General features: G+C 51.6%; 54 protein-coding genes and 1 other RNA gene (2 of these 55 only partly in view). 27 read left to right on the forward strand and 28 right to left on the reverse strand.

Annotated elements, in window-relative coordinates; all coding sequences use genetic code 11:
- The 4 genes from ntrC to glnA all read right to left on the reverse strand — a co-directional run.
- Nucleotides 1–1,076: the 5' portion of a nitrogen regulation protein NR(I) gene (gene ntrC / locus HCH_RS04660; RefSeq protein WP_011394990.1), read on the reverse strand. It extends 361 nt beyond the left edge of the window; 1,076 of the gene's 1,437 nt are visible here — the first part of the coding sequence; it begins with the start codon at nucleotides 1,074–1,076; its stop codon lies off the left edge, out of view.
- Nucleotides 1,073–2,152: a nitrogen regulation protein NR(II) gene (glnL, locus tag HCH_RS04665; protein WP_011394991.1), complete on the reverse strand. Its 1,080-nt coding sequence runs from the start codon at nucleotides 2,150–2,152 to the stop codon at nucleotides 1,073–1,075. The genes ntrC and glnL overlap by 4 nt, the downstream gene beginning before the upstream one ends.
- Before the next feature lie 251 nt (nucleotides 2,153–2,403).
- A complete protein-coding gene (locus HCH_RS04670; protein WP_011394992.1) occupies nucleotides 2,404–2,931 on the reverse strand; it encodes a DUF4124 domain-containing protein in 528 nt (175 codons plus the stop codon).
- Between the two features lie 108 nt (nucleotides 2,932–3,039).
- Nucleotides 3,040–4,446 (reverse strand): glutamate--ammonia ligase, encoded by a 1,407-nt coding sequence (gene glnA / locus HCH_RS04675; protein ID WP_011394993.1) that lies wholly within the window; start codon nucleotides 4,444–4,446, stop codon nucleotides 3,040–3,042.
- A gap of 454 nt (nucleotides 4,447–4,900) precedes the next feature.
- On the opposite strand from glnA, the gene typA reads away from it, so the two are divergent.
- From typA to HCH_RS04760, 17 genes are all read left to right on the forward strand, one after another.
- A complete protein-coding gene (typA, locus tag HCH_RS04680; RefSeq protein WP_011394994.1) occupies nucleotides 4,901–6,718 on the forward strand; it encodes a translational GTPase TypA in 1,818 nt (605 codons plus the stop codon).
- 99 nt (nucleotides 6,719–6,817) lie between these two features.
- Nucleotides 6,818–7,777, forward strand: coding sequence for an alpha/beta fold hydrolase (locus HCH_RS04685; protein WP_011394995.1), 960 nt, complete (start codon nucleotides 6,818–6,820; stop codon nucleotides 7,775–7,777).
- A 93-nt stretch (nucleotides 7,778–7,870) separates the two neighbouring features.
- A complete protein-coding gene (dtd, locus tag HCH_RS04690) occupies nucleotides 7,871–8,311 on the forward strand; it encodes a D-aminoacyl-tRNA deacylase (RefSeq protein ID WP_011394996.1) in 441 nt (146 codons plus the stop codon).
- Between the two features lie 745 nt (nucleotides 8,312–9,056).
- Entirely contained in the window at nucleotides 9,057–10,004 is a 948-nt protein-coding gene (locus HCH_RS04695) for a porin (RefSeq protein WP_011394998.1), read from the forward strand.
- A gap of 111 nt (nucleotides 10,005–10,115) precedes the next feature.
- The gene (locus HCH_RS32120; protein WP_011394999.1) at nucleotides 10,116–11,036 is read left to right on the forward strand and encodes a CYTH domain-containing protein; all 921 of its coding nucleotides are present in this window, start codon (nucleotides 10,116–10,118) and stop codon (nucleotides 11,034–11,036) included.
- A 23-nt stretch (nucleotides 11,037–11,059) separates the two neighbouring features.
- Nucleotides 11,060–11,848 carry a DUF547 domain-containing protein gene (locus HCH_RS04705; RefSeq protein WP_011395000.1) on the forward strand — a complete coding sequence of 263 codons (789 nt, stop codon included), beginning with the start codon at nucleotides 11,060–11,062 and terminating at the stop codon, nucleotides 11,846–11,848.
- Between the two features lie 99 nt (nucleotides 11,849–11,947).
- On the forward strand, nucleotides 11,948–14,839 hold the full coding sequence (glnE, locus tag HCH_RS04710) for a bifunctional [glutamate--ammonia ligase]-adenylyl-L-tyrosine phosphorylase/[glutamate--ammonia-ligase] adenylyltransferase (protein WP_011395001.1): 2,892 nt from the start codon (nucleotides 11,948–11,950) through the stop codon (nucleotides 14,837–14,839).
- Between the two features lie 97 nt (nucleotides 14,840–14,936).
- A complete protein-coding gene (locus tag HCH_RS04715) occupies nucleotides 14,937–15,860 on the forward strand; it encodes a branched-chain amino acid transaminase (RefSeq protein ID WP_011395002.1) in 924 nt (307 codons plus the stop codon).
- A 35-nt stretch (nucleotides 15,861–15,895) separates the two neighbouring features.
- Nucleotides 15,896–16,942: a lipopolysaccharide heptosyltransferase II gene (gene waaF, locus HCH_RS04720; protein ID WP_011395003.1), complete on the forward strand. Its 1,047-nt coding sequence runs from the start codon at nucleotides 15,896–15,898 to the stop codon at nucleotides 16,940–16,942.
- 10 nt (nucleotides 16,943–16,952) lie between these two features.
- Complete coding sequence (gene waaC, locus HCH_RS04725; protein ID WP_274377834.1) at nucleotides 16,953–17,966, forward strand: lipopolysaccharide heptosyltransferase I; 1,014 nt, start codon at nucleotides 16,953–16,955, stop codon at nucleotides 17,964–17,966.
- Nucleotides 17,963–18,727 carry a glycosyltransferase family 2 protein gene (locus HCH_RS04730; RefSeq protein WP_011395005.1) on the forward strand — a complete coding sequence of 255 codons (765 nt, stop codon included), beginning with the start codon at nucleotides 17,963–17,965 and terminating at the stop codon, nucleotides 18,725–18,727. Before waaC ends, HCH_RS04730 begins: the two co-directional genes overlap by 4 nt.
- Nucleotides 18,714–19,847, forward strand: coding sequence for a glycosyltransferase family 4 protein (locus tag HCH_RS04735; protein WP_011395006.1), 1,134 nt, complete (start codon nucleotides 18,714–18,716; stop codon nucleotides 19,845–19,847). Before HCH_RS04730 ends, HCH_RS04735 begins: the two co-directional genes overlap by 14 nt.
- A 110-nt stretch (nucleotides 19,848–19,957) precedes the next feature.
- On the forward strand, nucleotides 19,958–21,085 hold the full coding sequence (locus HCH_RS04740; RefSeq protein ID WP_011395007.1) for a glycosyltransferase family 4 protein: 1,128 nt from the start codon (nucleotides 19,958–19,960) through the stop codon (nucleotides 21,083–21,085).
- 86 nt (nucleotides 21,086–21,171) lie between these two features.
- On the forward strand, nucleotides 21,172–22,392 hold the full coding sequence (locus HCH_RS04745) for an O-antigen ligase family protein (RefSeq protein WP_238384970.1): 1,221 nt from the start codon (nucleotides 21,172–21,174) through the stop codon (nucleotides 22,390–22,392).
- Entirely contained in the window at nucleotides 22,385–23,191 is an 807-nt protein-coding gene (locus HCH_RS04750; protein ID WP_011395009.1) for a glycosyltransferase family 2 protein, read from the forward strand. The genes HCH_RS04745 and HCH_RS04750 overlap by 8 nt, the downstream gene beginning before the upstream one ends.
- Before the next feature lie 42 nt (nucleotides 23,192–23,233).
- Complete coding sequence (locus HCH_RS04755; protein WP_148212479.1) at nucleotides 23,234–24,097, forward strand: glycosyltransferase family A protein; 864 nt, start codon at nucleotides 23,234–23,236, stop codon at nucleotides 24,095–24,097.
- 12 nt (nucleotides 24,098–24,109) lie between these two features.
- Complete coding sequence (locus HCH_RS04760; protein WP_011395011.1) at nucleotides 24,110–25,225, forward strand: glycosyltransferase; 1,116 nt, start codon at nucleotides 24,110–24,112, stop codon at nucleotides 25,223–25,225.
- Here HCH_RS04760 and rfaQ read toward each other — a convergent pair.
- From rfaQ to lpxL, 3 genes are read right to left on the reverse strand one after another with little or no spacing between them, the layout of a single operon-like run.
- Nucleotides 25,201–26,295, reverse strand: coding sequence for a putative lipopolysaccharide heptosyltransferase III (rfaQ, locus tag HCH_RS04765; protein WP_011395012.1), 1,095 nt, complete (start codon nucleotides 26,293–26,295; stop codon nucleotides 25,201–25,203). The genes HCH_RS04760 and rfaQ overlap by 25 nt on opposite strands.
- Nucleotides 26,292–27,419, reverse strand: a complete 1,128-nt coding sequence (locus HCH_RS04770) for a glycosyltransferase family 4 protein (RefSeq protein ID WP_011395013.1) — start codon at nucleotides 27,417–27,419, stop codon at nucleotides 26,292–26,294. The genes rfaQ and HCH_RS04770 overlap by 4 nt, the downstream gene beginning before the upstream one ends.
- A gap of 15 nt (nucleotides 27,420–27,434) precedes the next feature.
- On the reverse strand, nucleotides 27,435–28,367 hold the full coding sequence (gene lpxL / locus HCH_RS04775) for an LpxL/LpxP family Kdo(2)-lipid IV(A) lauroyl/palmitoleoyl acyltransferase (RefSeq protein WP_011395014.1): 933 nt from the start codon (nucleotides 28,365–28,367) through the stop codon (nucleotides 27,435–27,437).
- Between the two features lie 178 nt (nucleotides 28,368–28,545).
- Between lpxL and hldE the strand changes: the two genes are divergently transcribed.
- The gene (gene hldE / locus HCH_RS04780) at nucleotides 28,546–29,979 is read left to right on the forward strand and encodes a bifunctional D-glycero-beta-D-manno-heptose-7-phosphate kinase/D-glycero-beta-D-manno-heptose 1-phosphate adenylyltransferase HldE (RefSeq protein ID WP_011395015.1); all 1,434 of its coding nucleotides are present in this window, start codon (nucleotides 28,546–28,548) and stop codon (nucleotides 29,977–29,979) included.
- Between the two features lie 77 nt (nucleotides 29,980–30,056).
- Here hldE and ppa read toward each other — a convergent pair whose 3' ends face one another.
- The 3 genes from ppa to rpiA form a co-directional block, all read right to left on the reverse strand.
- Nucleotides 30,057–30,584: an inorganic diphosphatase gene (ppa, locus tag HCH_RS04785; protein WP_011395016.1), complete on the reverse strand. Its 528-nt coding sequence runs from the start codon at nucleotides 30,582–30,584 to the stop codon at nucleotides 30,057–30,059.
- Between the two features lie 86 nt (nucleotides 30,585–30,670).
- Entirely contained in the window at nucleotides 30,671–31,801 is a 1,131-nt protein-coding gene (locus HCH_RS04790; protein ID WP_011395017.1) for an acyl-CoA dehydrogenase family protein, read from the reverse strand.
- Between the two features lie 223 nt (nucleotides 31,802–32,024).
- Nucleotides 32,025–32,702 carry a ribose-5-phosphate isomerase RpiA gene (gene rpiA / locus HCH_RS04795; RefSeq protein WP_011395018.1) on the reverse strand — a complete coding sequence of 226 codons (678 nt, stop codon included), beginning with the start codon at nucleotides 32,700–32,702 and terminating at the stop codon, nucleotides 32,025–32,027.
- Between the two features lie 121 nt (nucleotides 32,703–32,823).
- Between rpiA and ilvA the strand changes: the two genes are divergently transcribed.
- Nucleotides 32,824–34,341 carry a threonine ammonia-lyase, biosynthetic gene (gene ilvA / locus HCH_RS04800; protein WP_011395019.1) on the forward strand — a complete coding sequence of 506 codons (1,518 nt, stop codon included), beginning with the start codon at nucleotides 32,824–32,826 and terminating at the stop codon, nucleotides 34,339–34,341.
- Between the two features lie 349 nt (nucleotides 34,342–34,690).
- Here the strand turns inward: ilvA and HCH_RS04805 are convergent, their stop codons facing one another.
- The 4 genes from HCH_RS04805 to HCH_RS04815 form a co-directional block, all read right to left on the reverse strand.
- The gene (locus HCH_RS04805; protein WP_083769709.1) at nucleotides 34,691–35,290 is read right to left on the reverse strand and encodes a 5-formyltetrahydrofolate cyclo-ligase; all 600 of its coding nucleotides are present in this window, start codon (nucleotides 35,288–35,290) and stop codon (nucleotides 34,691–34,693) included.
- Nucleotides 35,291–35,302: 12 nt separating this feature from the next.
- Nucleotides 35,303–35,485: non-coding RNA, 6S RNA (gene ssrS, locus HCH_RS32960), on the reverse strand.
- Nucleotides 35,486–35,587: 102 nt separating this feature from the next.
- The gene (locus tag HCH_RS04810) at nucleotides 35,588–35,875 is read right to left on the reverse strand and encodes a cell division protein ZapA (protein ID WP_011395021.1); all 288 of its coding nucleotides are present in this window, start codon (nucleotides 35,873–35,875) and stop codon (nucleotides 35,588–35,590) included.
- Nucleotides 35,875–36,081, reverse strand: a complete 207-nt coding sequence (locus HCH_RS04815) for a TIGR02449 family protein (protein ID WP_011395022.1) — start codon at nucleotides 36,079–36,081, stop codon at nucleotides 35,875–35,877. The genes HCH_RS04810 and HCH_RS04815 overlap by 1 nt, the downstream gene beginning before the upstream one ends.
- 447 nt (nucleotides 36,082–36,528) lie before the next feature.
- On the opposite strand from HCH_RS04815, the gene HCH_RS04820 reads away from it, so the two are divergent.
- From HCH_RS04820 to HCH_RS04835, 4 genes are read left to right on the forward strand one after another with little or no spacing between them, the layout of a single operon-like run.
- A complete protein-coding gene (locus HCH_RS04820; protein WP_011395025.1) occupies nucleotides 36,529–37,092 on the forward strand; it encodes a UPF0149 family protein in 564 nt (187 codons plus the stop codon).
- 36 nt (nucleotides 37,093–37,128) lie between these two features.
- On the forward strand, nucleotides 37,129–38,493 hold the full coding sequence (pepP, locus tag HCH_RS04825; RefSeq protein WP_011395026.1) for a Xaa-Pro aminopeptidase: 1,365 nt from the start codon (nucleotides 37,129–37,131) through the stop codon (nucleotides 38,491–38,493).
- The gene (gene ubiH, locus HCH_RS04830; RefSeq protein ID WP_049780838.1) at nucleotides 38,490–39,725 is read left to right on the forward strand and encodes a 2-octaprenyl-6-methoxyphenyl hydroxylase; all 1,236 of its coding nucleotides are present in this window, start codon (nucleotides 38,490–38,492) and stop codon (nucleotides 39,723–39,725) included. Before pepP ends, ubiH begins: the two co-directional genes overlap by 4 nt.
- 41 nt (nucleotides 39,726–39,766) lie before the next feature.
- Complete coding sequence (locus HCH_RS04835; protein WP_011395028.1) at nucleotides 39,767–40,969, forward strand: UbiH/UbiF/VisC/COQ6 family ubiquinone biosynthesis hydroxylase; 1,203 nt, start codon at nucleotides 39,767–39,769, stop codon at nucleotides 40,967–40,969.
- Between the two features lie 67 nt (nucleotides 40,970–41,036).
- Here the strand turns inward: HCH_RS04835 and HCH_RS04840 are convergent, their stop codons facing one another.
- The 9 genes from HCH_RS04840 to ubiE form a co-directional block, all read right to left on the reverse strand.
- Nucleotides 41,037–41,744: a 16S rRNA (uracil(1498)-N(3))-methyltransferase gene (locus HCH_RS04840; RefSeq protein WP_011395029.1), complete on the reverse strand. Its 708-nt coding sequence runs from the start codon at nucleotides 41,742–41,744 to the stop codon at nucleotides 41,037–41,039.
- A gap of 22 nt (nucleotides 41,745–41,766) precedes the next feature.
- Entirely contained in the window at nucleotides 41,767–42,546 is a 780-nt protein-coding gene (tatC, locus tag HCH_RS04845) for a twin-arginine translocase subunit TatC (RefSeq protein ID WP_148212480.1), read from the reverse strand.
- Nucleotides 42,533–42,943 carry a Sec-independent protein translocase protein TatB gene (gene tatB / locus HCH_RS04850; protein ID WP_011395031.1) on the reverse strand — a complete coding sequence of 137 codons (411 nt, stop codon included), beginning with the start codon at nucleotides 42,941–42,943 and terminating at the stop codon, nucleotides 42,533–42,535. Before tatB ends, tatC begins: the two co-directional genes overlap by 14 nt.
- 24 nt (nucleotides 42,944–42,967) lie before the next feature.
- Complete coding sequence (gene tatA, locus HCH_RS04855; protein ID WP_011395032.1) at nucleotides 42,968–43,210, reverse strand: Sec-independent protein translocase subunit TatA; 243 nt, start codon at nucleotides 43,208–43,210, stop codon at nucleotides 42,968–42,970.
- An 81-nt stretch (nucleotides 43,211–43,291) separates the two neighbouring features.
- Nucleotides 43,292–43,624, reverse strand: coding sequence for a phosphoribosyl-ATP diphosphatase (locus HCH_RS34545; RefSeq protein WP_011395033.1), 333 nt, complete (start codon nucleotides 43,622–43,624; stop codon nucleotides 43,292–43,294).
- Between the two features lie 102 nt (nucleotides 43,625–43,726).
- Complete coding sequence (gene hisI / locus HCH_RS34550) at nucleotides 43,727–44,116, reverse strand: phosphoribosyl-AMP cyclohydrolase (RefSeq protein WP_011395034.1); 390 nt, start codon at nucleotides 44,114–44,116, stop codon at nucleotides 43,727–43,729.
- 66 nt (nucleotides 44,117–44,182) lie between these two features.
- Nucleotides 44,183–45,823 (reverse strand): ubiquinone biosynthesis regulatory protein kinase UbiB, encoded by a 1,641-nt coding sequence (gene ubiB / locus HCH_RS04870; RefSeq protein ID WP_011395035.1) that lies wholly within the window; start codon nucleotides 45,821–45,823, stop codon nucleotides 44,183–44,185.
- On the reverse strand, nucleotides 45,820–46,452 hold the full coding sequence (locus tag HCH_RS32125; protein ID WP_011395036.1) for a ubiquinone biosynthesis accessory factor UbiJ: 633 nt from the start codon (nucleotides 46,450–46,452) through the stop codon (nucleotides 45,820–45,822). Before HCH_RS32125 ends, ubiB begins: the two co-directional genes overlap by 4 nt.
- A gap of 1 nt (nucleotide 46,453) precedes the next feature.
- Entirely contained in the window at nucleotides 46,454–47,203 is a 750-nt protein-coding gene (gene ubiE / locus HCH_RS04880; protein ID WP_011395037.1) for a bifunctional demethylmenaquinone methyltransferase/2-methoxy-6-polyprenyl-1,4-benzoquinol methylase UbiE, read from the reverse strand.
- 155 nt (nucleotides 47,204–47,358) lie between these two features.
- On the opposite strand from ubiE, the gene HCH_RS04885 reads away from it, so the two are divergent.
- A complete protein-coding gene (locus tag HCH_RS04885; RefSeq protein ID WP_011395038.1) occupies nucleotides 47,359–47,640 on the forward strand; it encodes a polyhydroxyalkanoic acid system family protein in 282 nt (93 codons plus the stop codon).
- A 26-nt stretch (nucleotides 47,641–47,666) separates the two neighbouring features.
- Here HCH_RS04885 and HCH_RS04890 read toward each other — a convergent pair whose 3' ends face one another.
- Both HCH_RS04890 and HCH_RS04895 read right to left on the reverse strand, forming a co-directional pair.
- Nucleotides 47,667–48,422: an FFLEELY motif protein gene (locus tag HCH_RS04890; protein WP_011395039.1), complete on the reverse strand. Its 756-nt coding sequence runs from the start codon at nucleotides 48,420–48,422 to the stop codon at nucleotides 47,667–47,669.
- Nucleotides 48,423–48,660: 238 nt separating this feature from the next.
- Nucleotides 48,661–49,590 (reverse strand): alpha/beta hydrolase, encoded by a 930-nt coding sequence (locus tag HCH_RS04895; protein WP_011395040.1) that lies wholly within the window; start codon nucleotides 49,588–49,590, stop codon nucleotides 48,661–48,663.
- A 449-nt stretch (nucleotides 49,591–50,039) separates the two neighbouring features.
- On the opposite strand from HCH_RS04895, the gene HCH_RS04900 reads away from it, so the two are divergent.
- The 3 genes from HCH_RS04900 (at nucleotide 50,040) to upp (ending at nucleotide 53,792) form a co-directional block, all read left to right on the forward strand.
- Nucleotides 50,040–51,494, forward strand: a complete 1,455-nt coding sequence (locus tag HCH_RS04900; RefSeq protein WP_011395041.1) for a WS/DGAT/MGAT family O-acyltransferase — start codon at nucleotides 50,040–50,042, stop codon at nucleotides 51,492–51,494.
- A 115-nt stretch (nucleotides 51,495–51,609) separates the two neighbouring features.
- Complete coding sequence (locus tag HCH_RS04905; RefSeq protein WP_011395042.1) at nucleotides 51,610–52,917, forward strand: hypothetical protein; 1,308 nt, start codon at nucleotides 51,610–51,612, stop codon at nucleotides 52,915–52,917.
- A 239-nt stretch (nucleotides 52,918–53,156) separates the two neighbouring features.
- On the forward strand, nucleotides 53,157–53,792 hold the full coding sequence (upp, locus tag HCH_RS04910) for a uracil phosphoribosyltransferase (protein ID WP_011395043.1): 636 nt from the start codon (nucleotides 53,157–53,159) through the stop codon (nucleotides 53,790–53,792).
- A 33-nt stretch (nucleotides 53,793–53,825) separates the two neighbouring features.
- Here the strand turns inward: upp and gpt are convergent, their stop codons facing one another.
- The 3 genes from gpt to guaD all read right to left on the reverse strand — a co-directional run.
- Nucleotides 53,826–54,317 carry a xanthine phosphoribosyltransferase gene (gene gpt / locus HCH_RS04915; RefSeq protein ID WP_011395044.1) on the reverse strand — a complete coding sequence of 164 codons (492 nt, stop codon included), beginning with the start codon at nucleotides 54,315–54,317 and terminating at the stop codon, nucleotides 53,826–53,828.
- 131 nt (nucleotides 54,318–54,448) lie between these two features.
- On the reverse strand, nucleotides 54,449–55,666 hold the full coding sequence (locus tag HCH_RS04920; RefSeq protein ID WP_011395045.1) for a urate hydroxylase PuuD: 1,218 nt from the start codon (nucleotides 55,664–55,666) through the stop codon (nucleotides 54,449–54,451).
- Nucleotides 55,667–55,736: 70 nt separating this feature from the next.
- Nucleotides 55,737–56,940, reverse strand: partial view of a guanine deaminase gene (gene guaD, locus HCH_RS04925; protein WP_011395046.1) — the 3' portion only. Its footprint extends 101 nt past the window's final position; the window shows 1,204 of its 1,305 coding nt (coding positions 102–1,305); its start codon lies beyond the right edge, outside the window — the gene reads right to left on this strand; its stop codon occupies nucleotides 55,737–55,739.

Genomic DNA, 56,940 nt, shown 5'->3' on the forward strand with positions numbered 1-56,940 from the left:
CCGGGCCATGAAAGCGAACACATGTATTCTTCCGCTTCGGTTTTCAGTACCTTTGGCTCGACATTCAGCTCTTCCGCCGCTTTTTTCAGGAAATGGCCAGCGAGTTTAGGGATGTCTTCCCGACGCTCGCTAAGCTTCGGCAGATGTACCCGGATTACATTCAACCGATGGAACAGGTCTTCCCGAAAGCGCCCTTCCTGCACCAGCTTTTCCAGGTTTTGATGTGTGGCGGCGATAATGCGCACATCCACTTTTATGGGCGTGGCGCCGCCGACCCGATAGAACTCGCCATCCGCCAACACTCGGAGCAGGCGAGTTTGGGTATCCGGCGGCATATCTCCTATCTCATCCAGAAAGAGCGCGCCGCCGTTGGCCTGCTCAAAACGTCCCTGACGCTGACCGCCAGCCCCAGTAAAAGAGCCTTTTTCATGTCCGAACAATTCGGATTCAATGAGATCCTTTGGTATCGCCGCCATGTTGAGAGCGATAAAAGGTTTGCCCGCTCTGGGGCTGTGCTGATGCAGGGCGCGCGCGACCAGTTCTTTACCGGTGCCGGACTCGCCGTTGATTAACACCGTGATATTACTGTGGGAAAGCCTGCCGATAGCCCTGAATACTTCCTGCATGGCGGGGGCTTCCCCGATGATTTCCGTATCCTGACTCAATGAGTTTCCCTCGGGCGCGCGGCTGGTGGCCATCTGTTCCTGCGCATGAGCCACTGCGCGTTTCACCAGAGAGACGGCGTCGTCCACGTCGAAAGGTTTGGGAAGGTATTCAAACGCGCCGCTTTGATAGGAGGATACCGCGCTATCAAGATCCGAATGCGCGGTCATGATAATAACTGGCAGGTGCGGGTAGCTGGTGTGAATCTGTCCCAACAGGCTCAAGCCGTCAATGCCGGGCATGCGGATGTCGCTGATAATCGCATCCGGCTGCTCCCGCTCCAGGCGATGCAGAACGCCGTCCCCGGACTCAAATGATCGGGTATTCAGATGCGCCTGCTCCAGGGCTTTTTCTAAGACCCATCGAATTGAACGATCATCATCTATGATCCATACGTTGGGTGATGCGCTCATGATAGTGGCTCCAGTGGAATAAATATGATGAAGTTCGTACTGCCGGGCTGGCTTTCACATTCAACCAGCCCTTTATGTTGTCCGATTATGCTTTGTGTTATGGAAAGCCCCAGACCCGTCCCCTGTGCGCGACCGCTCACCATCGGGTAGAAAATATTATTCAGGAATTCGGACGGTATGCCGGGACCGTTATCAATGACGTCTACTCTTACCACCAGGCGATGCCGCATATGACCGATCGTGAATTGCCTGAGCGGGCGCGTACGCAATAATATTTGCGGGCCGCCAGATCCGGGGGGCGTGTAGTCCTCAAAGGCCTGCATGGCGTTGCGACAAATATTCAGGAAGGCCTGAATAAGCTGCTCCTTGTCGCCGGCGAACTCAGGAATACTGGGATCGTAATCGCGGATGAGCTTTATCTTGCCGGCGCTTTCTACTTCAATCAGGCTGTATACCCGCTCCAGCACTTCATGGATATTGGTCGGTTCCTGTTTAAAGCTGCGATTGGGGCCGAGCATGCGGTCAACCAGGTTGCGCAGCCTATCCGCCTCATCAATGATGATGCGGGTGTAGTCATGCAGCCCCTCTTCTTTTAGTTCTTTATCCAAAAGCTGAGCTGCGCCGCGAATGCCGCCCAAAGGGTTTTTGATTTCATGGGCGAGTCCGCGAATCAAGATTCGGGAGGTTTCTTGTTTGGAGAGCAGCTCTTCTTCGCGACTGATGCGTAAGAGGCGGTCACGAGGTTGAATCTCCATGATGACGTAAACGTCGCTGGCGATATGCACGGGAGAGACTGTGTAATCAACCAGGAGACGACTCCCTGAAGGCAGTAGAAACTCCGCTTCTCTTTGAGTATAGGTCTGGCCGGTGCGCAGACATTCTTCCAGTCCGGTCAGTGTGGAGCTACCTTCTATCAGCAAATCTTTTATCGTGGCCCCGTTGGCCCTTTGCTCACTGGTTTCCAGCAACACTTCGGCGGATGAATTACTAAAAGCAATCCGCTGCTGGGGGTCAATAACCAGTACGGAAGTGGTCAGATTTTCGAGTAAGCGAGTCTGAAAAACGATGGGTAGCATAATGTTGACCTATTTTTGCATTGTGAATGCAATATCCAAACCAGAACTGCGGTAAAGCGGTGCGAATTACCGGGTTCTCTGCACAGGCGTGGGGCGGGTAGCCCAAATGTGAGCTACGTCCTCAGGAAGCGCTCCAGAAGCGGGCTTGGGCGGAAAGTAAGTCGGCGGCGATGTGCATGATCATGGCGCGTCATGCACAAAGTGGAGGCGCTAGGCTTCAATTATGCTCTTTTTTGGTGCGTTGTGTTGGGTTAGTTTTTTACACTGGGGCGATGGATCGTAAACTGTACGGGCGTTGTGCTTTGGATTACGCCGGAGTTGTCGATGACATCCAGAGAAACGGTATGGGTTCCTCGGTCGATGCCCTTCAGCTCAAGAAAATTGTCCTTGGTTGTTCCAACAGGGGCTCCGTCCAACGAAACTCGGTAGCTGTGATTGGGATACAGGGTGGGGTCTGATGTGAATAAGACCGTCAGATCGCCATTACCGGAATGAAAAGCGCTGTCATTGGTAGGAAAAGTTATATTCAGCGTCGCGTAATAGCTTGACGGCGCGGACTCCGGTTCGTCACTGCTGCGGGGGGGTATATCCGCCATTTTAGGCATGGTTATCGTTGCGGTTGGGCCGACCTCGACTTTCTCTGCGCCCTCTCTCTCCTGGTCTGAATATTCCACATTGCCTTGTGCGTCAACCCAACGGTAGATTTCAGCGCAGGCCAAGCCCGAGTAAGAAGAAAAAAGCGCGGAAAAAATAAGAATATAAGCGAACCGAGATTTCATAACTTCAACCCAAGTGACCAGTTACTTGAACTGTAGCAGAAGCGGAACCAAAAAAAACCCCGCAGAGTGCGGGGTTTTCGAGTCTGTCGCAGTTAACTGAGCGACGGATTATACAGAGTAGTACATCTCGAACTCGACCGGGTGAGTGGTCATGTCCAGACGTTCTACTTCTTTACGCTTCAACTCAATGTAAGCTTCGATCATGTCCTTAGTGAACACGTCGCCTTTAGTCAGGAACTCGAAGTCTTTTTCTGCGTAATCCAGAGCTTGTGATAGAGAGCTACAAACAGTTGGGATGTTCATGGCTTCTTCTTTCGGCAGATCGTACAGATCCTTGTCCATAGCGTCGCCAGGGTGGATCTTGTTCTGGATGCCGTCCAGACCCGCCATCAACATGGCCGCGAAGGCCAGGTAAGGGTTGGCGGATGGGTCTGGGAAGCGAACTTCGATCCGGCGCGCTTTCGGGTTGGTCACGAAAGGAATACGGATGGACGCAGAGCGGTTACGTGCGGAGTAAGCCAGCATAACCGGCGCTTCAAAACCAGGAACCAGACGCTTATATGCGTTGGTGGAAGGGTTGGTGAAAGCGTTCAGTACGCGAGCATGCTTGATGATGCCGCCGATGTAGTACAAAGCTATGTCGCTAAGACCTGCATAGCCGTCGCCGGAGAAGATGTTTTTGCCGTCTTTGGACAGGGACTGGTGACAGTGCATGCCAGAACCGTTATCGCCAACCAAAGGCTTGGGCATAAAGGTTGCGGTCTTGCCGTAAGCATGCGCTACGTTGTGTACGCAGTACTTCAGAATTTGCACTTCGTCCGCTTTGCGGGTCAGAGTATTGGCGCCAACGCCGATTTCACACTGACCTGCGGTGCCTACTTCGTGGTGGTGTACTTCGATGGTCAAGCCCATGGATTCCATCGCTGCGCACATCGCGCCGCGCAGGTCATGCAGAGAGTCGACCGGAGGTACAGGGAAGTAGCCGCCTTTTACGCCGGGACGGTGACCAACGTTGTTTTTCTCGAAGTCGTCGCCAGATACCCAGGCGGCTTCTTCAGAGTAGATTTCGTACATGGCGCCGTTGATGTCGGACTTCCATTTTACGCTGTCGAAAATGAAGAACTCAGGCTCTGGTCCGAACAGTACAGTGTCCGCAATGCCCGTGGACTTCAGGTACTCTTCCGCGCGCTGTGCGATAGAGCGTGGGTCGCGGTTGTAACCCTGCATGGTGGTGGGTTCGATAATGTTACAGGTCAGGTTCAGGGTGGTCTCTTCTGTGAACGGATCAATAACCGCAGTTTCGTCGTCCGCCAGCAGAATCATGTCTGACTCGTTGATGCCTTTCCAGCCAGCGATGGAGGAACCGTCAAACATTTTGCCTTCTTGAAAGAATTCCGGAGAGATTTCGCTAGCAGGGATAGTCACGTGCTGCTCTTTACCCTTGGTGTCGGTAAAGCGCATGTCAACCCATTTAACTTCGTGCTCTTTAATAAGATTCAGAGTTTTCTCTGACATTCCAGTTACTCCGTAAGATTTTATTTATGTTGAGGTGAAACCGAAACACTGCAGTAGTGAATCCTCGCCACCATGAAACAGACCCGTGGAGGGGAGAGCGTTCCGGGAAGTCTAACGAGCGCAAAAATACTATCACGCCTCATGGTCAGTTGCTTCTGGTTTTCCTGATTAGCAATTTATTTGCCAATAGATTTTTGGCTTATAACAAATTGTTTTTAAAAGGGTTTGCGAGACACCTTCGGGATAGTCCTATCGTGTGTGTTATTGGTTTGCACCAAGTTGGTGCCAAAAAACAGGGCGCTGGGCGATTTTGGGGCGTCGTGCACCATTTTGGTATCAGGCTAAGGATAGATAAATTTTCGAGAGGGTGTATAAAGATGTATAAAAAAGATTCAGGCGTCAGCTATAATGTCGCGCCCTCAGCCCATGACTGTTTATTTTGCAGGTGTTTTTTGTGATCGAGAAATTAAGAAATATTGCTATCATTGCCCACGTTGACCACGGTAAAACTACTCTGGTCGACAAACTCCTTCAGCAGTCGGGCACCTTAGGCCGCAAGGACATGGACGCTGAACGCGTTATGGATTCCAATGATCAGGAACGTGAGCGCGGCATTACTATATTGGCGAAAAATACCGCCATCAAGTGGAATGATTACCGAATTAATATCGTAGACACACCTGGGCACGCTGACTTTGGCGGCGAAGTTGAACGTGTTCTGTCTATGGTTGACTCTGTTCTCCTGCTCGTCGATGCAGTTGACGGTCCTATGCCGCAAACTCGCTTCGTAACTCAAAAGGCGTTTGCTCGCGGTCTGAAGCCTATCGTTGTCGTCAATAAAGTCGATCGTCCTGGCGCCCGTCCTGATTGGGTCGTCGGTGAAGTGATGGACCTTTTTGATCGCCTGGGCGCTACAGAAGAACAGCTGGATTTCCCTGTTATTTACGCTTCAGCATTGAACGGCATTGCGGGGCTTGAGCCGGATGCGTTGCAACAAGACATGACGCCTCTGTTTGAAATGGTAGTTGAGAAGGTGCCCGCGCCGTCTGTCGATGTTAATGGCCCTTTCCAAATGCAGATTAGCGCCCTCGATTACAACAGTTATGTTGGCGTTATCGGAATAGGACGCGTTTCCCGCGGTAAAGTAAAAACCAATACGCCTGTCGTCGTGGTTGATCGCGATGGAGGCAAGCGTAATGGACGCGTATTGACGGTAATGGGCTATCACGGCCTGCAGCGTGTGGACGTGCCTGAAGCGGAAGCTGGGGACATTATCTGTGTTACGGGGCTGGATGAGCTGAATATCTCCGATACGTTATGTAGCCCTGAGCGCCCGGAAGCACTGCCGGCGTTGATCGTGGACGAGCCAACTGTCAGCATGACATTCCAGGTCAACGACTCCCCATTCGCTGGTAAAGAAGGCAAGTACGTCACCAGTAGAAATATCAAGGAGCGTCTGGAGAAAGAGCTGCTGTACAACGTAGCTTTGCGTGTAGAGCAAGGCGACTCTCCTGACAAATTTATCGTATCCGGTCGCGGCGAGTTGCACTTGTCCGTATTGATCGAAACCATGCGTCGCGAAGGATTTGAGTTAGGCGTTTCTCGTCCAGAAGTTATCGTGAAAGAAATTGACGGACAGAAAGTTGAGCCATACGAGCAGGTGATCATCGACGTGGAAGATGAGCACCAGGGATCGATCATGGAAGTAATGGGCCTGCGCCGTGGTGAGCTGGTTAACATGATTCCAGATGGCAAAGGACGCACACGTCTGGAGTTTATTGTGCCTTCTCGAGGCCTGATCGGCTTCCGTTCTCAGTTTCTCACCATGACTTCAGGTACGGGCATCCTGACCCACATCTTCGATCATTATGGTCCTGTGAAAGAAGGCGTGAACGTTGAGCGTAACAATGGCGTTCTTATCTCCAACGTAGCGGGTAAAGTATTAGCATACGCTCTGTTTAACCTGCAGGATCGTGGTCGCCTGTTCGTGGATCCAAACATCGAAGTCTACGAAGGCATGATTATCGGCTTACATAGCCGAGATAACGATTTGGTTGTTAATCCAACCAAAGCCAAGCAGCTGACCAACATTCGCGCTGCAGGTACGGACGAAAATATTCTTCTGACTCCGCCGATTCGTTTCTCTTTGGAGCAGGCGTTAGAGTTTGTTGAAGACGATGAGCTGGTTGAGGTGACGCCCAGCAACATAAGGATTCGCAAGAAGTTGCTGAAAGAGCATGAGCGTAAGCGCGCTGACCGTAGTAAGGACTGAAATCCAAAAGTAGTTGGATAAAGTGATCTAGAAAGTTTTCGGCTTTTCCGCAGAGTGCTATAGTTCTTTCGAGTTAAAGGACAATGCTGGAAAAGCCGAATGCTCACCTTATACCCAGAACTAAAGCCTCATAAAGAACACTTCCTTCCTGTAGATAATCTTCACACAATTTATATTGAAGAGTCCGGCAATAAAGACGGGCTGCCAGTATTGTTTGTGCATGACGGGCCTGGATACGGCTCTGACCCATTCTGCCGACGCCTGCTGGATTCTGAGCGCTTCCGCATCATCATGATCGACCAGAGAGGTTGTGGTAAATCTACACCCTTGGCTGAGACTGCTCATAACCGCCCAGATGTTCTGATTCAGGACATTGAGCGGGCGAGACAACACTTAGGTATTGAGAAGTGGATGCTGATTGGAATGGGGTGGGGCGGTTTCTTATCACAACAATATGCCGGAGCCTTTCCAGAAACTGTGTTAGGAGTAGTGATTTCTGGTTATTTTGTCGCTGATGAGCCGGGTATTTCATGGATGTTACGGGAAGGTGCGCCTAAGATGTTTCCTGATATTTGGCACGAAGTAATGAAGGATTGCCCGCAGGGGAGCGTTGCGGAAGTCCTAAGTTATTTCTCAAAGTATCTGAATGGCTCAAATGAACTGCTTCAGATACAGGCCGCAAAACAATGGGCCGCCTGGGTGGCTAAAATTTCCACTCTGCATCCTTCTCAGGACTTGGTGGATAGGTTGACCCATCCCCACCAGGCCATTTCATTGGCGAGGTTAGGCTGTAATTTCTATCAGGAGCTAACCGACGAGCCTGTGAGTTCCGCTGCGCATTTAAAAGACATCCCGGGCATAATCGTTCATGGTCGTTATGACGCCATTTCCCCTTTGGCGAGAGCGTTTGATTTGCACCAAAGCTGGGCAGGGAGCGACTTGTACATCATTCGAGACGCTGGCCACTCAGTGAGAGATCCTGCGATGGTTGATGCGTTGATCAAATCTATTGGCTCTATGGCGGATAGGATTGGTGGCGTATCGAAACTTAATGGCTAGTCCTATTGACAGTTAAGTGATAGGCAGTTTTAATGCCGCAAATGTTTAAAAAGGCTGTAACGGTTCCTTAAGAATTAAGCGCGAGCGTAATAAATGATCGGATTGGTTCAACGCGTTGCGCACGCTTGCGCCAAAGTGAATGGAGAAGTAATTGGCTCAATCGACGAGGGGCTTCTCGTTTTATTGGCGGTTGAGCCAGATGACACCGAACGTAAGGCGGAGAGACTGTTAGATAGAATTAGTGGCTACCGTATTTTTGCTGATCCGAATGGCAAGATGAACCTAAGCCTTAAGGATGTCGGTGGGGAATTATTGGTTGTATCACAGTTCACATTGGCGGCTGATACGAAAAAAGGTATGAGGCCAAGTTTTTCTTCTGCCGCATCACCCGAATTGGGTGAAAGGCTTTATGACCATTTTGTGGAGAAGGCTTCGGCATTGCTAAGTCGTGTTCAGACCGGGCGGTTCGGCGCAGAGATGGAGATAACGTTAACCAATATCGGTCCAACAACGTTTTCGTTGCGTGTGGAGTAAAAGACTGTTGAAATCTAAGGATTTTGTGCTTGAGGTCTCCTCTGTAAATCCAGCCGGTTTAGCAATGGCCAGGTTTCGGAAATCCACTATGGGTTGGGGAGCCCAATAATATATTTCCTTTGTTATAGTACTGGTGCGTTTCTATGTATGTCTTCATAGGCAAAGAAGGTCACATCAATGTCAGGTGATTAACGAGCCCGTAAGGCTGTTGATTTAACTTATTGATTGTAAAAAAATTGTTTATTTGGGGCGAATCATCTAGCCTTTTTAGGATTTGAAAAATTGATTTTTTGTTACAAAAAAAGATGCCTTAAAGGCACTTTTTGGTTGCAAAAACGACAACGTTGTATTACATATGGTTATTAATTTTCTTGTTTAGGAAAGTTGCATAACCCGTTGTTTGTAAGGATTTTTTGCCTCTCTGCAAAAAAAACTATCAGAATCTTGATGGTAAGTTGTTGATAGAGTAGGAATTTAAGCCTTTTTGGCTGACCTTCAGTGAAGAAATGTAGACCTCTGTGAAGAGGCCTGATTTGCGAAAGTCTATCAACATTTGATAACTGATGGGGTCCGGCGAAAAAGGAGGCTTTGATATAGACAAAACATCGGATTGAAAAATGTCATTGAGTTGACATAATCACGAACTATAAATTGGCAAAATTTTTTTTGCCTAAATAAAGAAAAATGTGGCTTTTAACCATCAATCTTCGAAAGAAGTTGATTTAACACACAAAAGGAAGACGAAATGAAAAAGACTTTGATCGCTTCAGCTGTTGCCGCTGCAACGATTTCTTCTACCACTTTTGCGATGGATCCAGCTTCTGAGCTGGCTGCACGTCTGGACTCTATGCCTACCGTTTACGGTAACATTCAGTTAGTTCAGTCATATGTAAATGTCGATACTGGTGCTGGTGAGTCCAGTAACACTGACTTTGCTGATAATGGGTCTACTATCGGTTTCAAACACAAACATGAAATTATGCCTGGCGTTGAAGGTTTCTTCAAAGCAGAGTTTCATTTTGATGCGGATGACCAAGCCACTAACACAGGTTTAGGCGAGAAGTTTGACGAGGCTTATATCGGTGTTAAAGGTGATTTCGGTACAGTTTTGGCTGGCTCTGAAGATACCGTTTATGAGTGGGTTGACCAAATTGACCTGTTCGAATCAGTGGGTGTTGCAGGTGACGTGGCAGGAATGGCGGAGAGCGACACTCTGCACTACTATTCCCCTAGCTTTAGTGGTTTCACCGTTGGTGTAACCAAATCCTTGGAAGGTGGCTCAGAATATACTGCTTCTGTCGCTGCTAAGTATGAAATGGAAGCACTTCAGGTTGTATTGGGTTATGCCATCAATGATCTGGACGGTGGTGAAGATGTAATCGGTTTGTCTGGTTCATATAAATTCGGCGACTTTAAAGTAATCGGTCAGTTCGAAACTCAAGACGAGAATGTTGATTTCTGGGCGCTTGGTGGTGTTTACACTATGGGCGCTACTCAGTTTGCTGCTGCTTATGGTTTTGCTGACTTTGAAAGCGATGAAGAAGCAAGCGAAATTACACTTCAGGCTCTGCACAACCTGTCTGACAACATGTATGTATATGTTGAATATGATCTGAAAACTCTAGAACCTGCTGGCGGTGGTGACGACACTGACGTCGAAACTTTCAATGTTGGCGCAACCTACGCGTTTTAATATTGTCTGAAAGCATTTTCAGAAAGAAAGCCGGCTCATAGAGCCGGTTTTTTTTTTGCGCGAAAAAATTGGAGAGACTAAAACTTCATAGTGAGTTTACAGAGGGGAATCATGAAAGAAGTCGAGCTTAAGTTTTCTTTTCCGCGAAAGAGATTGGTAAAAACGAACTCTGATCTCATGGCTATTTGGGGAAGCCCAAGCTCAAACACAATACTCCAAAACGTCTATTACGATACCCCTGATTTTGCTATGCAGCGCTCAAGGGTTGCCTTGAGGTTGCGGAATTTAGGAGGTGCATGGGAGCAAACTTTAAAAGGGGGGGGGAGAGATGCGGCTGGCTTGCATGTTCGCGATGAGTGGAACTGGCAATTATCAGATAACAAGTTGGATGTTTCGAAACTTTCAGGGATTGATGTTGTCAAAAATATAGATCTGGGGGATTTGGGGCCTGTATTTAAAACCAACTTTGAGCGTATCAAATGGATGATAGAGGCTAGCGGAAGCGTATTTGAGCTCGCTTTAGACGTTGGTGAGATTAGGGGCGCTACTGGTGTTAGGCCGATATCCGAGATTGAAATTGAGCTCAAAGAAGGTGATGTCTCGGCGGTTTTAGCTGTTGCCGAAAGGATAGCTAAGCAAATTCCCTGCTGGTTGAGCAAAGAAAGTAAGGCCGCTCGTGGGTATAGTCTCGTGGGTGCGCCTCCGATTGGGCGGGAATGCCAATATGAACATTCGGAGAGTGCGCAGCTCGACGAATTAATTGGCGATTTAGCATGCTATATGGAGGTCATCGCTGAGGGGGAAGGTAATGATTGGTATAAATATGTGGAATGCATGGCCGGGATTAACTCTCTACTGACTTTAAGTGGCTCAGACAGAAATGTCGGGGAGCAGATAGTTAAAGCTGAAGTTGAGTCTTTGTTTCAGTGGTTTAGTAGAAAGCAAGAGGTTGGCTTTTCCGAATATATACTCAACTCTACAGCACCTGGCTTGATAGGTTTAGAAGTGTTGAGGAAGATGCTGGCAGGTTAATTATGCTCTCTGTAGGAGGGAGTATGCGTATCAATTTGAGATCTATTTGTTTCTTATGTATTGCTTTTAGCGTATTTGCAGCAAGCGCCAAGGAACCAGACTGGTCGGCATACTCAGAGCTACTGCAGCAATATGTTAAACCTGATCACAAAGAATATATGGATGCGAACTTTGTAGACTATGGGGCTTTGAAAGGAAACGAGAAGTTCTCCAAACTAGTTGAGCAGATCGCAGACTTCCCTTTGTCTGACCTTGAGACCCCTGAAGAGCGCATGGCCTTTTATCTAAATGGCTATAACATTCTCGCTATCAAAATGGTCGTCGATAATTGGCCAATTGTTAAGCTTAAGTCATTGGGCTCCTTCTTTAAGCCTGTTTGGACGTTTGATGCAGGGATCTTGTGCGGAGAGAGGGTGACTCTGCGCTATTTGGAGCATGAAATCCTTCGTAAGATGGGAGATCCAAGAATTCACATGGCGCTTAACTGTGCTTCTATGAGTTGTCCAGACTTGCGTATAGAACCTTACACTGCTAGTAAGCTCCATTTACAGTTAGAGGATCAATCAAAAAAATATTTAATGCAGGATAATAAAGGTATAACCGTTGAAAAAGATGTTATCCACTTATCTAGTATATTTGGTTGGTTTGAGGACGATTTTGAAGTGGTGGGAGGGGTTGAAGCATTTGTTCGTAAGCATCGCCAAGACCTGCCTGAGGATATTAAATTCTCAGCGGACTTGCCGTACAACTGGAATGTTAACGCTATTTTGAATCGCTCAGAATTGAAGAAGGCGTTGGCAAAAAACGATTAGTGATTAGCAGCCCTCATGTTGTCGCACTATGAGGAGTTTGCGATGATTGTTATCGTGCTATCCTGAGCAAGAGAAATTCTGATTAGGGGAGCGCATACAATGGCTGCGCCAAGCGAGCTACAGTTATATCCGTCGGTAATTCATCCAGCAATTCAGAAGTACTGGGATGAGTTTTGTGAGTTGCCGGCCGAAACGTTAAGTGCATTTTCCTCTTATTATCCCGATATTCTCCGCGCCTTTGCAGTTAGTGACTTCCTCGCATTAAATATTCTTAGAGAGCCAGAGTTGGTTCTCAGCTTTTTGCAGTCTTCGCAGCATCAAAAGGAGTGTCAGCTTGTCGACTTTCGAGCGCCGCTGGCTGAAGAGTTGTCGGGGGCTCTAAAAGAAGACGACTTGCTTAGGATACTGAGGCTGTTTCGTCGGCGAATGATGTTTCGAATTATATGGCGAGATTTGGTGTGCCTCGTGGATTATCAAGTCACGACGCGAGAAGTTTCATGGCTTGCAGAAACCTGCATTGATGAAGCTTTGAGCTGGATTTATCGTGATATGAGTCAGCAATTCGGTGAGCCTCATTCTACCGCTGGCGTGAAGCAGCAACTGGTTGTTCTCGCTATGGGCAAACTGGGGGCGAACGAGCTCAATGTATCATCGGATATTGACTTGATTTTTACTTTTCCTGAGAGAGGCGAGACGCAAGGTGGGAACCGTTCCCTGGATAATCAGGCGTTTTTCACTCGATTGGGGCAGAGATTAATACAGGCGTTAGATAATACGACGGCCGATGGTTTTGTATTTAGAGTTGATATGAGGTTGAGGCCATACGGACAGAGTGGCGCTTTGGCCCTCAGCTTTGCGGCAATGGAAGCCTACTATCAGGAGCAAGGTCGGGATTGGGAGCGCTATGCGATGATCAAGGCTCGGGCGGTCGCTGGCGATATTGATGCCGGTGAAGAGCTGTTAACCTCACTTAAACCCTTCGTTTACCGTAAATATATCGACTTTGGCGCTGTTCAGGCGCTGAGAGCCATGAAGGAAATGATTGAGCGGGAGGTTCAGCGTAAAGGTCAGGATGGCAACATTAAGGTAGGGCGAGGGGGCATCAGAGAGATTGAGTTTATCGTTCAGGTGTTCCAGCTAATGCGTGGTGGGCGAGATGTCAGGCTGCAACAGCGAAACTTGTTGTCGACTTTGGAATGTCTCGAGGATGAAGGACTTTTGCCAGTCGCTGCCGCAGCTGAATTGCGGGAAGCCTATATTTTTTTGCGTAATTTAGAACATGCGATTCAAGGACTCGAGGATAAGCAGACCCAGGAGATACCCAAAGATGAAGAAGGGCGGGAGCGGGTTGCTGTGGCGATGGGGTTCCCCGGATGGGGTGCGTGTCGAGTGCAGCTGGATAAATACAGGGACTGCGTATCGGAGCATTTCGCCGACATTATTGCCGAGCGCCGGGAAGCGCCTTTAGAGCGTCCAGACACTATTGAGTGGAAAGCTCTTTGGGCGGGGAGATTGGCTCAGGATGAGGCGCAGGATTTATTATTGCGGTCAGGGTGTGATCAGGCGCAGGAAATTTATGAGGCTGTTACGCAACTCCGCCAAAGCTCCCGAGTCCAACATATGCAGTTGCAGGGAAAAGAGCGTTTGGATGAGTTCATGCCCAACCTGCTCCAGTCTTTGGCGCAAAGTCGTGCATCACATGAAACCTGCAGAAGGCTGTTGGCTCTAGTTGAGGCAGTTCTGCGGAGGAGCGCTTATTTGGCGCTACTGAATGAGAATCCTGGCGCACTGACTGAACTTATTCGCTTATTCGCAGAAAGCGCCTGGATCGCGAGGCAAATTGTAACTACGCCCTTGCTGCTGGATGAGTTGTTGCACTCTGGCAGTCTTTACACTCCGCCTGACACCACTGCGCTGCGTGATGAGCTCCGACAGCAAATGTTGCGTATTCCCAATGATGATCTGGAAGAGCAAATGGAAGCGTTGAGGTACTTTAAAAAGGCCCACGTATTACGGGTGGCCGCCTCCGATCTTCGTGAAACTTTGCCTTTGATGAAAGTCAGTGACTATCTGACTTTTATCGCTGAAACCATTATTGAGCAAGTGGTGGATGAAGCCTGGGAAACGATGGTGAAGAAATACGGTGAGCCAGGCTACGAAGATGCTGCGCTAAATGATATGCGGTTTGCAGTCATCGGCTATGGAAAGCTTGGTGGGATTGAAATGAGTTATGGCTCGGACTTGGACTTGGTCTTTCTACATGGCGCCTCAGGAGACTTAAGTACTAGTGGTGAAACCAGCATCGCCAATCAGGTCTTTTTCACTCGCCTTGGGCAGAGGATTATCCATTTGCTGACGACGAAAACGGCATCTGGAGATATATATGAAGTGGATATGCGCCTGCGGCCCTCAGGAAATTCGGGATTGCTGGTCAGTTCTGTAAGCGCATTTCAGCAATATCAAGAAAAAAGCGCTTGGACATGGGAACATCAGGCTTTGGTTAGATCGAGGGCGGTGGCGGGATGTCCCGGTATTCGCGCAGAGTTTGAAAAAGTAAGGAAAGATATTCTTACACAACATCGAGACCCGGCTAAATTGCGCACAGAGGTGATGGACATGAGAGAGAAAATGCACGCCTCTCTCGGAACCAAGCCGGATTCCTCTGGAAGCCCGCCTTATTTCGACCTCAAGCATGATAGGGGCGGTATCGTTGATATCGAATTTATGGTTCAATATGCAGCTTTGCGCTGGGCGAATGAGTACCCTCAGATTGTTGTCTGGAGCGACAACATCAGGATATTGGAAGCCTTGGGCGATGCTGGCGTTTTCTCTCAGGAAGATGCGGATAAGCTTTGTGATATCTACCGCTTGCTTCGCGCCCATGGGCACCGGTTAGCGCTTCAGAATCTTCCCGCGCGGATACAAACCGACGAGCTGTTGGAAGAGCGTCGTTGGGTTGTGGCGTTTTGGGAAAAAGTATTTGCGGAGTGACTTGGTTCCTCCTCTAATTAACCAATACTCTTCCGACGTTTAAGTCGGGTTACAGTTTAAGAATGTGTGGCTTTGGGCCCCGAAGGAGTTGACTGCTATGTCCATGGCTGATCGTGACGGTTTGATCTGGTTCGATGGCAAAATGACGCCTTGGCGTGACGCCAATGTGCATGTGTTAACACATACGCTGCATTACGGCATGGGTGTGTTTGAAGGCGTCCGCGCTTACCAGACTCCTGATGGCGCTGCGATTTTTCGTTTGCAGGAACATACCGACAGGTTGTTTGACTCCGCTCACATCATGAACATGAAGCTGCCTTTCTCCAAGGAAGAGCTTAATGAGGCGCAACGTCAGGCGGTGCGTGAGAACAATCTGAGTTCGGCGTATATGCGGCCAATGGCTTTCTACGGCTCAGAAGGTATGGGGCTGCGCGCTAATAATCTGAGCGTGCATGTGATCGTCGCCGCTTGGGAATGGGGTGCGTATTTGGGTGAAGAGTCGCTGCAAAAGGGCATCAAAGTGCGCACCAGCTCTTATACTCGTCACCATGTGAATATTTCTATGACTCGCGCTAAAGCGAACGGTCATTACATCAACTCTATGCTGGCTTTGAATGAAGCGTTGGCGTGTGGGTGTGACGAAGCGCTGTTGCTTGATCCGGAAGGTTATGTGGCGGAAGGTTCTGGAGAAAATATTTTTGTTGTCCGTGATGGGGTGATTTACACACCGGAGCTGACCTCCTGTCTCAACGGCATTACTCGTAACACGATTTTTCATCTGGCGGAGCACTTGGGCTATAAGCTGGTGGAGAAACGTATTACTCGCGACGAAGTCTATATCGCTGATGAAGCGTTTTTCACTGGCACTGCGGCGGAAGTTACGCCTATTAGAGAACTGGATGGGCGCCCAATCGGCACTGGTCAGCGCGGACCGATTACAGAAAGACTGCAGTCTCTGTATTTCGATGTGGTTAAAGGACGTAACGAAGAATTCAAACACTGGTTGACGCCTGTCGTCTAAGTCTTAGTTCATTTCTTTGTAAGAGGCGCCAGCCCTTGAATATTCTGATTATCGGGCCCTCTTGGGTTGGCGATATGGTGATGGCGCAAAGCCTTTTTAAAGTGCTTGTGCGCCTTTATCCTGACGCTCAAATAGACGTCCTTGCTCCAGGTTGGAGCCGCCCCATTCTTGAAGCTATGCCGGAAGTGAGGGACGCTATCGATATGCCGGTGGGGCACGGCAAGCTTATGCTGAAGGCCCGGCGTGAATTGGCAGCCTCATTAAAGGCTAGAGATTACGCTTGGTCGATCATTCTCCCTAACTCATTGAAGTCCGCCTTAATTCCTTGGTTTGCGAGCATACCAAGGCGTACCGGTTGGCGGGGAGAAATGCGTTATGGCTTGCTAAATGACATTCGTAAGCTAGATAAAGCGCGGTTCCCGCTTATGGTCGAACGTTTTGTGGCGCTCGCCTATGATAACGGGATGGCTGACTTAAGCTGTATACCCAACCCTGAATTGAAACCGGATGTTAAGCTTACTGCGGACGTTTGCGCTAAATACGCCGTAGAGGCGGTTGGAGCGCCGATATTAGGATTGTGTCCTGGCGCCGAGTTTGGCGCCGCCAAACAGTGGCCTGCTGAGCATTATGCGGCTGTTGCGCGCCATTACCTGCATAAGGGATGGCGTGTCTGGCTGTTTGGCTCCGCTAATGACAAACCTGCTTGCGAAGAAATTGCGGCAGCTTCTGGTTCTGCTGGAGTCATGAATTTCGCTGGTTTGACGACGCTGCAGGAAGCCGTGTCGTTGTTGTCATTGACTTCTCGCGTGGTTAGTAACGACTCAGGTCTAATGCATGTTGCTGCAGCGCTGGGATGTCCACTGGTCGCCGTTTACGGTTCTACCTCTCCAGACTTTACGCCGCCGCTTGCTGAGCACAAGCAAATCGTTCGCTTGGGTCTGGACTGCAGTCCCTGTTTTGAACGTACTTGTCCTTTGGGGCATTACAACTGCCTTAAACAGTTGCCAGCGGAACAGGTAATCTCTGCGTTGGATAAGTTGCCGCATCGTTCCGGTAACCAGGGAGTGGCGCCCATTGCCTAAAGTTTTACTGGTGAAAATGTCCTCTTTGGGGGATGTAGTGCATACGCTGCCTGCTGTTACTGAGGCTGCGATGAACGTGCCGGGCTTACAATTGGACTGGGTGGTGGAGGAAGCGTTTGCAGAAATTCCTACTTGGCATCCGTCTGTAAATAAGGTCATCCCCGTTGCGTTGCGGCGCTGGCGTAAAAACCCTTATAAAGCGTTGAGATCTGGTGAGTGGGCGGACTTTGGAGAAAAGCTTAGATCAGATTATGACCTTGTTATAGACGCTCAAGGCTTGTTGAAAAGCGCCTTTATCGCCAAAAAAGCGGGTACAGAAATCGTTGGATATGATCGCACGTCTGTGAGAGAGCCTCTTTCCAGTGCGTTCTATCACCGGCGTTACTCTGTCGCTAAGCAAATGCATGCGGTGGAGAGGACTCGGGAGTTATTCGCCCAGGGGCTTGGTTATGCGAAGAACGGAGCGCCGGATTATGGACTCAAGATAGACGCTACTGAATCTGAAGAGCCTGGCCCAACGGTTATGTTTCTTCATGGTACGACATGGCGTACCAAACATTGGCCTGAGTCTTTTTGGGGGGGGTTGGCCCGGCGGTGTCGGGAAGCTGGTTATAATGTTTGGGCGGCTTGGGGGAATGAGCAAGAAAAAGAGCGTGCGGAACGCTTGAAGGCGTCCTCCGGCGTGCGTGTATTGCCACGAATGTCATTGAAAGGGGTCGCGGAGCATATCGCCGGAGCTCAAGTTATTGTCACTGTGGACACCGGTTTGGGCCATTTGGCGGCAGCGCTGGCTAAACCGACAATTGCTCTGTATGGGCCAACTAATCCGGCCCTCACTGGAATATACGGAGCGCAACAAACCTCCCTTGCCTCAAGTTATCATTGCGCGCCTTGTATGCGAAAGCATTGCCGCTATGAAGTCTTGGGTGAAAAATTTGATTATCCTCCGTGTTGGAATGACCTTTCTCCCGACGTGATTTGGGAAAGGGTTATCAAGCTTGTTGATAGAGAGCGAATAACGTGAGCCCTGACCCAAAATTATTGAGCGTAACCATAATTACGCTTAATGAATCTGCGCGAATAAAGGCCTGTATAGAAAGTATCGCTTTCGCTGACGAAATAGTAGTCATCGACTCAGGAAGTGATGACGATACTCGAGAAATTGCAAAGTCGCTTGGCGCCAGGGTGATAGAAAAATCATGGCTGGGTTATGGCAGGCAAAAACAGTTTGCTGTCGAGCAAGCTGCGAATGATTGGGTGTTGTGTCTGGATGCGGATGAACGTGTGACGCCTGAGCTGGCGAAAGAAATTCGCGAAGTAATGCAAAATCCAGCTTATTCCGGCTACGTAATGCCAAGGCGCAATAGATTTATGGGGCGTTGGCTCAGATATGGAGAGGGTTATCCCGATTTGAGTCTGCGTTTGTTTGATCGGTCTAAAGGTCGCTGGAGCGATGACCCTATCCATGAAAAAGTAGTTTTGGAGTCGGAAGCTGGGCGTTTAAGCGGGGACTTACTGCATTTCTCCGAGGATGGCGTTGCAGCATATTTGGAAAAGCAAAACCGTTATACGACGCTGCAAGCTCATGAGCTGAAACGCAGAGGGAAAAAATTCTCCCATGCTCAGCTAATATTTAGTCCCTTATTTCGCTTCATAAAGTTTTATTTTCTTAAACGAGGTTTCCTGGATGGCGCACCGGGGCTGATTCACATAGTGGTAGGTTGTATGAATAGTTTCTTTAAGTACGCCAAGTTGCGAGAGCTGGGCCTAAATGAAGACCGTTAGTTCGGATGTGCAAGGAGAGCTCAGAATATGTTTTTACACGGATACCTTTTTCCCCCGACAGGGGGGCGCGCAAGTAGTGCTTCATCATCTAGCGACCGAGCTGACTAAGCTGGGTGCTCAGGTTGTGGTTCTGGCTCCTCATTTTAAGGGTGATACAATCTGTGACGATGAGTACGAATACAGGGTTGTAAGGTTTAAAGCTCCCGGGTCGAAAAAAATCGGAAACAGGATGGTTCTTTTAGACCTGTTTAGGTTGTATCGGTCATTCAAGTTTGACCTTCTTCACTGCCATGCGGCATACCCTCAAGCCTTTGTCGCCAGGAGTTTTAAGCGTCTTGTAGACATCCCTGTCGTTTGTCGTCCTCATGGGAATGATATTGTGCCTGAAGGCGGGATAAGGAAAAGCCGTTATGCAGAGAGGCGATTGATCCTAGGGATGGAGTCGGTTGATATCTTTGTCGCTCAAGGCGCTTACATGAAGTCTGTATTGATAGAGTTGGGCGCGCCTGAAAGAAAAATTGTGGTTATCAACAATGGGGTCGACGACAACATCCTAACTACCTCGCCAAGTATGACGGCAGGATGCGGAGACTATGCGCTTGCAATGGGACGGCTGAGTTCAGTTAAAGGGTTTGATAATCTAATTAGAGCGATAGCCAAAACGTCAGACTCTAAAATCACTCTGAAAATAGCGGGGGACGGGCCGGATAGCAAGCTGCTCGGGGCGCTGGTCAGGCAATTGGGATTGAATGAGCGGGTAGAGCTTCTTGGGCATATAAGCGGGGAAGAAAAAGTAAGTTTGCTGAAAGGAGCGCGCCTTTTCATAAACTCTTCACGCAAAGAGGCGTATTCAAATGCCATTGTTGAAGCAATCGCCTTGCACATACCGGTAATCGCCACAGAAGTTGGCGGAAATCGGGAGATTATTGAACATGGCGTCACAGGCCTAACGTATTCTGTAGAAGATACTGACCAATTAGCGTACGCCATTTCAGTTTTATGGCATGACGGAGATTTAAGAAAAAGCCTCGCCGAGAAGGCTTATTCTAGAGTTCATCCATCAAGCTGGCGTAATATCGCTACCCAGTATGAAAAAATCTACCGGTTGTTGACAGGTTAGATTGAGAACATTAGCAAGCATCTGGAGGGTAAGCTTCATTTAGAGACTGGAATGAGCTTTGCCTTCTTGGCGCAAAGCTATTGTATTTAGTGAAATCATATAAGATAACTATGTCCAACCTCTGTATCTGTTTTTACACTGATGTATTTTTACCATCCATTGGAGGAGCGCAGACAGTACTCCATCATTTGGCTACAGAATGCACTAAGCTCGGTATTCGAGTCGTTGTTTTGGCCCCTGCGCCGAAAAGAAGAAAATACGACGACAGCCAATATTCTTATGATGTGGTGCGATTCAAGGCGCCGAGATCGAAAAAGTTTGGAAACCGATTGAGGCTCATAGATCTGTACCAAGTTTATCGAAAATACCGGTTTAATGTGTTGCATTGCCACGCCGCCTATCCGCAGACCTTTGTCGCGCGTGAATTGCGTCGATGGATGAACTTTCCGGTGATTTGTCGCCCTCACGGCAGTGATATTGTGCCGGAAGGAGGTATTCGCAAGAGCGATTATGCAACGAACCGGATGCGAAAGGGCCTGGATATTGTTGACCGCTTTATTGCCCAGTGCCGCTACATGGCGGATGTAATGAAAGACTTTGGTATTCCTCCCGAGCGTATAGACATCATTAATAACGGAGTCAGCCTGGAAGACTTCTCAAGCGTTGAACCGTTCAAGGCGGAAAAGCCTTACGCTGTCAGTGTCGCCAATCTGATTCCGAGAAAAGGCTTCGATATTATGCTGAAAGCTTTTGCAAAACTGGAGCGGAAGGACATTGAGTTCAGGATCGTGGGACGTGGCGACAACATGGAAAAGTATGAAAAGTTAGCTGAAGAATTGGGTATTGCTGACAGGGTTATCTTCCATGGGCCTAAAATTGGCGAGGAGAAAATTGCTTTGTTGAAAGGCGCAACGGTATTTCTTTCTGCATCCCGCAAAGAGCCGTATTCTAACTCCCTGTTAGAGGCAATGGCGGCTGGATTGCCGGTCATCGCCAGCGCTGTAGACGGGTGTTTGGAAATGGTGACGCCAGGCGTAAATGGCTGGTTATTTCCCAGTGAAGATATAGACGCTATGGCTGATCTTATCGAGCAAGCGTTTACGGATCGACCGCTGATGCAAAGGACCGCGGCATCTACAACCGAGTATATTGCGCAACATGACTGGCCAATTGTCGCTCAACAGTATATTGAGCTTTATCGTGAGGCCCTTAGCTCACGCATAAATTCTCACAAGTGATTTGCGCCTGCTCAGTTATGACACAGCATTGTTGTGAACGCTCTCTAAGCAAGTCCGATTTGATATGGCGGAATGTTGAGTTTTTATTGTTGCTGGCGGGTATTATTGGTACGCCGTTGCTTGAGGGGGTGCGGAATACCGGGTTATTGGGCTTCATGGCGATTTGGCTTGTTAATCGCTTTCGGCTTAAAGACTTCAAACTGGCGTGGGATAGATGGGACCTGGCAGTCATATTATTTGCCTTGAGCATGCTTGCCACCCAACTAGCGGTTGCGCTGGAGGATAATCTGGCGACAAAAGTTTCTCATGTCCTTCGCTACTTGATTTTATTTTTCATGCTGCGGTATTCGCAGTTTTCAACGCGGCAGTATTGGTTGATATTGGCTGCTCTGACTCTGTCTATCTTTGTAGGTATGGCGTGGAGCTGGCCTGACTATCTGAATACTCACAATTTTATCGCTCTGCGCTTACCAAATATTCAGCATGTCAACCACGCGTCATTGTATGTATTGATCGCCTTTCAGTTTCTTCTATCCGGTCTTTTATACATTTTATTTCGTGGGCGCTGGTTGCTATTTACTGCGTTGGCGATCTCGTTAGTTATAGTCGGCGCCTGGCTGATGGCGGCCAGTAGTCGTGCGGCGATCGGCGTAGCGGCGTTATCTATTGTCGTTGCATTGATTCCTGTAATGATGCGAAGCAGAAAAGTTGCTGTGATTGCTCTCGTTGTTTTACTGAGCGGTATTGGCTTGCTGGCAACGGTTTTCCCTGGGGTTATCGCCAAGCAGAACCAATGGTCCGTTTTGTTTGAGGGTAAGCTGACTCCTAGAGAGAGAATATGGAATACCGCATTGGAGGCGTATCCTGAAGCGCCTTGGTTGGGAAGAGGTTATAACGAGTATAAGCAGTTAACAGAAGATTATATAAAAGAGGTCGCTAAGAGTCGGGGAGAAACATACAGTCCTGACCGCTTTTGGTTTGTGGAGCATGCTCATAATGTTTACCTGACTTGGCTGGTCGAGCATGGTGGGATAGGTTTGTTCTGTCTTTTGTTTTTTTTCCTGGTTTGGCTGATTACCTTATTTCAGGATTTCTCCAGGCTTAGAGAAGATCCGATATTTGCTTGCTGGTGGACCATTGCCATGAATACTCTGCTGACGTTAACGGTGGCGGGGTTAGTAACCACGACAATGCGAAGAGATACCGCGTTTATAGCTCTGATGGCGCTGGGATTGTATTTAAGCTACTCCAGATGGGGCGCGAGGCGAATGTTAGCTGGGAACAAAGAGGGCGTCTGGAGTGAATAGAATATCGGTTGTCATTCCTACCTTTAATCGACCGCAGTATATCAATACAACCGTTGATATGGTGCTGCGACAAACTCATCCTCCGTATGAAATTATTGTTGTCGACAACGGTACGGAGCCGTGTCAGCTAGAGCAAGCTTTTCCCGATACGGTACGGTTATATCGTATTATGAGTCGTGCAGGAGCGGCTCAAGCAAGAAACTTCGGTGCGTGTATGGCTGCTGGGGAGTTTATTGCTTTTCTTGATGATGATGATATTTGGGAAGATCAGTACCTGGAGAAAATTCAGAAAGTCATTGATGAAGACAAGCCTGACCTGATTGTCGCGAAATTAGATAAGCTTCTGAATGGAAAAGTGCTGCCATTCAAGAATCCCATAAATACCCCGAGAATCTCTGGTTTTATATATCAAAACCCCGGTTATACGGGATCCTCTGTGACAATTAGGAAAAGCGCTTTCATTGAGCGGGGCGGTTATGACCCACGCTTTCGAAATGGGCAGGATAAGGAGATTGCTATTAACTTTCTGATGAGCGGAAAGAAAATTGTTCACGCGCCGGAGGCGCAAGCCATCATCCGCCTGCATGCAGATGAGCGACTGACATATAGCAATAGCTTTATAACGACCGCTCGATTATTGAGAGAGAAATATCCAGAGATGTATAACTCATATATCTATTTGAAGTCCTTAAGACAAGCACTTACGAAGCCGAAGCAAACACCGCTGAAGGATAAGTGCGCCGCTGTTCTTCTTAAAGTCTGTCTTGGATTGATGAAACCTTTCTACAAAAGAAAGTAGTTTAGTAAAGGTTTTAGGATCTATAACGAGCGAGGCTTGGGGTTGGAAAAGAAAACTGGACGAAACTTAAATAGAGTTGAACGCAAGCAGTGGCGTTTTGAGCTGTATTTAAAAATGAAGTCTTTGGTGTCCAGTCAATGTGGAGTGGAGGTTGGCTCAGGTTCGCCCATTGTCAGTTTAACCAGTTATCCGCCAAGGTTTGCTCAATTACATATCTGTTTGGAGTCTATCTTAAATCAAAGCGTCAAGCCGTCCAGACTGCTACTTTGGATTGCGAAGCAGGATATGAGTAGCTTGCCAAAAAAGGTTGTCAAGCTTCAGGATCGAGGCCTGGAAATTAAGGAATGCGAGGATATTAAGTCCTATAAAAAACTGATATTTGCGCTGGAAGAATACCCGCAGTCGTCCATCGTAACGGCCGACGACGACATATTGTATCCACATGACTGGTTGGCGACCTTATTTGAAGCTCACAAGTCCAACCCCGCTCAGATTATATGCCATCGCGCCCGCTATATTACTTTCAATGCAGCAGGGGAGCTCAACCAATACCGGTATTGGCCAAATATTCAAGGACGTGAGTCCGGGGGGAGCGTAATTCCTGTAGGTACTGGAGGAGTGCTTTACCCTCCTGGAAGCCTTGCTCCCCCAGTTTTCGACTCGGCGTGTTTCATGGAAATTTGCGCCCATGGCGACGACATTTGGTTTAAGGCTATGTCGGTGCTGGCGGCAACTAGTTGTCTGAAATTGGACCGCTTCAAACATAATTTCTTCGAAACGAAGGGGGCGCACTTGAGCGCTTTACAAACCTCGAATCTGAATGGGCGGAACGACCAGCAGATTGCCGCTGTTTTCTCAAGGTTCGAGGTTACCGCCAAATTAAAATTTAATGACAGTTTCCATTGATTGGAGTAGAACTTGAAACTCAATATCCTTCACACTGAGTCTTCCTGCGGATGGGGCGGCCAGGAGTTAAGAATCTTAGGGGAGAGCGAAGGGTTTATCGCGGAAGGGCATAAAGTAACTATCGTTTGCCCAGAGCATGCCCCGATATATGCGGCGGCTCAAAAGCGTGGCATTCCCGTTTTTCCTGTGCCTATTGAGCGCAAGAATATTAAAGGCTTGCTGGCGGCCTATCGTTGGCTGAAAAGTAATCCTCCCATGATCATTAATACGCATAGCTCCACTGATAGCTGGTTGTTCACTCTAGCTAGCCGCTGGTTAAGCAAACGTCCGGCTGTGGTTCGCTCGCGGCATGTCTCCGCCCCTGTCCATGATAATTGGCCTACTACTTGGCTGTATGCGAAAGGCGCTGATTACATTGTCACGACGGGGGACGCTTTGAGAGACTATTTAACTTGCCAGGCGAGGTTCGCCAAGCAAAAGGTGGTTTCGATTCCGACTGGATTGGAAATCAACAAATATCCGCCAGCGGAGGATAAGGGGCGGGCCAAAACCTTACTTGGACTGCCTGTGGATCGCCCTGTGATTGGAAAAGTTGCGATCATGCGAGATTGGAAGGGGCATCGCTATCTAGTCGATGCTTTTGCCGAGCTATTAAAGTCGGGGAAGAGTGCGCATTTACTATTGGTTGGCGGTGGCGAAGAATTTGAAAATGTACAGAAGCAAATAGCGGATTTGGGTATTGGCGAGCATGTCACACTCACTGGCACTGTCGATAATGTGTTGGACTATCTACACGCTATGGATTTATTTGTACTGGCTTCCTATGACAACGAAGGGGTGCCTCAAAGTATCATGCAGGCGATGTTGACCGGGCTGCCAATAGTCGCCACGGACGTAGGAAGCGTTCGGGAAATAGTCGTGGAGAACAAGACCGGTCTGATGGCGCCGCCCAAAAACGTGCAGGCGATGACGGACGCCATGAGGCAGATGGTTTCTGATAGAGAGCGCTTGCGTACAATGGGACTCAATGCCCGCCAGTTTGGAGAAGAGCGCTTTTCCCGTGAATTGATGGTGGAGCGAATGGAGAAAGTATTTACCGAAGCCTATGCTTCCCTATCCGATAGATAACTATTGATGGTCTGAAAAACAGTATCGGCTTCAATGCTGGAGAGGCACTCACTGAGTTTGCCTCCACCGCAGCCATCCAGCTCGCATGAGCGACAGCTGAAGCCGCTGTGGGCGATTACCTGTGATCTATCTCCCCAAGGCGCCCATTTTTTCTCGTCAGAGGGGCCAAAAAGCGCCACAACTGGTTTGTCCAATGCGGCGGCCATATGCATGGGAGCTGTGTCGACGCCAATGAATCCACTGCTTTTAGCGATGAGGGCTGTGAGTTGATCAAGCGACAACTCTCCCGCGAGGGTGATGGGCCGTGTCTCTAAGCCCGCGTTGATCTGTTTTATCATTTCGAGCTCCCGGTCGTCTGGCGCAGCAGTCATAATCAGTGGCACGCCTGCATCCTGCAGCAACTTGATCAACTCTATATTCTTTTCAACCGGCCAGCTTTTGAACATCCAGCGGGAAGTCGGGTGGATAATCCAGAATTTGTCTAACTGCAGTTGTTGCAGAAGCTCTCCCACTGAGGCCTCAGCCTGACTGCTGGCCTGTAGCACCAGTTTTTTATGTTCGGGGCGAGGGTAAAGACCAACTCGTCTGAGTGCGTCCAGATTAGTTTCTACAGTATGTCGAGGTGTTTCGGGGAGGGGATATAAATGGGTGAAACTTTTTTTCCACCAGAATGATTTGGCGCGTTTAGGGTACTTGGCCGCTACAGAATAGGGGGTTTTTAGCGCTCTCGCTAACTTTGCGCCTCGCCAGTGATCTGTCAGGTGCACCAACAAGTCGTAGTGACGTCCTTGCAGTTGTTTTCGTAGTGTCCTTTCCGCCTGCAGGTGCCGAAGTAGCGGAAGTTTGCGCCATTTTTTATCAATGCAAAATATTTGGCTTAATTCTGGATTGTGCTCAACCAACGCTTTGGTGTCGGCATAAATGAGCAGATCTATTTCAATGTGCGGATACTGCTGTTTAACTGCGTGGATGACAGGGGTTGTCAATAACACGTCACCGTGGTGGCGTAGCTTAGTGACCAGAATCCGTTTGACCTGGGCAAAATCAATCGCGTCGGGCAAGTAGCTCATTTTTTGCCTTTCATCGAGAGGGCATTATTGTAGGCGTTCAACATCCCGCACATCATACCTTCCATTGTCAGCTTGTCGAGAGCGTATTGGGTGGCGTTAGCGCGTAGTTGATCCGCTAAATCTTTATTCTCCACCAGCCGAAGGACTTGCTCTGCAATACCTTTGGGATTAGCAGCAGGGGCGATCAGTCCGGTTTGCTCATGCTCAACCATTTCTGGAAGCCCGCCAATATTGGACGCCACCACATTGGCTCCACACAAATAAGCCTGGGAGACCAGCCGTGTTCTGGCCTCTGTCTCGACCGAAGATACGACGACGATATCACTGATGGCCAAGTAGTTCTCGACGTCTGCGTGATAGCCAAGAAACTTGAACCTGTCTTTAAACGGAGTGCGTTGAATCTCCGTCATCACTTCATCTTTGTAGCCACGGGTGGAATCAGTCGCTTCACCAACTTGGATAAATGTGGCGTTTGGCATGCGCCGGGCGACCTCTGTGCAGGCTTTTACAAAATACAGCTGGCCTTTATCCCGCCTGATCATGCCTACATTGGCGATGACTACATGCTCTTCAGGAATTCCCAGCTGTTGCTTCAGCACTTTTTGTGTCACGCGCAGCTCAGACCTGAAGCGGTCTGAATCTACACCAGCTTCTGCAACATATATGCGTTCCGGCGTCGATAATCCGAGGTTGATAATTTGCTGCTTTATATGTTCGGCAGTTGTAATGATAAAGTCATTACCCACCCGCCATACGAGCCGATGCAAAAAGTCGTTTTTTATAGGGTCAATAACGTGACGCGAGCGTACAACTACTTGGCCTGTAAATAATTTCGCTAGTGCGGAATAACTGGCGTCTCTGCTGCTATGGCAGTCGAGGACATCGTATTTTTTATGTTTCAATAGCTTGCAGAGGCTGCGTATAGTGCCTGGGTTGGCTGAGCCGCGCAGATCCAGAGCATGGGCAGGGATATTGCGCTTTTGGGCTTCCAGGTAAATTTTAGAGTCCGCCCGCGCTATCAGTTCCGCTTCATAATTATGCGACCGCAACCACTCTATTTGTTCGATGATACGGAGCTCCTGGCCGCCCCAGTTGATGCTGCTTTCTATATGCGCAATTTTCATATGTGGGTATTTCGCTTATTTTCCAGAATATCTGCGGTGACTTTTGCCCTGTTGCTCAGTCTTAAACCGCCGATGCATCCACAGGTATTGGGCTGGATAGCGCCGGATAGCGTTTTCTATCGCCAGATTAGTGGCGGTGGCGTCCGCAAGGTCGTCGCCGGATGGGTAGTCAGATAGCGCGGGCTCGAAATAGACGTCATAGCCGCCGTTTTCATTACGGAAGTGGCTAAAGGGGACGACGGGCGCTCCGGTTTTTTGCGCGATGCGCGATGTTGTGGTGATGGTTGCTGCCGGAACATTAAAAAATGGCGCGAATACACTGCTGCGACGACCATAATCCTGGTCTGTGGCGTACCAGATTGTTCCGCCAGACTTCAGGTGGCGAATAAGGCCGCGCAAGTCGTCCTTGCTCAATATGGGATGGCAAAATTTACTACGGGCGCGGGTCATCACCAGGTTGAACAAGGGATTATCGTGGTCCCGTTGCATGCTGGCTGCGCGGGAATAAATATCAAATAACGCGCCGCCGAGATCCAGTGTGGTGAAGTGACCGCCTAATAGAATAACGCCCTTGCCCTTTGCCTGCGCCGCTTGCAGGTTTTCCAGTCCGTGCGCTTTGGTGATGGAGCGAAAGCGTTCTTTTCCTGTGAACCAGGCTGATGCGGCTTCAAAATAGCCAATAGCGTTGTTGTCGAAAGCGGATTTGACCAGCGCCTCCTTTTGTATCGCAGATAGCTCTGGAAAACACAGATTGATGTTCACCTCCGCGATATGGCGTCGCTTGGGTAGTAAATAATAAGCGGCGCGCCCCAATAGAACCCCTAATGCGCGTTGCCAGGATAAGGGGACGTGGGCGATCAGCCATAGTACGGCGATTCCCATCCACGTTGCCCAATAACGGGGGTGAATAAAGTCTGAGTAGGTCGGATCTCGTTTTTCTTCGGACACTTAACGGCGTTCCCAAAACAAAAGAAGCGCATTTTAGCCCGAACCCGTCCTGCTCTCCAGTTTGTCCGGTCAGTTGATGGAGCGGTAAGGTGCTGTCAGGGGGAGAGGCGTGCTAATATTGCGGCGCGATTCTTCCATCGCAAACAGTTAAATGAAGGCTTCAGTTTTGAGGACGGGCATGCAGATACAGCTTCCAATGTTTCAAAATTCACGGGTCGTAGTGGTTGGCGACGTTATGCTGGACCGCTACTGGTACGGCGCGACATCACGGATTTCTCCTGAAGCGCCGGTGCCCGTCGTCAAAGTGGAGCAGTTGGAAGATCGGCCCGGCGGCGCAGCTAACGTGGCGCTGAACATTGCTGCGCTAGGCAGTGCGGCGGTGATTTTGGGTGTGACGGGTAAAGACGAAGCTGCGCAGTCACTGGCGGCGCGAATGGAGTCTGCAGGCATATTGGCGGACTTCCAGGAGCACGAAACTTTACCAACCATCACCAAGCTGCGGGTGATTAGCCGGCATCAGCAATTGATTCGCATGGATTTTGAGGAGAGTTTCGCAGGCGTTCCGCAGGAGCAGCTGGAAAAGAAAGTAGCGGGACAATTGGCCGGCGCCGGGGCTTTGGTTTTATCCGATTACGGCAAGGGCGCTTTACGCGATCCTCAAGCGTTTATTCAGTTGGCGCGAAGCAAACAAATTCCCGTGTTGGTTGACCCTAAGGGCAGCGATTTCGAGAAATATCGCGGCGCAACCCTGATCACCCCTAACTTGTCTGAATTTGAAGCGGTGGTAGGGCATTGTACAAGCGAGGCGGAACTGGTTCAGCGAGGCTTAAAACTGGTTGAGGAGCTGGAGCTTGAAGCGTTGCTGGTGACTCGCAGTGAACAGGGAATGACCCTGTTGAGAGCAGGACGATCAGAACTGCATTTGCCTGCCCAGGCGAAAGAAGTCTTCGATGTTACTGGCGCTGGCGATACGGTTATCTCTGTGCTCGCCGCCGCCTTGGCGGCAGGAAGCGAGATGGGGCAGGCGGTGGCGCTGGCCAATATTGCGGCCGGCATTGTCGTCGGCAAACTGGGTACGGCCTCAGTCAGCGCGCCGGAGTTGCGTCGCGCAGTCCAGCAGGAGCAAGGCGCAGGGCGCGGTGCGATGACGGTGGAGCAATTAAAAGTGGCGTTGGACGATGCACGCGCGCATGGCGAGAAAATCGTATTCACTAACGGCTGCTTCGATATCATTCACGCCGGACATGTGGGATATCTGGATCAAGCGCGGAAACTGGGGGATCGGTTGGTCGTTGCGATTAACAGCGACGCTTCCGTGAGTCGTTTGAAAGGACCGGCGCGCCCGATTAACCCTCTCGAACGCAGAATGGCGGTGCTCGCTGGCCTGGAAGCGGTGGACTGGGTTACCTGGTATGAAGATGACACGCCAGAACGGTTATTAGAAATTCTAAAGCCGGATATCCTGGTGAAAGGCGGCGACTACAGCAAAGAGCAAGTTGTCGGTTGGGAAATCGTCGAAGGCTATGGTGGAGAGGTTCGGGCGTTGGACTTTCTGGATAACTGTTCAACGACTGCTATCGTTGAAAAGATTCGCAAGGATCAGGTGAAATAGTCGCCCAGCGTTGCGAAAACCTACTTAGAAGTGGGTAACGACCGGCGACGCTGGGGCGTCGCCGGAGACCGCAACAATTAACCTTTGTAGGCCGCCGCTGCGTCTTGAATCGCCTTACGGGCCGCTTCGCGGTTCGCCCAGCCAGCAATTTTCACCCACTTGCCTTCCTCAAGATCTTTATAGTTCTCAAAGAAATGCTCGATCTGCTTGATCAGCAGTTCAGGCAGGTCAGTTGGCTCGTTGACGTTGTTGTACAGCGGAGTCAGCTTGGAGTGAGGCACCGCCAACAGCTTGGCGTCTTCGCCAGCTTCATCGGTCATGTTCAACACGCCGATTGGACGGCAACGGATCACTGCGCCGGGCTGGATCGGGTAGGGCGCCACAACCAACACATCCAACGGGTCGCCGTCGTCAGACAGCGTGTGAGGGATAAAGCCGTAGTTGCAGGGATAGAACATGGGCGTGGCCATGAAGCGGTCGACAACTACCGCACCGGAGTCCTTGTCGATTTCGTATTTGATCGGGCTGCTTTGCGCCGGAATTTCGATCACGACATTAATGTCGTCTGGCAGTTCTTTACCTGCGGAAATATTGTCAAAGTTCATAATCTGTACTTTCCATTCTATTAAAAAGCTGGGCAGCAAATTATAGGAGCTTTGCCCTGCTAAAACCAATAAGGCGTCTGTCCGAGCTAAAGTCCGAGCTGTTTGGCGATAATTTCGTTCATGATTTCGGTAGAGCCGCCTCCGATGCTGAGAATGCGGGCGTCCCGATATAAGCGCTCTACTACGGATTCGCGCATGTAGCCCATGCCGCCGTGAATCTGAACGGCGGCGTTCGTTACCTCTTGGGCGGCTTGCGAGCAAAAGTTCTTCGCCATGGCGACTTCTTTGATCGGGTTATCGCCGTTCTGTATGCGTTGCGCAATATTTAATGTGTAGTTGCGAGCGATGTCCACCTGCGTCGCCATCTCGACCAGGCGATGCTTAATGACTTGGAACTTAGCGATTTTTCTACCAAACGCGTCACGCTGACGAGCGTAGCTCAAGGCCTGTTCATAGGCGATTTGCGCGGTCATGTAAGCCATGATGGAAAGCGCGAGGCGCTCCATCAAAAAATTGCTCATGATAGCGATGAAACCGCTGTTTTCCGGGCCGATGAGATTTTCCGCAGGAACGAGGCAGTCATTAAAGAACAGCTCTGCGGTGTCGCTGGCCCACCATCCCATCTTTTTAAGCGGTTGTCCCGTGCTGAATCCATTCCTATCACGTTCTACAAGTATCAGACTGATGCCCCCGTGGCCTTCGCCGCCAGTGCGTACGGCGACCGTGTAGAAGTCCGCCCGATGACCGCTGGTGATGAAGGTCTTGGAGCCATTGATGCGGTAAAAATCTCCTTTCCGTACGGCGTGAGTTTGTAAATTGGCGACGTCAGAACCCCCGCCGGGTTCTGTGATGGCGAGAGCGGCGATCTTTTCACCCTGGAGCACAGAAGGAATCACTTTATTCTGCAGTATCGGACTCCCCCAGCGGGCAATGGGCGGCAAGGCGATATCCAATGATCCCAGGCTGGCGACAAACCCGCCGGACGTACTGCGCATGAGTTCTTCGCTGACGACGACTTTCATTAATATGTCGTTTTCGCCGGAGCCGCCCCACTTTTCATTGAAGCCAACGCCCAGCACGCCAGCCTCTCCCGCCAGGCGATAGATCTCCCGGGGAAACGCGCCGGCCTCCTCCCACTCTTGTATATAAGGCGCGACATGTTGCTTGATGAATGCGGCTGTAGTGCGCCGCGCCATTTGATGGGTGTCGTTGAACATGCGCAATTCCTTTATCTCGTTGTTATTGGGATTTAGCTTATCGATCAATTAAAAACCAAGCAAGCGCTTGTTTTTTTGTGGGGGCTTGGATGATATGGGAGGGGGGTTAACGTTGCGGATATATGAAAGAAAAAAGAAACAGGAGAGATCTGTAAACGAGACTGCGACAGAAGGGAGGGAGCGAATGGCGCGGCCCTGACTAGAGGGCGCGCGCCAGACTAAATCAGGCGTCAACCTTGATAGTTTTTACACCTTCTTGTGATCCCAGCAGAAGCACATCAGCAGGACGCATGGCGAACAAGCCGTTGGTCACTACGCCGGTGATTTGATTGATCTGTTGCTCCAGTTTTACGGGCTCCAGAATACGCAGGTTGAACACGTCCAGAATAATATTGCCATTATCCGTCACACAGCCTTCGCGGTAGACCGGGTCGCCGCCCAGCTTAACCAATTCCCTTGCTACATAGCTGCGCGCCATGGGGATAACTTCTATTGGTAATGGGAAATCGCCAAGTACGTCCACCCATTTGGATTCGTCAGCGATACAGATAAAGGTTTTGGCGTTGGCGGCGACAATTTTCTCTCGCGTCAACGCGGCGCCGCCGCCTTTGATCAACTCCAGGCGTGGGTTGGTTTCGTCAGCACCGTCGATATAGAACTCCAGACCGGAAACGGAGTTAAGCTCGTATACGGGAATATTATGCTTCTTCAAGCGTTCTGCGGAGGCTTCTGAGCTGGCCACTGCGCCCTCGAACTGGGTTCTTACTTCCGCAAGCGCGTCGATGAAGTAGTTGGCAGTAGAGCCTGTGCCGATGCCGAGAATGGTGTCCGACTGCAGGTGGGGTTTGATATAGTCCAGCGCCGCTTTTGCGACTGCCTGCTTTAATTCGTCCTGGTTCATAAGCCCGCCCTCAAAAAATTGGCAATTATAGTCTTCGCGCCTTTTCAATAGTAGACGTTGGGTCCGTAATGCCGATATTATTTGGCGCTTAATTCCGCTAGCGATTTAGTAAGTTCCCATCATGCCCCACCGATATATAAAAAAGATCCTGGACGCCAAAGTCTATGATGTTGCGATAGAGTCTCCTTTGGAGTCGGCCCACCTGCTCAGCCACAGGTTCAATAATCATATTCTATTGAAGCGTGAGGATTTGCAGCCGGTTTTCTCTTTCAAGTTACGGGGCGCCTATAACAAGCTCGCCCAACTCTCCGGTATCGCTAAAGAAAAAGGCGTGATTGCGGCCTCGGCAGGTAATCATGCCCAAGGACTGGCGCTGGCTGCGCAAAAGTTGGGCGTCAAAGCGACAATCGTCATGCCGCAAACCACACCGGAAATCAAAGTGAATTCCGTGCGGGCGAAAGGCGCAAAAGTGGTGCTGAAAGGGGACGCCTTTGACGAAGCGGCGGCGCATGCGCAAATGCTGGTCAAAGAAAAAGGGTACATCTATATACCTCCATTTGACGATGAAGAGGTTATTGCAGGTCAGGGCACAGTGGGTATGGAGATTATGTGGCAACACACGTCCCCCTTACATGCCGTGTTCGTTCCCGTTGGCGGCGGTGGTTTGATTGCGGGCGTCGCCGCATATATCAAGTATCTGCGTCCCGATGTCAAAGTTATTGGCGTGGAGCCGGAAGACTCCAACTGTCTTCACGCTGCGTTGAAGGCGGGCAAGCGGGTGACGTTGCCGGAAGTAGGCATCTTCGCCGACGGCGTCGCCGTCAAACAAATTGGTAAAGCGCCTTGGGAAGTTTGTCGTCAGTATGTGGATGAAGTGGTTCTCGTCTCTACAGACGAAATCTGCGCAGGCATCAAAGATGTTTTTGAGGATACCCGCTCTATCGCCGAACCGGCTGGCGCATTGGCTGTCGCTGGATTGAAGAAGTATGTGGCGAGAGAGAAAATTCAGGATCAAAACCTGATCGCCATCGTAAGCGGCGCAAATATGAACTTCGATCGTCTGGGGTATATCACTGAGCGCACCGAAGTAGGCGAGGAGCGCGAGGCGATTCTGGCGGTAAAAATTCCAGAGCGACCAGGTAGTTACAAGCGTTTCATCCAGGCGTTAAGCCGTCGCAATATTACAGAGTTTAATTATCGTTATTGTGATGCGACGGAAGCGCAAATTTTCGTAGGCGTCCAGATCAGCTCCGGGCTGGAGGAGCGTAAGGAGCTGGTTGGCGCGTTGGAGGAGAAAGGCTATTCGGTGCTGGACCTCACCGATAACGAAGTCGCCAAAATGCACATCCGCCATATGGTGGGCGGGCATTCCCCGGCGTTAATCAACGAGAAGGTTTTTCGCTTTGAATTTCCAGAGCGTCCAGGGGCTTTAATGAAGTTCCTCATGGCGTTTGGCGCCCGCTGGAATATCACTATGTTTCATTATCGTAATCATGGCGCCGCTTATAGTCGTGTATTAATGGGCGCGCAGGTGAACGATGATGAGGTGGCGGAGTTCCGGAAGATGCTGGATACCGTTGGTTTTCGGTATTGGGAGGAGACCAATAACCCTGCCTACAAACTGTTTCTAGGCGCCTGATAATTAAGAGGTTTTAATATAAAGGCAGAAACGGTCACACTATTGTGTTTTAAGGCTTTGATTTAAATCAGGCAGGAGTTACAATACTTTTCTATAATTTCAAGTTAAGACAATTACCTATTTGTCTGATTTATAAAATTAAAAAAACGCCAATGAAAATTAGGGGGATGCATGAAGCGCAAGCCTGACGTCATGCTTACGCTTGTGATCGTATTTTGCCTTGGGTTAGTCGTCAGCGGCTTCACAACCTTTGGCCACAAGGAAGCACGTACGTCGCCCACATATGTTTCCGTCGCTGGCGAGGACGTTAATTAGTCCCTGTCTTCGTGACGATTCGAAAATAGCCCTGTTAACGCAGGGCTTTTTTGTTTCTGAAGTGATGTAACTGTTGGTCTGTGGCGACAGCGGACAGTGGAATATCCCATGGTTCGTGGGGTAGCTCTGGGAATTGCTGGAAATGATGAGCGAAGCCGATCAACTTCGGTCTTTTGATAATGACCCGGCGGTCAGCGAAGGTGCGATCATAATAGCCCCCACCCATTCCCAATCGATTCCCCTGTTTATCAAAGGCGACCAAGGGAAAGCACACCACATGCAATGACCAGGGCGGAACTCTTTTCGCTCCCCGAAGCACAGGTTCGGGGATGCCGTACTTATTGGGTTTGAGCTTGGTTCCGGGCTCATACCGAACGAACCAGAGCCGGTTGTGATAAAGAGGGTGTAACACGGGAAGATAACAGGCTTTTTTTCTACGCCACAGGCGCTGAATAGTTGGGAGCGGATTGATTTCCCCGTCGTTGGCGAGATATAGGCCCCAACGAGCGCTACGACTGAGATGGATGGCTGAGCTGAGTGATTTTTGCAGACCGGAAGCGGCGCTGCGTTGTTGTGCGGGTGTCAGCGCTCTGCGTTTTTTGCGCATGGCGCGACGAATAGACGCTTTATTCATAGCAGAAAAAATAAACTCCCCGAGACAGCCGCTGTCTGACGTGGCCCTTGAACCCTTTGGTTCAAGGAGGTAACCGCTGGAATGAATTAGGCTTTCCCTTCAAGAGGGACTTGCACACATCACTCGCAGGAGGTAACCAATAATAAAATTCATCGGCTCGAGGACGTATCTGACTGGCGAGCAGTTCAGGGAGCTTGGGTCCTATTATAACGAAAAATGTAAAAAAAGCAGTGGGGTGAACCGGGAATATTCAATATTTTTTTCTTTTTTGATTACGTAATTGTATGTTTTGTAAAGTTATTTATTTCTCAATGCGGCGTCCAGCTTTTCATGAAGCGTGCTCAGGGTGGAAGAAACCTGTTCGGTTTTCTGTCCTTGCTGCATCAAATCGTAAGTCAGGTTCAAGGCGGCCATGACCGCGATTCTTTCAGTTCCGTAAACTTTACCCGACGCCCGGATTTCCTTCATTTTCTGATCCAGCGCCCGCGCGGCGTCTTCCAGTTGGCGCTGCGCTTCAGGAGGACAGGCGACCAGATATTCCTTGTCCAGGATAGTGACTGTGGCGGTATGGTTGGTGCGACTCATTAACGTTGCTCCAATGCTTTCAAACGACTGATCATGGCCTCGATTTTGGAGCGGGCCAGATCGTTCTTCTGTAATAGTTGCATGCGTTCCTTTTGCCAGTCTTCCTGCAGCTGGCGTAGCGCCTGATTATCTGCTTCGAGCTGTTTGCACTTCTGTATCAGGCGGTCAATTTTATCGCTTAACTGCTGCAACTGAGAAACATCCATAAGTTTTTCCAGTGGTATTGCCAGGGTTCTTCAGGAAGAGTTTTCTAACATGACTCGGCTTATGACGGACGCAAATCAAAGTGGAAAAATGTTAGAAAACCAAACTGTAGGCGCATGGGCGTCCAATTAAATATAAGTCGCCGATGTAAGGGGGTCAACGTGCGCACCCGCGTGGCGATATAAGTGGGCGTCATGTTAGCATACACAGCATTATTCTGGCGTGAGTCGATCCTGATAAAGTTGACGTCAGAACCGTAAAAAACATGATGGCGAAAGCCTGAGCCGTCGCATATATATTCAATTGCGCCTGAAGCGCTTTATTAAAGCAGAGCGGGCGTTTTTGCCAAATGAATTCTATTTAATAAGGTTACGCCATTCGCCGTTGCGAACGATAATGGTTCAACCTGTGGAAGTGGGCGACTTCCGCCCGATTGGAGAATTAAACGAATGTCCCAACCCTACCATGCCCTGCAACAACTATTGAACCGCATCGACGCAGACGCGACTCCTGCTGGAGTTCACGGTCTCTGGTGCGGAAGAATGGCGGCGGGAGACCGGGCGCAGGATAACGACTGGTGGAGCTACACGCTGCGCTTCGCCGGCAGCGTCAATGCGATTGAAGACAACCTGCAGGCGGCGTTCAAAGCCGTATACGGCTACGCGGAAGCGGCGTTGACGCAGGATAATATGAGTTTCCAGCCCTGGTTGCCGGAAGATGCCGTTGAGTGCGCGTTGCGGGTCGCAGCGCTGGCGGACTGGTGCAGGGGCTTCGTTGAGGGGCTGACGTCCGTATTGGGAAGCGGACTTTCCTCCTGTTCGGCGGATGTTCAGGAAATTCTTCAGGATTTGATGGATATCGGCGAAGTGGACCCGGAAGTAGATGGCGACGAGCAGGATGAAAGGGAGCTGCTGGAACTGACTGAATTTGTGAAAGTGGCGGCGTTGAATGTGCTGCAGGAACTTACCGTCGCTAAAAAGAACGCCGCCCCGGAAAAGAAGACGCTACATTAACGGTCCAAGGACAAGGCCCGCCGGCAGTTTGTACGGATGTGCGCCATATTACGGATAACTAAAAGTTTAAGAGAGATTGACGTGCAAGCATTATCGATTCGTGAATATCAGAAACGTCGGCGCCACCTGCTTGATGTAATGACGCCCAACAGCATCGCCATTCTGCCCGCAGCGCCAATTCGCGTGCGTAATCGCGACTCGGAGTATCCCTACCGTCAGAGTAGCGACTTCCATTATCTCAGCGGCTTTGCGGAGCCGGACGCGGTGATGGTGCTGATCCCGGAACGCGAGCACGGTGAATCCATTTTGTTCTGCAAGGAAAAGAACCCTGACTACGAGCGCTGGAATGGAAAGTTGGCGGGACAGGAAGGGGCGATTGAACAGTATCTCTTCGATGATGCTTTCCCTATTGACGATATTGATGAAATTCTACCGGGCCTGCTGGAAGGTAAGCAGCGGGTTTATTACTCCATGGGCCTGGATGAGAAGTTTGATCGCAGGGTCATGGAATGGATCAATGTCATACGCAGCAAAATCAAGAACGGTGCGCATCCGCCTGGAGAGTTCGTGGCGTTAGAGCATACGCTGCATGATATGCGCCTGTTCAAGTCTTCCGCTGAAGTCAAAATTATGAAGCAGGCGGCGCGTATCAGCGCCGAGGCGCATAACGAAGCCATGCGCATTTGTAAGCCTGGGATGTATGAGTATCAGCTAGAAGCCGCCATACAACACATTTTTTTACGGGAAGGCTCACGGGCGCAGGCCTACAACTGCATTGTCGGCGGTGGCGAGAATGCCTGTATTCTTCATTACGTCACTAATAACGACAAGCTGAAGAGCGGAGATCTGGTATTGATCGACGCGGGCTGTGAGCTGGATTGCTATGCGTCCGATATCACCCGGACATTCCCGGTATCAGGCCAGTTCAGCGCTGAACAGCGCACCATTTATGAGATTGTGCTGGCGTCTCAGGAAGCTGCGATTAAAGAAGTACGTCCCGGCCGTCATTGGAACCAGCCGCACGAAGCGGCGCTGAAAGTAATTACTGAAGGTCTGCGTGAAATTGGTCTGCTTAAAGGCGAGCTGAATGAGCTGATTGAAACCGAGGCCTACAAGAAATTCTTTATGCACCGCACGGGGCACTGGCTGGGCCTGGATGTGCATGATGTCGGCGACTACAAGGTTGGTGGCGAATGGCGCGTGTTGGAGCCCGGCATGGCGCTGACGGTCGAACCCGGTATTTACATCGCGCCAGAATTGGAAGATGTCGATCCGCGCTGGAAAGGCATTGGCGTTCGTATCGAAGACGATGTGATCGTGACCAAGCAGGGTGGTGAGGTCATTACCTCGGGTACGCCGAAGAAAGTCGATGAAATTGAGGCCTTGATGCGGGGTAAATGATGACCCGTCACTACGATATCGTTATCGTCGGCGGAGGTCTGGTCGGCGCAACCTTGGCTTTGGCCTTACAGCAGTCTTCCCGGCGTCGCTTTCAAGTGGCGCTGGTGGAGGCGCACTCCTTGCAGACCTCGTCTGAGGGGCCCTTTACACCCAGTTTCGATGTGCGCTCCACGGCGCTGTCTCACGGCTCTCGCCTTCTGTATGAACGCATGGGCGTGTGGTCTGCGATGGCTCCTTATGCCGGAGGCATCAGCGCAATCCATGTCTCTGAACAGGGTAAATGGGGCGCAACCCGTCTGCAGGCAAGGGAGCAGGGCCTGGATGCTTTTGGCTATGTGGTTCCCAATGCGGCCATTGGACGCAGCCTCGTTGCGTCATTGGAGGGATGGGCGGACCTGACAGTCCTGACGCCCGCAGAGGCTGTGTCCGCGGAGAGCTGTCCTGAAGGAATGCGGGTGAGTCTGCGGGAAGGGGAGCGCGAACGGGACATAGTTGGAAGACTGCTGGTGCTGGCGGACGGAGGTCGCTCCAGTCTGGCGGAGGGGTTTGGTATCGCCAGCCGTCACGAGGACTATGGTCAGCATGCGTTGGTGGTGAACGTGAGCCTTTCTCGCTCACACGACAATATTGCGTATGAGCGCTTCATTGATGGCGGCGCTGTCGCCTTTTTGCCGCTGGCGTCTGAGGGTAATGATCGAATGGCCGTAGTCTGGACAGTTCCGAGCAATCGCTTGCAGGGGCTGCTGTCCCTGAATAAAGCCGGTTTCGCTGAGGCGCTGCAATCTCAGATCGGCTACCGAATTGGCCGAATTGTCCAGGTCGGCGATATCAATCATTACCCGCTCACGTTACAAACCGCTCAGGAGCAGGTTAGAGAAGGCCTGGTGCTGCTGGGTAACTCGGCGCATACGCTGCATCCGGTGGCGGGACAGGGGTATAACCTGTCTTTGAGGGATGCGCTGCATTTGGCGGAAGCGTTGAACGAAGCGGTCACCAATGAAGAATTGGGCGGGTTGTCGATATTGAACAAATATCTGGCGCGTCAGCAGGCGGACCAGAAACGCACTGTGACGGCCAGTGACGGGCTGATCAAATTATTTGGCGAAAAGTCCGTCTGGCTGGAGAGCATCCGGCAGTTTGGCTTGATTAGCCTGAATCTGGCGCCTGCGGCGAAACGCCGTTTCGCTGAATACGCCATGGGCGTCGCGGAGCGTGCGCCGCAATGGCGGTGAATATTGATTATCCGGGGTCTGCAAAGTAGAGGCTTCCTATTGTGAAGACACAGTTTCCTGTCGCCGTCGTTGGCGGCGGTATGGTTGGCGCGGCGATGGCATTGGGCTTGTCGGCGCAGGATATTGAGGTGGCCCTGATTGATCCCGGTGGGTTGAACACGGCGACGTCGCCCAAGTGCAATGACGCGCACAGCTTCGACCGCCGTGTCAGCGCCCTGACCTTGGCGAGTGAGAAGCTGCTGCGTGATTTGAATGTATGGACGGATATCGAGCCATATTGCTTGCGTTACACCGATATGGACGTATGGGATAGCGCGGGAAGCGGGCGGATAGTGTTTTCCTCGGCTGACGTTTATGAAAGCAGCTTGGGTTTGATTGTCGAGAACCGTGTGGTGACGTCTGCTTTGCATCAACGTATTGCTGAGCGCCCTAATATCCATGTCATCAAGGATCAGGCGACTGCGTTGCAGTCGGGCGCTTCGGGTTACTCCCTTGAAACCGGGGGCGGGGAGACGGTTTCCTGCAGGATGCTGGTTGGCGCGGATGGGGCTTTGTCACGTATTCGCCAGTGGTTGAGCATTCCGACACGGGAATGGGATTACGGACAGCGGGCGATTGTTGCGACGATAACAACTTCCCGTCCTCATCAGTTCACCGCCCGGCAGCGTTTTTTGCCTACAGGCCCGTTGGCTCTGCTGCCTTTGCTGGACCAGGATAGAAACTACCGTTGTTCATCTATTGTCTGGTCAGCGGATTCTGCGGAAGCAGGTCGATTAATGGAACTGGACGACGCCAGCTTCAAAGCTGCGCTATACGAGGCGTCCGAGCAGGCGTTGGGGGAGGTGGTCGATATCAGTCGACGCTTTGCTTTCCCGCTCAGACAGCGGCACGCTAAGCGTTACTATGACGGCGGCGCGGTGCTTATCGGCGATGCGGCGCATACTATTCACCCCTTGGCGGGTCAGGGCGTCAATCTTGGTTTTGAAGATGTCGCTGCATTGCTGGATGAGGCGCGACGCGCTTTGTCCCGGGGCGTCCCCTTGGGACATGAAGAAATGCTGCGGCGCTACCAGCGAAGGCGTCAGGCTGGAAATCTCTCTATGATGACCCTGATGGAGGCGTTCAAGCGCGGCTTTGGGCATCCTTCTCCCATGATTGCAGGAGTAAGGAACGCCGGACTGGCGCTGGTGAACAAAACGCCGTTCATCAAGAAGGAACTGATTCGCCAGGCGATGGGTGTTTAATAATATGGATTATGGCGCGGGCGAGCCCATGGCGTCTGCTTCCTGATAGTGCTCGCCGCCGTGTGATTTACAGGTAGAGCTTGCCAATCAGCGCGGGAATAACTGTTTCTACGCGAAGTATGCGCTTACCCAGAGTGAAGCCCTTAAAGCCGATTTCCTCCAGCTTTTTTACTTCATAAGGCGTGAAACCGCCTTCGGGTCCTACCGCCAAAGTCAGCGGCCCATTGACCTGGGGCGATTGCGCTTCTGATGTCGGGTGCGCCACCCAGGCGTCGCTTCCGGCAATGATGCCGGGCAGCTCGTCCTCTACAAAGGGCTTGAACAGTTTGCGCATATGGATTTCAGGAAGCAGGGTATCCACCCCCTGTTCGAGGCCGAGCAGAACGTTTTCTCTTAACGATGAAGCTTCCAGCCAGGGAGTTTGCCAATAGCTTTTTTCCACCTTGTAGGAGTTGATCAAGTAGATGCGTTTCACTCCCAAAGAGACGGTACTCTGAATCACTCTACGCATCATCTTTGGGCGGGGCAGAGCCAGGATCAGGGTCAGGTCCAACGGCGGCGGCGCTTCGACGTTCAAGTTCACTTCCAGTCGCGCGCGCTCATCGTTGATATCGAGTAAGCGGGCGGTTCCCATCTCTCCGTTGATCTGACCGACGCGAATATCGTCGCCGGCTTGGGCTTTCAATACTTTGCGCAGGTGCTCTGCGCGTCTGTCAGTAAGAGTGAGCTGGCCGGACGCGGATAACTCTTCCGCTGAGAACAACAGGATATTCATAAAATCAGAACTAAATTGGAAGTCAGGTATTGATGGACTCGGAGTTGGAATCCGCGGTTGGCTCCACCCAACGGCTACATAAGACGCCGACTTCGAACAGGAGCCACATAGGCACCGCCAGCAGGGTTTGCGAAATCACGTCGGGAGGCGTCAACAGCATACCAATGATGAAGCAGATAACGACGATGTAAGGACGCTTTTCCCGCAGGCTGGCCACATTTGTGATGCCTACTTTGACCATCAGCACCGTGGCGATAGGGATCTCGAAGGCGAAACCGAACGCGAAGAACAGCTTGAGGATGAAGTCCAGATATTTGTTGATATCCGTCATCACCGTCACGCCTTCAGGGCTGGCGCTGGCGAAAAAGTTGAACGCCAGCGGAAACACCACGTAATAGGCGAAAGCGACGCCCAGATAAAACAGGAGCACGCTGCTCACCAGAAGAGGGATCGCCAGCTTTTTCTCGTGCTTATACAACGCAGGAGCGATAAACGACCAGATCTGATAAAGGATGAACGGAATCACGATAAAGATCGCCAGCACCATCGTCAGCTTGAACGGGGCCAGGAACGGCGACGCCACTTCGGTGGCGATCATGGTGGCGCCTTCCGGCATCGCCGCGCGCAGCGGTTTGGCCAGATAGGCGTAGATTTCATTGCGAAACGCATACAGGGGCAAAAACGCCACCAGCACCGCTAAAACGGAATGTAAAAGACGGTTGCGCAGTTCAACCAAATGATCAAATAACGGCAGTTCTTTATCTATGTTGTCGTCGCGCGGAGTCATTTCAGGAGCGGTCATGCTGCTTGGAAGCGTCGTCGGAATGGGAGTGGGATTCTACCGGTTGTGGGTCAGGCCCGGAAGACGGCGTTTGGGGAGTGCTGGCTTTGGAAGACATCGGCGTAGCCGGGTTCTTCTCGACCATGTCCTCATATTTCTTCGCTTCAGCCAGGGCCTCGTTGACAGTTTGCTGGATTTTCTCCAAGCCAAGCGTATCGCCCTCTTTGCGCAGCCGTTCCCGCATCTCTTCAGCTTTCAGTTGCCGGTCTATTTCAGAAGACATCTGACTGACCATGCGGCGAATGCGGCCGACCCATAAGCCGGTCTTGCGCGCGGCGTAGGGTAAACGCTCCGGGCCGAGCACCAGCAGGCCAATGACAGCAACCAGCGCTAGCTCTGGAAATCCGATATCGAACATAAGCTATTGGTCGTCCGATATGGATCAGCTGTGTTTGGATTCAGTCTTCGCGTCGTTACGCTCTACGGAGCCTTCGATAGTACGGCTCTCATTTTGCGACAGCTTCTTGGGCTCTTTGTCTTCTTCGGATTCGCCATCGCTCATGGCTTTCTTAAAGCCTTTCACCGCTCCGCCCAGATCGCCGCCAATATTTTTCAGCTTTTTCGTACCGAACAACAGCACGATGATTAACAGAACGATGAGTAGTTGCCACATGGATATGCCCATGATTGTGCTCCTTTGAAGTATTACTGCCTGATTACCAAATCCAACAAGTCCAGCGTTAGCGCCGGTGCGGGCTGTCCGCTGCTATTTCTTTCCCCGCGAGGCTTTTTCCTCAAGCCCCGAAATGTCAAAGCGCCGAGCCAGCTCCTGCATGATTTCCTGCGGAGCGATGTTCAAGTGACTCAACATCACCAAGCTGTGAAACCACAGATCCGCCGTTTCATAAATTACATTATGCGTCGAACCGTCCTGTTCTGCATCTTTGGCGGCGAGGATGGTTTCGGTGCATTCTTCGCCGACTTTCTCCAGAATTTTATTTAGTCCTTTCGCATGTAGACTGGCGACGTAGGACGAATCCGGATCGGCCAGCTTGCGTTCTTCGAGCACTTTGCCGAGCTGGGTCAATATGTCGTTCATGTTGCGCTTTTCCAAGCCTCTGAAAACAAATTGTCTAATTATTTCGTTGCGCCTGCCGAGTCGCCAATCAGCGCTATGGTTGGCGAATCAGAGCGCTGGCGTTTATCCGTAGATATCCTTTGGATCTTTCTTTACCGGCGTGTTGATCTTCCACTCTTGTGCGTCAAGGGAACGGAAAAAACAGTTTTCACGCCCGGTATGACAAGCAATTCCACCAATTTGTTCAACTTTCAGCAGCAACGTGTCGCCGTCACAGTCCAGTAGAATATCTTTGACTTTCTGTACGTGCCCGGAGGTCTCGCCCTTATGCCAGAGTCTGCTCCGGGAGCGGGACCAATACACCGCTTCCTGTTTGGCTATCGTTTCAGACAATGCGTCTTCGTTCATCCACGCCATCATCAGCACGGTTCCGGTGTCGCTGTCCTGGGCGATGACGGGGATAAGGCCGTCGTTATTCCACTTTATTGCGAGGCGCCAATTCTGCTCTGTCATTGTTACCGTTTTATTTCTTAAGCTGGAGGTTGTCACAAATTTGTAAAATGCACCCTTACTATCGCGCTATTTGGGGCGCATTAGCAAGTAAAGACCGGCGACGGCGAGCATAACGGAGGGCCAGGGCAGCTCCGTCAGGCGCAAGGGTTGGTCGCCAATCGCCATCGCCGCAGCGGAAGCGAGCACCAAACCCGCGAGCCAGAAGTCGCGCCGTTGCTGCTTATCTTTTTCAAACGCCCGACTCAGGCTCGCCAGACTGTCCTGGTTGGCTTGATTGTAGCGATCCAGATGGCGCAGTTGATCAAAGGCTTCGTAAAGAATCTGCGGCAACTCCGGCGTTTGCTCAATCCAATCCGGCGCGTGCTGTTTAATGGCTTTCAGCAGCCCTGGCGGGGCAATGCGCTGCTTCATCCAGTTTTCCAGGAAAGGCTGTGCGGTGGACCACAGGTCCAAGTCCGGGTAAAGCTGCCGCCCCAGTCCTTCTATATTCAACAAGGTTTTCTGCAGCAATACCAATTGCGGCTGCACTTCCATATCGAAACGGCGCGCCGTTTGGAACAGGCGCATCAGGAACTGGCCGAAAGAGATGTCTTTCAGCGGGCGCTCAAAGATGGGCTCACAGACCGTACGAATAGCAGCTTCAAATTCATTGACGCGAGTGTGTCCCGGAACCCAGCCGGAAGAAATATGCAGCACCGCCACCTGACGATAATCGCGGCGGAAAAAGGCCAGCAGGTTTCTGGCCAGATAAGATTGGTCTTCCGGAGTTAGTGTGCCGACGATGCCACAGTCGATGGCGATATAGCGTGGATTCGCCGGATTGCTAACGTCTACAAAAATGTTGCCAGGGTGCATGTCTGCGTGGAAAAAACTGTCACGGAACACCTGGGTGAAGAAAATTTCCACGCCGCGCTCCGCCAGCAACTTCATGTTGACGTTGGCTTTGCGCAATTGCTCCACATCCGCAATGGGCACGCCGTAAATACGCTCCATCACCAGAACGCGGGAGTGGGTCATCTCCCAATAGACTTCCGGAATATAGATCAGTTCCGAGCCAGCGAAATTGCGCTTGAGCTGAGATGTATTGGCGGCCTCTCGTTGCAGGTCCAGTTCATCAATTATGGTGTGCTCATAGTCCTTTACGACTTCCACCGGGTGCAGGCGTTTACCGTCTTCCCAGTAATTTTCGACCAGTCGCGCCACCAACAGCATTAGTGCGATATCCAGGCGAATGGTTTTTTCTATGCCGGGGCGGATAACTTTCACCACGACTTCTTTGCCGTTTTTCAAGGTGGCGGCATGCACTTGCGCGATGGAGGCGGACGCCATCGGATAGGTCTGAAAGTCGGCGAAGAGCTCTGAAACCGGCGACTTCAGCGACTCTTCGATAATGCGCACCGCCATATCGCTGGCGAAGGGAGGCACTTTGTCCTGCAGACGTTTCAGCTCATCCGCCAGATCTTCCGGCAGCAGGTCTTTACGGGTGGAAAGTATTTGTCCGAATTTGACGAATATCGGCCCCAGTTCCTCCAGCGCGCGCCGCAAGCGCTCGCCGCGGGGAATTTGCGGCTTAGGGAACAATCGCCAGGGCGCCAGCAAAAACAACAGGCGCAGTGGCAGAGGTAATAAGGTCAACGGGGCGAACTCATCAAGCCGGTAGCGGCAGATCACCCAGACGATTTGAAAAAGGCGATTGATTCTTCTCACTTATCAGTGTCTTTTACTGCGGGGTTAAAGGCTTGCTGCAGGCGCTGCAGACGAGCTTCCAGACGATCGTAATCCATGCGGATGCGGTCCACTTCATCGGCCCAGTAACTCATTTCATCTTTGCTTGGCGCGGTGCGGGCTTCATGGTGTACGTACTCTTCCGCGTCACGGCGAAAGCTGTCGCCGACATGCTTCACCCAGCGGCCAAAGCCGCGCAATCGCGTTCCCAGAAAGTGGGCGGGCATATCGCCAAGATGCTCGGCCAGTTTGGCTTCCCAGTCCACTTCCAGATTGTTGGCGATGGCGGCGAGACGCTGCGCCAGACCCATATCGCCCTGGATGTGAATGTTCTTTGCGCCCCCTTTGTTCTGCAAATAGCTCAGGAAGTCGCCAGGGGAGCCTTGAATAACGAGGTCTACGTCGCCGCCGGCTTCATCGGCGAAACGGGGTCGTTCGCCCAGTCTGACGTATAGCGACAAGTTGAAAGGCGTTAGCGATAACTGCGCCCATTTGCCGTCCAGTTCCGCCAGACGCGCAGAGGACCCCGCGTCATAGCGGAGAATCTCCGCTGCGATGCGCTCCGCCGTCGCGTTGAGGGCGGTGAGGAGAAGCGGGTCGAATGGGCGCATATCAGGCTTTGACGCCGGTGTGCAGAGCAACTACGCCGCTGGTGAGGTTGTAGTACTTGCACAGGCAGAGTCCAGCCTGCTCCATCATCGACTTGAGGGTCTCCTGATCCGGGTGCATGCGGATGGACTCAGCGAGGTAGCGATAGCTTTCACTGTCCTGAGCGACGAGACTGCCCATCAATGGCAACGCGGAAAAGGAGTAAACATCGTAAGCTTTGGAAACAATAGGGTTAGTGGGTTTGGAGAACTCCAGCACCAGCAGACGCCCGCCAGGGCGCAGCACCCGTTGCATTTCCCGCAGGGCTTGATCTTTGTCGGTCACGTTGCGCAGACCGAATGCAATACTGACGCAATCAAAGCTATTGTCGGGGAAGGGCAGCGCCTCGGCGTTGGCCTGAACAAATTCGATGTTGTCGCCGTAACCGTGATCCAGCAACTGGTTGCGGCCAACCTGCAGCATGGAGGCGTTGATGTCCGCAAGAACCACTTTGCCGGACGGGCCGACCAGACGTGAGAACTTCTTGGTCAGGTCTCCGGTGCCGCCGGCGATGTCCAGCACCGAAGCGCCGGCGCGGACGCCGCTTTTGTCGATAGTGAAGCGTTTCCAGAGGCGGTGAATGCCCATCGACATAAGATCGTTCATCAAGTCGTACTTGGCGGCGACCGAGTCGAACACTTTGGCCACATGGCTTTCTTTCTCTGTGACCGGCACCTGTTTGTAACCGAAGTGGGTGGTGTCCCGCTCTGTCATTAGGTTGCTCCCGTAAAAATAATTGTGCGGTATTCTACCTGTGTCCCGGTGAAAGTCCTACCCGCGATTCGCTCCCCGCGAAGGGATTTTTGCTTGATTTACAGGACGAAAAACCATAAACAATAGCCTCCGCAATTAACCAAAGAGTTTTATAGATGTCAGTGATCGAACTCACCCGTGAACATAATCTTGATATGGATCATGCCGTGCAGGCGGCGGACGAACTGGCGCAGAGCCTGTCCGAGCGGTTCAGCGTCGACTACGAGTGGGAAGATAAAGTTCTACGCTTTCATCGCACTGGGGTTAAGGGGCAGCTGGAAGTCGCTGAGAGCCAGATTCATCTGCACATGGAATTGGGCTTTTTATTCCGTCCTTTCAAAGACCGCATCGAGCAGGAAATTCACAGTCACTTGGATGGGCTGCTGAAGAAAGCCTGATATCTCCAGTCTGTGCGCCAACCACTTCAGGCGTAAGCGCGCAGATTATCCGGCAGCGTAAAGGGAGAGTCCGCATTGACCTGGATTTGCTCCAGAATGTGACTTTCCCTCTGCATGATGACGCGCAATAACTGACTGACGCCGCCCATTTCCTTGAACGCTTTAAAACCTCTGGACAGAAAACTGTGCAGCTGGCCCAGGCCCGCCATTTCCGCTGGTCCTTCGGTTATCTTAAGGCTGAAGCTGATGAAGCGGCTTTTCACATACTTTTCCAGTTCATGGCCGGTTTTGTCGATGAGCGTGATCTGTCTGCGTCGGGAAGCGAAGTTGTCGCAGCGTCGAAAAGCCTCTGCATAGTTATCTTCGGTGATGCGTTCAATATTCATTTCCCGCAGCACGGCGGCGATATGCTCATCCAGTTGTTGCGTGAGCAGGTTTAATTCCACCAAATCGGCGATCGTGTGCAGGGCGGTATCGGGGAGCAGTTTGACCATCACCGGGAAGACCCGTTCCAGATCCGCGTCGCGGCGGGTGAATTCTTTCGGGGAATAGAGATCTTTCAGCAGGAAGTCTAACGCTTCGTGATAACGCCGGTTGCTGTAAAGGTCGTTGTGAGTCCGTTTGAGGCGCTCCGCCTGCCAGTCGCACAGCCGATCAATGTCCTGCGCCAGGGGATGTTCGTCTCTCAGCAGCCGGTAGTTGTGGTAGTCCAGCAGTAACTGTTGCAGCCGTCGGGCGTTGACGGTTCTGGCGTTGACGCTTAACAGTTTTTCTTTGGACATGAATGATCCCCGCCATTTGGCTTCAGAAAACAGTCTCTCAGCGTTAATGCGATGGCTCATCGCAACTTATATCTGAATGGCGGCAAGTTTACTAAAGATAGATTAGAAAAGCCTACCTAACTTTTTGTCGCGTTCCTGCAGTTTGTGATTGGTTACTCAGTTGTGCGGACTGTTAAGGGGGGGGAGAGTGGAGTGAAGCCGGCGCGTCCCTGGCCGGAGGGAATAAGGCAGCGAAAGATCAGGCGCCGGCGGCGGCCGCATTGGGAAGCAGGGATAAGGGCGGCACCCACTCCTGACTGTCCAGAGTGACAAAATGGCTGGTGGCGCCGGTTTCAATGATGCGGATGGCGTTGGGAGAGCGTTCGGCGCTTTGCAGCATGGCTTCCCGGTCTAGAATGCGGTCAATCTTCGGAATCAAGATGGTGCCGTGACGCATGTGCTCGTAGGGCGCCATATCGCCTTTTTCCATCCAGGCCAGAATATTCTCAATATTGCGCACGATAGTGAGGTGGTCCCGTGTAGATGAAAACAGCCGCTCCAGCAACACCCGTTTGCGTGGATTCATCTTGCCGAAGAACGTTTGTCCATAGGCGGTGGAAGGCGCGCTGTTGACCAGCCGGATCACCCATGGCCACATGCCGTGACTGACTGGGTCTAGTAGTGCGCGGGCCAGCGCATGCAGCTTGCCTTGCGGCAATACGGGCGCTTCCAGCACCACATCCACATTGGCGTAAAGTTCGGGCCATTGTTTTATAGCTTCCAGAATCACAGCGCCGCCTCGGGAGTGCCCATGCACGCGCACCCGATTGGTGCTGGGCAGATTCTGCAGGACCTGATTAAGGATCGCCGCGTCGTACTCGATCGTCGCTTCCAGATACTTAATCTGCGTTTGCCAGGGGGCTGACTCCAGCGTGGGGCCGCTTACAGGTATATGATAATTGCTGCAGGTGAGCAGGATCAGCTCAGTATCCGGAGCCTGATAGGTCTGAGTGAAATAACAGTGATTTTCGAGGAATCCGTGGACGCCGATGACGGTGTTTTCCGCTGGAGCGCTATGATTGCGGAGTGATACCGCGCCTTTTCCCACGGAGTAGACCTTACCGGAAAACATCTCGGTATAGGCCGGATCAATCGGTCGTAACAACTTACGGGCATGGACTGCTTTCATGGTAGTAACTCCCACCGTCGCGCCGTCCCGTTTTCCGCACTCTTGGAGACGCTGGTCTCCTGTGGCTGAAACTACAACGGGTTTATTGTATTTGTATGTGCTCACAACTGGACGACACTTCGGTTGACTGCGCCTATAGGTTAATTATGGCGCCTATTTTGTAAGCGTGGAGGCTAATCTTAAGTCTTATATATAAAGTGTCGTCTGATGCTCTATGGTTTCCCCATGGATACATCAGTTAAACTGCCAGGGCGCATTCCGCAAACTCGCCGGTTTTCGCTCGAAAAATCCGGCAAAATCCAACCAAGCAGTCAGGTTGTCGCACTTTGATTATAGGATTGCCGCTTTTGAGCCAGTGTTAAAATTTGTAATCGCACTGTAAAGAAGTTTGCGATTTTCAGCCGTTATGGCTAATGACCGAATTGTAGGGGGAGGTGCGGCGAAAACTCATGTCAGATAACCATTTTGAGCCGGTAAGCGGCGTAGATTCAGCCTGGTTGCGGTTGGATCGTCCGACAAACCTGATGGTGATCACCGCCATGGCGGTGGTGGAGCCGATTCCCTTCAACAAACTGAAAGAACTCATCAATTCCCGTTTTCTGGCTTTTCCCCGCTTTCGGCAAAAGCCGGTCAATCACTCTGGATTCTATTTCTGGGAAGAAGATCCTTATTTCTCTCTGGATTACCACGTTCGCAAAGTTGCTCTGCCGCAACCGGCGGATAAAGGAGCCCTGGAAAAGTTCATTGGCGAGCTGATGAGCACGCCCCTGGACCCGGGCAAGCCACTGTGGCAGGTCTATCTCATTGAAAACTATGGCGATCATCATGTCTGTGTGATGCGGGTGCATCATTGTTATGCAGACGGACTGGCGCTGGTGGCGGTGTTTGGCTCGTTGTCCGACCAATCTCCCAACATCAATCCGTTTCCTCTGGACCCCGGCAAGCAGCGGGACGCCGGGGTGCGCGCCAGGCAATCTTTCGTCATGGGCATGGAAACACTGTCCCGGGCGGTGGAAAAGTGCACCAAGCTGCGTTATCGCATTGCGGAAGAGGGTAAGAGCATATTGCGCGAACCCGGCTATGCGGTGGAAGGCGTCAGACAGGGGCTGAATGGGGCTGCGGAGATTGCGCGTCTGGCTGCGCTGGAGGCGGATGACCCGACGCCGTTGCGTGGCGAGTTGGGCGTCATGAAATGCTGCACTTGGTCGGAATTGATTCCCCTGCATAAGTTCAAAGAAGTCGCCCTGGCGTTTGGATGCAGCATCAATGACGTGTTGCTCAGCTGCGTCAGCGGCGGCCTGAGGCGTTTGCTGCAGGAGCGCATGGATCAGGTGGACGGAGTGCGTCTGCACGCTACCCTGCCAGTCAATTTGCGGCCGTTGGAGACCCGATTGGGCAGAGAGCAGTTGCAGGAGTTAGGCAACCAGTTCGGTACGGTCTTTGTTCCGCTGGCGGCGGGCATAGGCAATCCCATAGAACGTTTGTACAAGATCAAACACGATATGGCGGCGTTGAAAGAATCGATGCAGCCCAGCCTTTCTCATGCGTTGCTCACTGCGATGGGGCTGTTTCCGCAAGGCGTGCAGCAGCCGCTGCTGGAGCTGTTCAGCAACAAGACGTCCATGGTGCTTTCCAATGTGCCCGGCGCGCGGCGCGCCCGTTATCTGGCGGGCAGCAAAGTGAAAGAGCTGATGTTCTGGGTGCCGCAGACCGGCGATATAGGACTTGGCGTCAGCCTGCTGAGCTATAACCAGTCGGTGCAGATCGGGATCAATGCGGATCGGGCGCTACTGCCGGAACCCGCTGAACTGACCCGTGCGATGATTGACGCTTTAGAAGAGTACCGCTCTCTCACCGGCATGTCCTGGCAGGCGGCGGAAGCCCGCTCCCATCGCAAAGCTTAAGCGCAGGCGGCGCGATGCGTCGCTTTTCCGAGCTTTTGCCAATTGCATCAATGAATTTATCTTTGTGTAACCTAAGATTGCAGTTGGTAACTCCCCACTGAGCTCATTGATTGCGATGAATAACAATAAATACAACCTGGGGCCTGTGCACTGGTCCCGAAGCGCGCTTATCGTCGCGGCGGTTGCGGCAACGCTGCAGGGCTGCGAAAAGCTGGAAACTAAACCTAAAGATCCTACCGTACCCAGCCCGGACTTTGTTCTCAGCGGCTTGCAATATGCGTCGGAAATCTCGCTGCAGCGGGATCAGGGACGCGTAATGCGTTCAATTATCAGCGGCAACTCCCGCGCAGGATTGGGCGATCTGCTGGATAAAAGCGGCAATGGCGGTTACGCCAAAATCAACACACCCAAATACAAGTTTGACGACGCGGGCTTTATGAATGCGTCCGGCTCGCGATATGGCGGCATCAGCGCAGCGGGAGACCTGTTCTTCCTGACGGACGTCGCCGCCATCAGCACCACTTTCTACGCCGGCGTTAAAGTGGATGAAACCGCTACCGCCGAAAATCCGGATGGCGATATCGTCTATCAGAAACCGGACCTGACCCAGAACGATTATCTCTGCATCGAGCAAACCTATTTTCCCAGTGGCGCGGACAATAAGCTCACAGTGCAGATTCATAAAGCCACCTTAAACGCAGACGGTAACGGCGTCCTCCAGCGCATTGGCGGTACTGGCGTGGGCGCAGGCTCGGAAAGTCGGGCGATTACTTATTCTTTTGACGATGAGGCCATACTCAACTGGTCTGATCCGCCTTTGGACGAGGCGTTTGACGAGGTGGTCCAGAACGCAGGTTACACGCTGGACTGCCCTGTCGATAACAACGGTGACCCAGTATATGACCCTTGTCGTTGGAGCGTACGCACTTTGGGAGGCGCTTCGCCGGATGGACGAGTGTTTCATTTTTCCAGGGTGGCCTGGAAAGAGCAGGTTCCCGTCAATCCGCCTGAGGACGACAGTCCTGGCAACGCGGAAGTCGGCGGCTGGCGGCCTGTCGCAAGTTCTGCGATATGTCTGCGCACCGCCACGAATATGGCGAATAACGTTCTGCAAGGCGAGTACTGGCTTGGCGTGGTAATCGAAGATCAGGATATTCCCCAGGCGACCTTCAGTCGTCTGACGCTGGATGGCGCGGGCGCCGGCGTCGATAGCCAGATCCGGGCTTCATCCGGGATTGCGACGCGGGATCTGAGTGTCTCGTACAACGTGGAGTCAAATGGCGAGTTGAGCTACAGCGGGCGCATGGGAATTGTATCCGGCGATGGCGAGCTGCTGGTATTTGACGCCAGCGATCCCGCAAACGGAAAAATAGGGTTTGGCGTCGCCATGAAAAACCAGAAACCGGCGGGGCAGGAAGAGTAACTGGAACGATAAGCTCGGGACGGATATGTCTAGTCCCGAAATCGGCGCCAGCTCTATTCAGGACGGGTCAATAAAAAGAAAAAAGCCGTCTTGCTGATATATCTGCGATTTTCACACAAGATTTCCGTCTGCAGGGATGTGCGTACGCGCAAAATACGCTAGGATTTTGCGCGTTTATATTCAGATTACCTGATGCCCGGAGAGCGCTCCTGCTTTTCGGGTCTTGCCGGAGATATCCTATGCCTACCCATGAAATCCGCCATCCCTTGGTCCGTCATAAAATCGGCCTGATGCGGCGGGCTGAAATCAGCACCAAAAGCTTTCGCGAACTCGCTCAGGAAGTGGGCGCGCTGCTGACTTATGAAGCAAGTAAAGATTTCAATCTGGGAACGGAGGTTGTGCAGGGCTGGGCCGGGCCGGTGGAAGTGGAAAAGCTGAAAGGCAAGAAAGTGACGGTTGTGCCTATTCTGCGCGCAGGCCTCGGGATGCTGGATGGCGTTCTGTCCCTGATTCCCGCCGCGAAAGTCAGCGTGGTAGGCCAGGTGCGCAACGAAGAAACCCTGGAAGCGAAAACCTACCTGGAAAAACTGGTGGGCGAGCTGGATCAGCGTCTGGCGTTGATCATCGACCCCATGCTGGCGACCGGCGGCTCCATGATTTCCACCATCGATCTGCTCAAGAAAGCAGGCTGCTCCGAAATCCGCGCATTAGTGCTGGTGGCTGCGCCGGAGGGCATCGCCGCGGTAGAGAAAGCCCATCCCGACGTGCATATCTACACCGCCGCCATTGATGAGCGACTCAATGAAAAAGGTTATATCCTGCCTGGGCTGGGCGACGCCGGCGACCGCATTTTCGGCACCAAGCAGAAGAGCTAAAGTCCGCGCTTTCTGCTTGTTAAAGGCCGGCTCTTAGAGCCGGTCCACCAGCGGCGTTGAGTAGTTCAGCTCCATGTCCCAGGGAAAGCGCATCCAGGTTTCCTGGGACACTTCTTTAATGCACAGGTCCACAAAAGGCCGTCCCAGTGGTTTTGCGTACAGCGTGGCGAAGAACGCGTTGGGAATCAGGTTGCGCACCACCTTCGCGGTCTTGCCCGTATCCACCAGATCATCCACCAGCAGATAACCCTCGCCATCGCCGATGACGGAAGCGTCAAAGCTCTTGATGACATTGACATCATCAGATTGCTTCTGTTCTTCATAACTGACGGCGCAAACGGTGTCGATGTAGCGAATGCCCAGTTCGCGGGCGATGATGCCGGCGGGAATCAGTCCTCCGCGGGTAATGGCGATGATGCCTTTCCAGCGGCCCATATCAATCAGTTTGCGGCATAACATCCGCGTGTCCCGATGAAGTTCTTCCCACGAAATAAAGATCGTCTGATGGTATCTATTGTCGCTCATAGTCTGCTTAGGTCACTTTCAGGCTGGCCTGCGACCCCGCCCGGGGTCGCTGAGGCATATAAAAGGTTGCATATGCTAGCCGCGTTTTTTACCCAGGAACATTCTCCTTTGGATAAAAAACGCCGTCGGACTTATTCGGTCCCGCCGCCCTGTTTGATCCAGGCGCCCAATTGCTGGCGCTCTTCATCGGTCATGCCGGTCAGGTTGCCCAACGGCATGTAGTTCGAATCCACCGACACTTGCTGAATCTGCTGCAGATGTTTCATGACGCTGTCCGTGGAGTCCAGCAGGACGCCAGCAGGCGCTTCAGCAAAACCAGCCTGGGTGGGTTTGGCCGCGTGGCAACTGGCGCAGCGGTTGTGAATAATCGCCGCCGCCTGTATGAAGCTGACTTTGTCCGTCGTCGCCTCTGCAGTTTGCTGCGACCCAGCGCTGTCTGCTTCACGAGTGTTTTTCACGGTCACCGCCAGAGCGATGAACATCAGCATGGCTATCACCAGAATAGCAGGCTGCTTCACGCCTCTGTGCTTGAGATTGAAATAATGGCGGGCGAAGGCGGTGATCACCACCAGAGCCGACAGAATGGCCCAGTTCCACTCATGTCCGTAGGTCATGGGATAGTGGTTGCTGATCATGATGAAGATCAGCGGCAGGGTCATATAGTTGTTGTGGGTGGAGCGCAGCTTGGCGTTTTCGCCCAGCCGGGGATCTGGCGCAGCGCCGGCCTTGACGGCTTTCACCAGCGCTTTTTGGGAAGGAATGATGGTCATCAGCACATTGCCCGCCATCAGCGTGCCCAGCAGGGCGCCGACATGGATGTAAGCGCCGCGGGCGCTGAAGACTTGAGTCAGTCCCCAGCTGGCCAACACAGAGAGTCCCAGCAACAGCCCGCCGAAGACGTAGCCGTTGCGGGACAGAGGAGAGCGGCACAAGCCGTCGTACAGCGCCCAGCCCGCCGCCAGCAGTCCCACGCCGATACCGATGGCTTGCCACTGGCTCAGCTCCATGACGGACTTATCGATCAGATAGGTCTCCGCCCCGAAGTAGTACATCAGGGACAGCAGCATGAAACCAGTCAGCCAGGTGGTGTACGCCTCCCATTTGAACCAGTGCAGCGTGGCCGGCATTTGTTCCGGCGCCAGCCGGTACTTGGCGACTTCATAAAAACCACCGCCATGAATGGCCCATAAATCGCCTTTGATTCCCTTTTCTTTTTTCCAGTCCGGCGGGTCCTGCAGGGAGTTATCCAGCCAGACGAAGTAAAAGGAAGCGCCGATCCACGCCACGCCTGCGATGACGTGAAACCAGCGGATGAAAAGATTAATCCAGTCGATGTAATACGGGTCCATTCTGACCTCAAAGCAGAGTCTAATTGTTATTGCTCAACGAAGCCGTGTCTGCGGCTTCCAGTGTTTTTTGTTATTTCTTGTGAACGCAGCGTCCCGCGGCGTAAGTCGCGCGTATGGCGCGGTCGTCTCCCAGGATGCTGAAAGCGAAAAGTTGCTCCGCCAGACTGCGGCAGTTTTCCATGCGCAGTTGCAGCAGCGGCGTGGCGCGTTTGTCCAGCACTACGAAGTCCGCTTCTTTACCGGCGGTGAAGCCGCCCAGGCAGTGGTCCAGCTCCAGCGCTCTGGCGCCGCCCAGCGTAGCCAGATAGAAGCTCTTGAACGGCGTCAGCGCCTGACCGCGCAGCTGCATGACCTTGTAGGCTTCATTCAGGGTTTGCAGCAGGGAGAAACTGGTGCCGCCGCCTACATCTGTGCCCAGGCCCACTTTGACTTTGTGTCTTTCGGCTTCTTCCAATGCGAACAGGCCGCTGCCGAGGAACAGATTGGACGTCGGGCAGAACGCCAGTGCGGAGTCCGAGCTGTGCAGCCGTTTCCATTCGTCTTCGCACAAATGAATACCATGAGCCAGGACGGCGCGTTTGCCGAGCAGGCCGTAATGGTCGTAAACATCCAGATAGTTGGCGCATTGCGGGAACAGTTCTTTCACCCAGGCGCATTCGGCGAGGTTTTCCGATAAGTGCGTGTGCATGTAAGCGTCGGGATGTTCCTGACGCAAACGGCCCGCCGCCGCCAACTGCTCCGGCGTGCTGGTGGGGGCGAAACGCGGCGTCACGGCGTAGAGCAGGCGACCTTTGCCGTGCCACTTTTCCAATAAAGCTTTACTGTCCTGATAGCTGCTTTCCGCAGTATCGCAAAGATAATCCGGCGCATTGCGGTCCATCATGACCTTGCCGCAGATCATGCGCAGATTACGTTCCAGCGCTTCTTCGAAAAACATATCCACCGATTCCGGGTGCACGGTGCCGAATACCAGTGCGGTAGTGGTGCCGTTCTTCAGAAGCTCATCCAGAAACACCCGCGCCACTCTGCGCGCATGTTGTGGGTCCTGAAAGTCGCGTTCGGTAGGGAAAGTGTAAGTGTTCAGCCACTCCAGCAACTGTTTGCCAAAGGCGCCGATCATCTCGGTTTGCGGATAGTGAATATGGGTGTCGATGAATCCCGGCACGATCAGGCTGTCCGGATGATTCTCGATCACTGCGCCGTCGGGAAGCGTAGAGAGCAGATCGCTGTAGGCGCCGGCGGCGATTATCTTGCCGTCTGCGACGACCAGCAGG

This window comes from Hahella chejuensis KCTC 2396, assembly GCF_000012985.1.
GTDB classification, from domain to species: Bacteria; Pseudomonadota; Gammaproteobacteria; order Pseudomonadales; family Oleiphilaceae; genus Hahella; species Hahella chejuensis.

What these genes read in the sequence shown, in the direction of transcription:
- glnL (WP_011394991.1), bottom strand. Translation starts at nt 2,152, where the DNA reads ATGCTACCCATCGTTTTTCAGACTCGCTTACTCGAAAATCTGACCACT.
- HCH_RS04670 (WP_011394992.1), bottom strand. Translation starts at nt 2,931, where the DNA reads ATGAAATCTCGGTTCGCTTATATTCTTATTTTTTCCGCGCTTTTTTCT.
- glnA (WP_011394993.1), bottom strand. Translation starts at nt 4,446, where the DNA reads ATGTCAGAGAAAACTCTGAATCTTATTAAAGAGCACGAAGTTAAATGG.
- HCH_RS04685 (WP_011394995.1), top strand. Translation starts at nt 6,818, where the DNA reads ATGCTCACCTTATACCCAGAACTAAAGCCTCATAAAGAACACTTCCTT.
- dtd (WP_011394996.1), top strand. Translation starts at nt 7,871, where the DNA reads ATGATCGGATTGGTTCAACGCGTTGCGCACGCTTGCGCCAAAGTGAAT.
- HCH_RS04695 (WP_011394998.1), top strand. Translation starts at nt 9,057, where the DNA reads ATGAAAAAGACTTTGATCGCTTCAGCTGTTGCCGCTGCAACGATTTCT.
- HCH_RS32120 (WP_011394999.1), top strand. Translation starts at nt 10,116, where the DNA reads ATGAAAGAAGTCGAGCTTAAGTTTTCTTTTCCGCGAAAGAGATTGGTA.
- HCH_RS04705 (WP_011395000.1), top strand. Translation starts at nt 11,060, where the DNA reads ATGCGTATCAATTTGAGATCTATTTGTTTCTTATGTATTGCTTTTAGC.
- glnE (WP_011395001.1), top strand. Translation starts at nt 11,948, where the DNA reads ATGGCTGCGCCAAGCGAGCTACAGTTATATCCGTCGGTAATTCATCCA.
- HCH_RS04715 (WP_011395002.1), top strand. Translation starts at nt 14,937, where the DNA reads ATGTCCATGGCTGATCGTGACGGTTTGATCTGGTTCGATGGCAAAATG.
- HCH_RS04735 (WP_011395006.1), top strand. Translation starts at nt 18,714, where the DNA reads ATGAAGACCGTTAGTTCGGATGTGCAAGGAGAGCTCAGAATATGTTTT.
- HCH_RS04740 (WP_011395007.1), top strand. Translation starts at nt 19,958, where the DNA reads ATGTCCAACCTCTGTATCTGTTTTTACACTGATGTATTTTTACCATCC.
- rfaQ (WP_011395012.1), bottom strand. Translation starts at nt 26,295, where the DNA reads ATGAGCTACTTGCCCGACGCGATTGATTTTGCCCAGGTCAAACGGATT.
- HCH_RS04770 (WP_011395013.1), bottom strand. Translation starts at nt 27,419, where the DNA reads ATGAAAATTGCGCATATAGAAAGCAGCATCAACTGGGGCGGCCAGGAG.
- hldE (WP_011395015.1), top strand. Translation starts at nt 28,546, where the DNA reads ATGCAGATACAGCTTCCAATGTTTCAAAATTCACGGGTCGTAGTGGTT.
- ppa (WP_011395016.1), bottom strand. Translation starts at nt 30,584, where the DNA reads ATGAACTTTGACAATATTTCCGCAGGTAAAGAACTGCCAGACGACATT.
- HCH_RS04790 (WP_011395017.1), bottom strand. Translation starts at nt 31,801, where the DNA reads ATGTTCAACGACACCCATCAAATGGCGCGGCGCACTACAGCCGCATTC.
- rpiA (WP_011395018.1), bottom strand. Translation starts at nt 32,702, where the DNA reads ATGAACCAGGACGAATTAAAGCAGGCAGTCGCAAAAGCGGCGCTGGAC.
- ilvA (WP_011395019.1), top strand. Translation starts at nt 32,824, where the DNA reads ATGCCCCACCGATATATAAAAAAGATCCTGGACGCCAAAGTCTATGAT.
- HCH_RS04805 (WP_083769709.1), bottom strand. Translation starts at nt 35,290, where the DNA reads ATGAATAAAGCGTCTATTCGTCGCGCCATGCGCAAAAAACGCAGAGCG.
- HCH_RS04810 (WP_011395021.1), bottom strand. Translation starts at nt 35,875, where the DNA reads ATGAGTCGCACCAACCATACCGCCACAGTCACTATCCTGGACAAGGAA.
- HCH_RS04815 (WP_011395022.1), bottom strand. Translation starts at nt 36,081, where the DNA reads ATGGATGTTTCTCAGTTGCAGCAGTTAAGCGATAAAATTGACCGCCTG.
- HCH_RS04820 (WP_011395025.1), top strand. Translation starts at nt 36,529, where the DNA reads ATGTCCCAACCCTACCATGCCCTGCAACAACTATTGAACCGCATCGAC.
- pepP (WP_011395026.1), top strand. Translation starts at nt 37,129, where the DNA reads ATGTGCGCCATATTACGGATAACTAAAAGTTTAAGAGAGATTGACGTG.
- ubiH (WP_049780838.1), top strand. Translation starts at nt 38,490, where the DNA reads ATGATGACCCGTCACTACGATATCGTTATCGTCGGCGGAGGTCTGGTC.
- HCH_RS04840 (WP_011395029.1), bottom strand. Translation starts at nt 41,744, where the DNA reads ATGAATATCCTGTTGTTCTCAGCGGAAGAGTTATCCGCGTCCGGCCAG.
- tatC (WP_148212480.1), bottom strand. Translation starts at nt 42,546, where the DNA reads ATGACCGCTCCTGAAATGACTCCGCGCGACGACAACATAGATAAAGAA.
- tatB (WP_011395031.1), bottom strand. Translation starts at nt 42,943, where the DNA reads ATGTTCGATATCGGATTTCCAGAGCTAGCGCTGGTTGCTGTCATTGGC.
- tatA (WP_011395032.1), bottom strand. Translation starts at nt 43,210, where the DNA reads ATGGGCATATCCATGTGGCAACTACTCATCGTTCTGTTAATCATCGTG.
- HCH_RS34545 (WP_011395033.1), bottom strand. Translation starts at nt 43,624, where the DNA reads ATGAACGACATATTGACCCAGCTCGGCAAAGTGCTCGAAGAACGCAAG.
- hisI (WP_011395034.1), bottom strand. Translation starts at nt 44,116, where the DNA reads ATGACAGAGCAGAATTGGCGCCTCGCAATAAAGTGGAATAACGACGGC.
- HCH_RS32125 (WP_011395036.1), bottom strand. Translation starts at nt 46,452, where the DNA reads ATGCGCCCATTCGACCCGCTTCTCCTCACCGCCCTCAACGCGACGGCG.
- ubiE (WP_011395037.1), bottom strand. Translation starts at nt 47,203, where the DNA reads ATGACAGAGCGGGACACCACCCACTTCGGTTACAAACAGGTGCCGGTC.
- HCH_RS04885 (WP_011395038.1), top strand. Translation starts at nt 47,359, where the DNA reads ATGTCAGTGATCGAACTCACCCGTGAACATAATCTTGATATGGATCAT.
- HCH_RS04890 (WP_011395039.1), bottom strand. Translation starts at nt 48,422, where the DNA reads ATGTCCAAAGAAAAACTGTTAAGCGTCAACGCCAGAACCGTCAACGCC.
- HCH_RS04895 (WP_011395040.1), bottom strand. Translation starts at nt 49,590, where the DNA reads ATGAAAGCAGTCCATGCCCGTAAGTTGTTACGACCGATTGATCCGGCC.
- HCH_RS04900 (WP_011395041.1), top strand. Translation starts at nt 50,040, where the DNA reads ATGTCAGATAACCATTTTGAGCCGGTAAGCGGCGTAGATTCAGCCTGG.
- HCH_RS04905 (WP_011395042.1), top strand. Translation starts at nt 51,610, where the DNA reads ATGAATAACAATAAATACAACCTGGGGCCTGTGCACTGGTCCCGAAGC.
- upp (WP_011395043.1), top strand. Translation starts at nt 53,157, where the DNA reads ATGCCTACCCATGAAATCCGCCATCCCTTGGTCCGTCATAAAATCGGC.
- gpt (WP_011395044.1), bottom strand. Translation starts at nt 54,317, where the DNA reads ATGAGCGACAATAGATACCATCAGACGATCTTTATTTCGTGGGAAGAA.
- HCH_RS04920 (WP_011395045.1), bottom strand. Translation starts at nt 55,666, where the DNA reads ATGGACCCGTATTACATCGACTGGATTAATCTTTTCATCCGCTGGTTT.